Source organism: Myxococcus sp. MH1, from assembly GCF_059738865.1.
In genome coordinates, this window is sequence record NZ_AP026947.1 from 7,627,587 (window position 1) to 7,683,553 (window position 55,967).

The 55,967-nt window shown below is 70.3% G+C and carries 50 protein-coding genes (1 of these 50 only partly in view); 27 read left to right on the forward strand and 23 right to left on the reverse strand.

Features of this window, described 5'->3' with window-relative positions; genetic code table 11:
• The 7 genes from rpsF to dnaB all read left to right on the forward strand — a co-directional run.
• Positions 1-356: the 3' portion of a 30S ribosomal protein S6 gene (gene rpsF, locus AC6JA9_RS29825; RefSeq protein WP_046715136.1), read on the forward strand. The gene continues 121 nt to the left of window position 1, outside the view; 356 of the gene's 477 nt are visible here — the last part of the coding sequence; the start codon falls outside the window, past its left edge; the stop codon is at positions 354-356.
• Positions 357-406: 50 nt separating this feature from the next.
• On the forward strand, positions 407-799 hold the full coding sequence (gene rpsR, locus AC6JA9_RS29830) for a 30S ribosomal protein S18 (protein ID WP_046715137.1): 393 nt from the start codon (positions 407-409) through the stop codon (positions 797-799).
• Between the two features lie 26 nt (positions 800-825).
• Positions 826-1,269 (forward strand): 50S ribosomal protein L9, encoded by a 444-nt coding sequence (gene rplI, locus AC6JA9_RS29835; protein ID WP_046715138.1) that lies wholly within the window; start codon positions 826-828, stop codon positions 1,267-1,269.
• Between the two features lie 177 nt (positions 1,270-1,446).
• On the forward strand, positions 1,447-2,619 hold the full coding sequence (locus AC6JA9_RS29840) for an acyltransferase family protein (protein WP_497958207.1): 1,173 nt from the start codon (positions 1,447-1,449) through the stop codon (positions 2,617-2,619).
• A 10-nt stretch (positions 2,620-2,629) separates the two neighbouring features.
• The gene (locus AC6JA9_RS29845) at positions 2,630-3,748 is read left to right on the forward strand and encodes a sensor histidine kinase (protein WP_223745555.1); all 1,119 of its coding nucleotides are present in this window, start codon (positions 2,630-2,632) and stop codon (positions 3,746-3,748) included.
• Positions 3,749-3,863: 115 nt separating this feature from the next.
• A complete protein-coding gene (locus AC6JA9_RS29850; RefSeq protein ID WP_223745554.1) occupies positions 3,864-4,634 on the forward strand; it encodes a LytR/AlgR family response regulator transcription factor in 771 nt (256 codons plus the stop codon).
• A 100-nt stretch (positions 4,635-4,734) separates the two neighbouring features.
• The gene (dnaB, locus tag AC6JA9_RS29855) at positions 4,735-6,105 is read left to right on the forward strand and encodes a replicative DNA helicase (protein WP_046715141.1); all 1,371 of its coding nucleotides are present in this window, start codon (positions 4,735-4,737) and stop codon (positions 6,103-6,105) included.
• A 536-nt stretch (positions 6,106-6,641) separates the two neighbouring features.
• On the opposite strand, the gene thiD is transcribed toward dnaB, so the two are convergent.
• The 3 genes from thiD to thiE are packed head-to-tail and all read right to left on the reverse strand — an operon-like array spanning position 6,642 to position 8,821.
• Positions 6,642-7,382, reverse strand: coding sequence for a bifunctional hydroxymethylpyrimidine kinase/phosphomethylpyrimidine kinase (gene thiD / locus AC6JA9_RS29860; RefSeq protein WP_141325147.1), 741 nt, complete (start codon positions 7,380-7,382; stop codon positions 6,642-6,644).
• Entirely contained in the window at positions 7,379-8,143 is a 765-nt protein-coding gene (locus tag AC6JA9_RS29865; RefSeq protein ID WP_223745552.1) for a gamma-glutamyl-gamma-aminobutyrate hydrolase family protein, read from the reverse strand. The genes thiD and AC6JA9_RS29865 overlap by 4 nt, the downstream gene beginning before the upstream one ends.
• A gap of 21 nt (positions 8,144-8,164) precedes the next feature.
• A complete protein-coding gene (gene thiE / locus AC6JA9_RS29870; protein WP_248545935.1) occupies positions 8,165-8,821 on the reverse strand; it encodes a thiamine phosphate synthase in 657 nt (218 codons plus the stop codon).
• 93 nt (positions 8,822-8,914) lie between these two features.
• On the opposite strand from thiE, the gene AC6JA9_RS29875 reads away from it, so the two are divergent.
• The 3 genes from AC6JA9_RS29875 to AC6JA9_RS29885 are packed head-to-tail and all read left to right on the forward strand — an operon-like array spanning position 8,915 to position 10,187.
• The gene (locus AC6JA9_RS29875) at positions 8,915-9,229 is read left to right on the forward strand and encodes an RNA polymerase subunit sigma (protein WP_141325145.1); all 315 of its coding nucleotides are present in this window, start codon (positions 8,915-8,917) and stop codon (positions 9,227-9,229) included.
• Positions 9,226-9,540, forward strand: a complete 315-nt coding sequence (locus AC6JA9_RS29880; protein WP_223745550.1) for a DUF1844 domain-containing protein — start codon at positions 9,226-9,228, stop codon at positions 9,538-9,540. The genes AC6JA9_RS29875 and AC6JA9_RS29880 overlap by 4 nt, the downstream gene beginning before the upstream one ends.
• The gene (locus AC6JA9_RS29885; protein ID WP_223745549.1) at positions 9,537-10,187 is read left to right on the forward strand and encodes a hypothetical protein; all 651 of its coding nucleotides are present in this window, start codon (positions 9,537-9,539) and stop codon (positions 10,185-10,187) included. Before AC6JA9_RS29880 ends, AC6JA9_RS29885 begins: the two co-directional genes overlap by 4 nt.
• Positions 10,188-10,197: 10 nt before the next feature.
• On the opposite strand, the gene AC6JA9_RS29890 is transcribed toward AC6JA9_RS29885, so the two are convergent.
• Positions 10,198-10,719: a hypothetical protein gene (locus AC6JA9_RS29890; protein WP_141325143.1), complete on the reverse strand. Its 522-nt coding sequence runs from the start codon at positions 10,717-10,719 to the stop codon at positions 10,198-10,200.
• A gap of 238 nt (positions 10,720-10,957) precedes the next feature.
• Here AC6JA9_RS29890 and clpB point away from each other — a divergent pair, with 238 nt between their 5' ends.
• Positions 10,958-13,582, forward strand: coding sequence for an ATP-dependent chaperone ClpB (gene clpB, locus AC6JA9_RS29895; RefSeq protein ID WP_223745548.1), 2,625 nt, complete (start codon positions 10,958-10,960; stop codon positions 13,580-13,582).
• A 76-nt stretch (positions 13,583-13,658) separates the two neighbouring features.
• On the opposite strand, the gene AC6JA9_RS29900 is transcribed toward clpB, so the two are convergent.
• Together AC6JA9_RS29900 and AC6JA9_RS29905 are read right to left on the reverse strand one after the other, a co-directional pair.
• Positions 13,659-15,068 carry an eCIS core domain-containing protein gene (locus tag AC6JA9_RS29900; protein ID WP_497958208.1) on the reverse strand — a complete coding sequence of 470 codons (1,410 nt, stop codon included), beginning with the start codon at positions 15,066-15,068 and terminating at the stop codon, positions 13,659-13,661.
• A 142-nt stretch (positions 15,069-15,210) separates the two neighbouring features.
• Entirely contained in the window at positions 15,211-15,801 is a 591-nt protein-coding gene (locus AC6JA9_RS29905; RefSeq protein ID WP_497958209.1) for a BAR domain-containing protein, read from the reverse strand.
• Positions 15,802-15,961: 160 nt separating this feature from the next.
• On the opposite strand from AC6JA9_RS29905, the gene AC6JA9_RS29910 reads away from it, so the two are divergent.
• The 4 genes from AC6JA9_RS29910 to AC6JA9_RS29925 all read left to right on the forward strand — a co-directional run bounded on the left by AC6JA9_RS29910 (position 15,962) and on the right by AC6JA9_RS29925 (position 19,837).
• On the forward strand, positions 15,962-16,645 hold the full coding sequence (locus AC6JA9_RS29910) for a spermidine synthase (RefSeq protein ID WP_223745545.1): 684 nt from the start codon (positions 15,962-15,964) through the stop codon (positions 16,643-16,645).
• A gap of 84 nt (positions 16,646-16,729) precedes the next feature.
• Positions 16,730-17,272 (forward strand): TetR/AcrR family transcriptional regulator, encoded by a 543-nt coding sequence (locus tag AC6JA9_RS29915; RefSeq protein ID WP_497958210.1) that lies wholly within the window; start codon positions 16,730-16,732, stop codon positions 17,270-17,272.
• An 83-nt stretch (positions 17,273-17,355) separates the two neighbouring features.
• On the forward strand, positions 17,356-18,444 hold the full coding sequence (locus AC6JA9_RS29920; RefSeq protein WP_497958211.1) for an SDR family oxidoreductase: 1,089 nt from the start codon (positions 17,356-17,358) through the stop codon (positions 18,442-18,444).
• 85 nt (positions 18,445-18,529) lie between these two features.
• Positions 18,530-19,837, forward strand: a complete 1,308-nt coding sequence (locus tag AC6JA9_RS29925) for an amidohydrolase (RefSeq protein ID WP_370640300.1) — start codon at positions 18,530-18,532, stop codon at positions 19,835-19,837.
• Positions 19,838-19,943: 106 nt separating this feature from the next.
• Here the strand turns inward: AC6JA9_RS29925 and AC6JA9_RS29930 are convergent, their stop codons facing one another.
• From AC6JA9_RS29930 to AC6JA9_RS29975, 10 genes are all read right to left on the reverse strand, one after another.
• Positions 19,944-20,696, reverse strand: coding sequence for a hypothetical protein (locus AC6JA9_RS29930; protein ID WP_483578361.1), 753 nt, complete (start codon positions 20,694-20,696; stop codon positions 19,944-19,946).
• 23 nt (positions 20,697-20,719) lie between these two features.
• Positions 20,720-22,489, reverse strand: a complete 1,770-nt coding sequence (locus tag AC6JA9_RS29935; protein WP_426745626.1) for a hypothetical protein — start codon at positions 22,487-22,489, stop codon at positions 20,720-20,722.
• Between the two features lie 48 nt (positions 22,490-22,537).
• Positions 22,538-24,463 (reverse strand): HEAT repeat domain-containing protein, encoded by a 1,926-nt coding sequence (locus tag AC6JA9_RS29940; RefSeq protein ID WP_223784010.1) that lies wholly within the window; start codon positions 24,461-24,463, stop codon positions 22,538-22,540.
• Positions 24,464-24,574: 111 nt separating this feature from the next.
• Positions 24,575-26,713 carry a hypothetical protein gene (locus tag AC6JA9_RS29945; protein ID WP_408889732.1) on the reverse strand — a complete coding sequence of 713 codons (2,139 nt, stop codon included), beginning with the start codon at positions 26,711-26,713 and terminating at the stop codon, positions 24,575-24,577.
• Between the two features lie 252 nt (positions 26,714-26,965).
• Complete coding sequence (locus AC6JA9_RS29950; RefSeq protein WP_223745538.1) at positions 26,966-27,517, reverse strand: ECF-type sigma factor; 552 nt, start codon at positions 27,515-27,517, stop codon at positions 26,966-26,968.
• A 351-nt stretch (positions 27,518-27,868) separates the two neighbouring features.
• The gene (locus AC6JA9_RS29955; protein ID WP_223784008.1) at positions 27,869-29,620 is read right to left on the reverse strand and encodes a sensor histidine kinase; all 1,752 of its coding nucleotides are present in this window, start codon (positions 29,618-29,620) and stop codon (positions 27,869-27,871) included.
• Between the two features lie 165 nt (positions 29,621-29,785).
• The gene (locus AC6JA9_RS29960; RefSeq protein ID WP_223745536.1) at positions 29,786-30,493 is read right to left on the reverse strand and encodes a response regulator transcription factor; all 708 of its coding nucleotides are present in this window, start codon (positions 30,491-30,493) and stop codon (positions 29,786-29,788) included.
• A gap of 8 nt (positions 30,494-30,501) precedes the next feature.
• A complete protein-coding gene (locus tag AC6JA9_RS29965; RefSeq protein WP_223745535.1) occupies positions 30,502-31,752 on the reverse strand; it encodes a vWA domain-containing protein in 1,251 nt (416 codons plus the stop codon).
• A gap of 100 nt (positions 31,753-31,852) precedes the next feature.
• Positions 31,853-32,410 carry a Uma2 family endonuclease gene (locus tag AC6JA9_RS29970; protein WP_223784006.1) on the reverse strand — a complete coding sequence of 186 codons (558 nt, stop codon included), beginning with the start codon at positions 32,408-32,410 and terminating at the stop codon, positions 31,853-31,855.
• A gap of 199 nt (positions 32,411-32,609) precedes the next feature.
• Positions 32,610-33,047 (reverse strand): arginine repressor, encoded by a 438-nt coding sequence (locus AC6JA9_RS29975; RefSeq protein ID WP_082165339.1) that lies wholly within the window; start codon positions 33,045-33,047, stop codon positions 32,610-32,612.
• 169 nt (positions 33,048-33,216) lie between these two features.
• Here AC6JA9_RS29975 and AC6JA9_RS29980 point away from each other — a divergent pair, with 169 nt between their 5' ends.
• The 7 genes from AC6JA9_RS29980 to argC are packed head-to-tail and all read left to right on the forward strand — an operon-like array spanning position 33,217 to position 40,959.
• Positions 33,217-34,227: an N-acetylornithine carbamoyltransferase gene (locus AC6JA9_RS29980; protein ID WP_046715156.1), complete on the forward strand. Its 1,011-nt coding sequence runs from the start codon at positions 33,217-33,219 to the stop codon at positions 34,225-34,227.
• A gap of 54 nt (positions 34,228-34,281) precedes the next feature.
• The gene (gene argB, locus AC6JA9_RS29985; RefSeq protein WP_141323719.1) at positions 34,282-35,211 is read left to right on the forward strand and encodes an acetylglutamate kinase; all 930 of its coding nucleotides are present in this window, start codon (positions 34,282-34,284) and stop codon (positions 35,209-35,211) included.
• Positions 35,208-36,269, forward strand: a complete 1,062-nt coding sequence (locus AC6JA9_RS29990; RefSeq protein WP_497958212.1) for a M20/M25/M40 family metallo-hydrolase — start codon at positions 35,208-35,210, stop codon at positions 36,267-36,269. The genes argB and AC6JA9_RS29990 overlap by 4 nt, the downstream gene beginning before the upstream one ends.
• Complete coding sequence (argH, locus tag AC6JA9_RS29995; RefSeq protein WP_223745532.1) at positions 36,262-37,611, forward strand: argininosuccinate lyase; 1,350 nt, start codon at positions 36,262-36,264, stop codon at positions 37,609-37,611. The genes AC6JA9_RS29990 and argH overlap by 8 nt, the downstream gene beginning before the upstream one ends.
• 27 nt (positions 37,612-37,638) lie before the next feature.
• Positions 37,639-38,832 carry an argininosuccinate synthase gene (gene argG, locus AC6JA9_RS30000; protein WP_497958213.1) on the forward strand — a complete coding sequence of 398 codons (1,194 nt, stop codon included), beginning with the start codon at positions 37,639-37,641 and terminating at the stop codon, positions 38,830-38,832.
• Position 38,833: 1 nt separating this feature from the next.
• Positions 38,834-39,895: a hypothetical protein gene (locus tag AC6JA9_RS30005; RefSeq protein ID WP_223784002.1), complete on the forward strand. Its 1,062-nt coding sequence runs from the start codon at positions 38,834-38,836 to the stop codon at positions 39,893-39,895.
• Entirely contained in the window at positions 39,892-40,959 is a 1,068-nt protein-coding gene (argC, locus tag AC6JA9_RS30010) for an N-acetyl-gamma-glutamyl-phosphate reductase (RefSeq protein ID WP_046715162.1), read from the forward strand. Before AC6JA9_RS30005 ends, argC begins: the two co-directional genes overlap by 4 nt.
• A gap of 55 nt (positions 40,960-41,014) precedes the next feature.
• On the opposite strand, the gene AC6JA9_RS30015 is transcribed toward argC, so the two are convergent.
• Positions 41,015-41,572 carry a hypothetical protein gene (locus AC6JA9_RS30015; protein WP_141323714.1) on the reverse strand — a complete coding sequence of 186 codons (558 nt, stop codon included), beginning with the start codon at positions 41,570-41,572 and terminating at the stop codon, positions 41,015-41,017.
• Between the two features lie 313 nt (positions 41,573-41,885).
• Here AC6JA9_RS30015 and AC6JA9_RS30020 point away from each other — a divergent pair, with 313 nt between their 5' ends.
• The 3 genes from AC6JA9_RS30020 (at position 41,886) to AC6JA9_RS30030 (ending at position 44,796) form a co-directional block, all read left to right on the forward strand.
• Positions 41,886-42,203: a hypothetical protein gene (locus AC6JA9_RS30020; RefSeq protein WP_497958214.1), complete on the forward strand. Its 318-nt coding sequence runs from the start codon at positions 41,886-41,888 to the stop codon at positions 42,201-42,203.
• A 2-nt stretch (positions 42,204-42,205) separates the two neighbouring features.
• The gene (locus AC6JA9_RS30025; protein WP_223784000.1) at positions 42,206-43,081 is read left to right on the forward strand and encodes an ATP-grasp domain-containing protein; all 876 of its coding nucleotides are present in this window, start codon (positions 42,206-42,208) and stop codon (positions 43,079-43,081) included.
• A gap of 104 nt (positions 43,082-43,185) precedes the next feature.
• The gene (locus AC6JA9_RS30030) at positions 43,186-44,796 is read left to right on the forward strand and encodes a Na+/H+ antiporter (RefSeq protein WP_223745526.1); all 1,611 of its coding nucleotides are present in this window, start codon (positions 43,186-43,188) and stop codon (positions 44,794-44,796) included.
• 6 nt (positions 44,797-44,802) lie between these two features.
• On the opposite strand, the gene AC6JA9_RS30035 is transcribed toward AC6JA9_RS30030, so the two are convergent.
• From AC6JA9_RS30035 to AC6JA9_RS30055, 5 genes are read right to left on the reverse strand one after another with little or no spacing between them, the layout of a single operon-like run.
• Positions 44,803-45,633 (reverse strand): hypothetical protein, encoded by an 831-nt coding sequence (locus AC6JA9_RS30035; protein WP_223745525.1) that lies wholly within the window; start codon positions 45,631-45,633, stop codon positions 44,803-44,805.
• Between the two features lie 20 nt (positions 45,634-45,653).
• Positions 45,654-46,451 carry a tRNA pseudouridine(38-40) synthase TruA gene (truA, locus tag AC6JA9_RS30040; RefSeq protein ID WP_497958215.1) on the reverse strand — a complete coding sequence of 266 codons (798 nt, stop codon included), beginning with the start codon at positions 46,449-46,451 and terminating at the stop codon, positions 45,654-45,656.
• 1 nt (position 46,452) lies between these two features.
• On the reverse strand, positions 46,453-47,730 hold the full coding sequence (locus AC6JA9_RS30045) for a serine/threonine protein kinase (RefSeq protein ID WP_408889725.1): 1,278 nt from the start codon (positions 47,728-47,730) through the stop codon (positions 46,453-46,455).
• Between the two features lie 37 nt (positions 47,731-47,767).
• The gene (locus AC6JA9_RS30050) at positions 47,768-48,742 is read right to left on the reverse strand and encodes a class I SAM-dependent rRNA methyltransferase (protein ID WP_497958216.1); all 975 of its coding nucleotides are present in this window, start codon (positions 48,740-48,742) and stop codon (positions 47,768-47,770) included.
• Between the two features lie 14 nt (positions 48,743-48,756).
• Positions 48,757-50,082: an amidohydrolase family protein gene (locus tag AC6JA9_RS30055; protein WP_483578368.1), complete on the reverse strand. Its 1,326-nt coding sequence runs from the start codon at positions 50,080-50,082 to the stop codon at positions 48,757-48,759.
• A gap of 1,085 nt (positions 50,083-51,167) precedes the next feature.
• Between AC6JA9_RS30055 and AC6JA9_RS30060 the strand changes: the two genes are divergently transcribed.
• Together AC6JA9_RS30060 and AC6JA9_RS30065 are read left to right on the forward strand one after the other, a co-directional pair.
• Positions 51,168-52,676: a hypothetical protein gene (locus AC6JA9_RS30060; protein ID WP_267700144.1), complete on the forward strand. Its 1,509-nt coding sequence runs from the start codon at positions 51,168-51,170 to the stop codon at positions 52,674-52,676.
• A complete protein-coding gene (locus tag AC6JA9_RS30065; protein ID WP_497958217.1) occupies positions 52,673-55,168 on the forward strand; it encodes a YfhO family protein in 2,496 nt (831 codons plus the stop codon). Before AC6JA9_RS30060 ends, AC6JA9_RS30065 begins: the two co-directional genes overlap by 4 nt.
• A gap of 6 nt (positions 55,169-55,174) precedes the next feature.
• Here the strand turns inward: AC6JA9_RS30065 and AC6JA9_RS30070 are convergent, their stop codons facing one another.
• On the reverse strand, positions 55,175-55,942 hold the full coding sequence (locus tag AC6JA9_RS30070) for a MerR family transcriptional regulator (protein WP_497958218.1): 768 nt from the start codon (positions 55,940-55,942) through the stop codon (positions 55,175-55,177).
• Positions 55,943-55,967: the final 25 nt, after the last annotated feature.

The window sequence follows — 55,967 nt, forward strand, 5'->3', positions numbered from 1 at the left end:
GCGAGGGTGGCAAGGTCCTCCGCTTCACGGTGTGGGGCAAGAAGAAGACCCTGTTCCCCGTGGCCAAGCAGCCCCGCGCCATCTACGTGCACGCCAGCTACCTGGGCGGCTCGAAGCTGGTGGCGGAGATCGAGCGCAACCTGAAGAACCTGGATGAGGTCACCCGCTACATCTCCGTGAAGAAGGCGGATGAGGTGGACCCCGACACGCGCCCGGTCCTCGAGGACCTGAAGCTGGCTGGCGACGTGGAGGAGACGCGTCCTGGGGCTCCCGCCGACCGCGAGGGTGGTTTCCGCGGCGATGGCGGCGAGGAGGCCGTTGGCGAGTCGGAGGAGGAGTCGTCCGAGGAGGCCTGAGCGCCACCCGGGACATTCTCTAGGGCCCTATCCAGGAAACGAGAAATTTCATGAGCAACGGTACGGACAGCAAGACGGGCGCGTCGTCGGGCGGCCGCAGTGGCGGCTTCGGCGGCGGTGGGCCGCGGGGTGACCGTGGTGGCGACCGCGGGGACCGTGGTGGCGACCGCGGTGATCGCGGCGGCGGCATGGGTGGTGACGACGAGAAGCGCGGCGGTGGCCGTGGCTTCGGTCGCAAGAAGGTCTGCCGCTTCTGCGCGGAGAAGGACGCTTCGGTGGACTTCAAGGACCAGGCGACGCTGAAGTACTTCGTCACCGAGCGCGGCAAGATCATCCCCCGCCGCATCTCCGGCAACTGCGCGAAGCACCAGCGCGAGGTGGCGACGGCCATCAAGCGCGCCCGTGGCATCGCGCTGCTCCCCTACAACGCGGTGGTCGGCTGAGCGCCGGTCCGCACAGGAGACTGAACATGAAGGTCATTCTGCGTGAGGACATCGAGAACCTCGGCAAGTCCGGGGAGCTCGTCACCGTGAAGGACGGCTTCGGCCGCAACTACCTCCTGCCGCGCAAGAAGGCGGTTCTGGCCAGCGAGCAGAACCTCCGTCAGCTCGAGCACGAGAAGGCGGTCATCACCGCCCGCAACGCCAAGCTGAAGGGCGCCGCGGAGGAGCAGGCGAAGAAGGTCGGCTCCATCAAGGTCACCATCAAGCGCAAGGTGGGCGAGCAGGACAAGCTGTTCGGCTCCGTCACGGCGCTGGACATCGCGGAGGCCGTCGCGGCCCAGGGCCAGACGGTGGACCGCCGCGCCATCCACCTGCCCGAGCCCATCAAGACGCTCGGCAACTACGAGGTGGAGCTGCGCCTGCACCGCGAGGTGACGGCGAAGATCAAGGTCGAGGTCGCCGCCGAGTAACGGCGCGTCGCCTTCACCCTCGTCGCATCGAAGAGGCCGTCCGGGGCAACCCGGGCGGCCTTTTCATTTCCGGCCCCCTGCCCTGTCCGGCTGGCGCCGTCGCCGGTCCGTCCCACGACAGACGCGTGGAGGGGCCAGCGCGGGGTGCGTATCCCGGTGGGGACAGGAGGCTCGCCCATGAGCACGCCCGCACCGACGACGTCTTCCGAAGCCCATCACCCGGACCTGGACTGGCTGCGCGTCGTGGCCATCCTCGTGCTGCACCTGTTCCACACGGGGATGATGTTCAACAGGTGGGACTGGCACGTGAAGTCGCCCGTCGCGCTGCCGGTGTTGGAGCCGACGATGGAGGTGCTCCACCTGGTGCGCATGCCGCTGTTGATGGTCATCTCGGGCATCGGCACGGCGCTGGCGCTGCGGCGTCGCTCGACGGGGGCCTTCGCGGCGGACCGGGTGCGTCGGCTGCTGGTGCCGGTGCTCTTCGGGATGCTCGTCATCGTCCCGCCGCAGATCTACGTGGAGCGCGTGCTCCAGGGGCATTTCCAGGGGAGCTACGCGGACTTCTACCCCTCCGTGTTCCAGTTCGTGCCCTACCCTCGAGGCGGCAGCCTGAGCTGGCATCACCTGTGGTTCGTCGTCTACCTCTTCGTCTACTGCATGCTGGCGCTGCCGCTGTTCGCGTGGCTGGGCAGCACGCGCGCCCGCGCGTGGGTGGAGCGGCTGGAGGCGTGGCTGTGCCGGGGCCTGAACGTGCTGTGGCTGGTGGTGCTACTGGCGCTCAACGACGTGCTGCTGCACGGGCATCCGGTGACGCACGGCCTGTTCGATGACCCATTGACCTTCGGCCACTACGGACTGTTGTTCCTGGTGGGCCACCTGATGGGGCGGACGCCGCGCCTGTGGGACGCGCTGGTGGAGCGCAGGTGGGCGCTGCTGGGGCTGTCGGCCGTGCTCTTCGCGGTGATGGTGCCTCCGAACGAGTACCCGCGCGTTCCGGAGACGCTGGGCCGGGTGGCCTCGCAGTGGCTGTTCATCCTCACGGCGCTGGGCTGGGCGCGGCGCTCCATCACCACCTCGCGCCCGTGGCTGCGGCACGCGCAGGAACTCTCCTACCCGTTCTACATCGTCCACCAGACGGTCATCATCGTGGTGGGCTTCGCGCTCTTGAGGTTGCCGGTGGGGCCGTGGGCGTTGTTCGGCTGCGTCCTCGTGGTGTCCTTCCTGCTCTCCTGGGGCTTGAGCGAGGGAGTCGCTCGCCTGCCCTGGCTGAGGCCGCTCTTCGGGCTGAAGGCCCGTGCGTCACTCCGGGTGCACGCACCGGGTGCGGCGGCTCCGGGGCATACTGCGTGACGAGGACCTCATGGACGCCCCCACCCTCGTGAAGCCCGCCTGGCGCTGGCCACACCTCCGTGTCCGTCCGGTGCTCGTGACGCTGGGCCTCAGCCTGCTCATCGGCCTGTCGTATGGCACCGCGGTGCGGCTGGACCAGCTGGCCAACGGGCTCACCTCCCTGCCCGCGTCACGGGCCTACTTGTGGGAGATCACCGGAGCGCTCTCCGGGTGGCTCGCGGCGCCCGTCATCCTGTTCGCGGCGCTCAATGCGCCGTCGCCCCGCGCATCGGGCTGGGTCCGCTTCGTGGGGCTGCACACGGTGTGCTTCGCGCTCTACACGACGGCGCACATCCTCTTCATGATGGGCTCGCGCCATCCGCTCTACGTGTTGCTCGGCTGGGGGCGGTACGACTACGGACCGCTGGGCTTCCGGCTGCCGATGGAGATGGTGAAGGACGTGCTCGTCTACGGACTGACGGCGGCCTTCGTCATCCTGCTGGCCTCGTGGCGTGAGCGACAGGCTCGGGCCCTGCGCGCGGCGGAGCTGGAAGGCGAGCTGCGTTCCGCCCAGCTCCAGTCCCTCACCGGCCAGCTCCATCCGCACTTCCTCTTCAACTCGCTGCACACCATCAGCTCCGTCATGTACGAGGACTTGGCGCGCACGGACCGGCTGCTGAGTGATTTGGGGCAGCTGCTGCGCGCGAGCCTGGAGCGGGCCGAGCCCACGTGGACGCTGGCGGAGGAGCGGGCCCATGCGCAGCGCTTCATCGCGCTGCTGTCCGCGCGCTTCGGGGACCGCTTGAGGGTGAGCTGGAGCGTGGCGCCGGCCCTCGATTCGGCGCGGGTGCCCTGCTTCGCCCTGCAGACGCTGGTGGAGAACGCGGTGAAGCACAACCAGGACCGCCGCGAGCCGCTGGAGGTGCGAATCCGCGCTCGCGAGAGCGGTGGTGACTTGCGCCTGGAGGTGGAGGACACCGGGCGAGGCTTCGGCGAGAGCTCACCGGCCTCGGGGCCGGGCGTGGGGCTCTCCCACCTGGAGCAGGCGCTGGCGCTGCTGCACGGTGGACGGGCCCGACTGGAGCGGGGACGCGGGCCCGAGGGCGGCGCGAGCGTGGCGCTCACGCTGCCCCGGAGCGGCATGCCATGAGGACCCGCATGGGTGGTCGACGAGGCGCAGGTTCCCGCGAGGCGAGGGAGTCGTCTCGCGGCGTGCCGACGGATGCCGCGAGCCGCGCCCGGACGAAGGGACGGAGCCTCACGCCATGACGACCTTCCGACTGCTCGTGGTGGATGACGAGGCGCCCGCCCGCGCGAAGGTGAAGCGCCTGCTCGAGCACGAGACGCGCTTCACGCTGGTGGGCGAGGCGGAGGATGGAACGCAGGCGCTGGAGCGCATCGAGGCGCTCCGGCCGGACCTCGTCGTGCTCGACGTGCAGATGCCGGGGCTGACGGGCTTCGAGGTGCTCGATGCACTCGGCGCCGAGCCGGGCCCCGCCGTCATCTTCTCCACGGCCTATGACCACTTCGCGCTCCGGGCCTTCGAGGCCCACGCGGTGGACTACCTGCTCAAGCCCTACGACGGCGAGCGCTTCACCCGCGCCCTGGACAAGGCCCACGCCCAGCTCCTCGGCGGTGGGGGCGAAGCCGAGCGACTCCAGGCGCTGCTGCGAGAGGTGGCCACCGCGGCCCCCCGACGCGCGCTGGAGCGGCTGGTGGTGAAGTCCGGCGAGGCCTGGGTGCCGCTGCGCCTGGAGGAGGTGTGGCGCCTGTCCTCCGAGGACAAGTACGTGCGCGTCCACACGGCCGGCGGCGAGCACCTGGTCCGCCAGAGCCTCCGCGCCCTGGAGGAGCGCCTGGACCCGGAGCGCTTCGTGCGCATCCACCGGGGCGACATCATCAACCTGGAGGCCGTGGCCCGGCTGGAGCCCTGGACGCACGGCGACGGCATCCTCGTGCTGAAGAACGGCACGACGGTGGTCCTCAGCCGCACGTGGCGTGAAGCCTTCCTGCGGCGCTGGGGCTTGGAGGGGTGACCTGGTGGGGTGGAGGACGCCTTGTGCCCACCCGTTGCTACAGGTCTGTGGCGGAAAAATAGGGGGATGTCAGAGCCGCCTGTAGAGTGGGCGGGCAGCCATGGAGAACTCCCTCGACGTCAGAGATGGGCGAAAGGTCCACGAGGACCTCGCCGCCGAGCGCGCGGTCCTAGGGTCCGTGCTCGCCGACAACTCACTCATCGCCGCGGTGGGCGAAGTCGTCCACGCGGACGACTTCTCCAGCCCGGCGCACGCCCAGATCTTCGCGGCGATGATCCGCCTGGACGGCCAGAGCAAGCAGGTCGACCACCTGACGCTGGCGGAGGAGCTGAAGGTCCTCGGGCAGCTCGTCGCCGTGGGGGGGCCCGCGTACCTGATGCGGCTGGACCAGGTCGTCCCCCTGGCCTCCAACGCCGTCCAGTACGCGAACATCGTCAAGGACCAGGCGCTGCGGCGCCGGCTCGCGAACGTGGGCCGGGAGATTCAAGAGCTCGCCAGCCAGGAGACGGGCGAGCTGGAGGTGCTGCTCGACGAGGCCGAGCGCAAGGTGTTCCTCCTCGCGGAGAAGAAGCGCGAAGGAGATCTGCGTCCGGTCAGCGAGCTGATGGAGCAGACGCTCGACCTGCTCGACAAGATGAAGTCGGCGGCGACGGGCATCACCGGCCTGTCGACCGGCTACATCGACCTGGACAACCAGCTCACGGGCCTGCACGCCGGCGAGCTCATCATCCTCGCGGCCCGTCCGGGTGTCGGCAAGACGTCGTTCGCCATGAACATGGCGGTGCACGCGGCGCTCAAGGACAACAAGGCGGTCGGCATCTTCAGCCTGGAAATGCCCGCCGACCAGTTGCTCATGCGTCTGCTCGCGTCCACCGCGCGGGTGGACATGAAGAAGCTGCGTGGCGGCCGGCTCTCTCCGCATGACGAGGAGAAGTTCCAGGAGATGGCGGGCGCGCTCTACAACGCGCCCATCTACATCGACGACTCCGGCGGTCTGTCGCCGTTCGACTTGCGCGCGAAGGCGCGGCGCGTGAAGCAGAAGGACCCGCGCCTGTCGCTCCTCATCATCGACTACCTCCAGCTCATGCATCAGAAGGGCAAGGTGGAGAGCCGTCAGTTGGAGGTCGCCGAAATCTCCCGTGCCCTCAAGCAGCTGGCCAAGGAGCTGGAGGTGCCCATCATCGCCCTCAGTCAGCTCAGCCGTAAGGTCGAGGAGCGCAAGGGCGGCAAGCCCATGCTGTCGGACCTGCGTGAGTCCGGCTCCATCGAGCAGGACGCCGACGTGGTGATGTTCATCCACCGTGAAGAGGTGGAGGAAGGCGGCGAGGCTCCGCCCCCGTCCACGGGTGCCACCACCGTCATCCCCGTCGAGCTCATCATCGCCAAGCAGCGCAACGGCCCCATCGGCGAAATCCCGCTGGTGTTCCTCGCCGAGTACACCCGCTTCGAGAGCCGCAGCCGCGGCGAGTAGGTCCCCGCCCGGACCTCGGGCGGAGCCGCACTCACGACGGCTCATGGCGCCGCGGGGCTCGGCGCCGCTGCGCGAGTCGCGCAGCCAGTGAGTGCGTGATGACGCCCTGGGCCGCGCACCACAGCCAGCGCGGCCCCGAAGAGCGAACCTACGCGCAGTCTGGCTTCATCTCGACGCCGCCGCACGCGCCTCGACGCCGGCAGGGCGCTGCCGCAGCCAGCGCGGCCCCGAGGCGTGCGCCTGCTCGCGGTCCGGCTTCATCTCGACGCCGTCGCACGCGCCTCGACGTCGGCAGTGCGCTGCCGCAGCCAGCGCGGCCCCGAGGAATGCACTTGCTCGCGGCCCGACTTCACCTCGACGCTGCCAGTGCTCTGCCGCAACCAGCGCGACCTGTGGAGCCCTACTCGCGGCCCGACCTCACCTCGACGCCGCCAGTGCTCCGCCGCAACCAGCGCGACCTGTGGAGCCCTACTCGCGGCCCGACCTCACCTCGACGCCGCCAGTGCTCCGCCGCAACCAGCGCGACCCGTGGAGCCCTACTCGCGGCCTGTCTTCAGGTAGCGGATCACCAGCTTGCGCGCGGTGCGCGTGGCCGCCTCGAGCGACTGGCCCCGCCCCAGCTCCGTGGCCAGCGCCGACGCCAGCCGGCACCCCGTCCCGCGCTTCTCCGGGGAGCGCGCGAGCCGCTGACCCTTCACCTCGAGCACGCCATCAGGCGTGGCCAGCACGTCCGCCAGCGCCCCCGTGTCGGGCAGATGCCCGCCCTTCACCAGCACTCCGCCGAAACCATGCGAGAGCAGCTCCGTCGCCGCCGCGCGCGCACCCGCCACGTCCTCTGGCACGGGCCGCCCCAGAAGCCACCCCGCCTCATCGAGGTTCGGCGTGAGCACCACCCGCGGCCCCGCGAGCGCCAGGTAGCGCCGCGCGGACAGGCGCGACAGTCGCTGCCCCCGTGACGTGAAGACCACCGGGTCCACCACCCACCACGCCTTCGCGCTCTTCAGTGCGCGGCTCGCGGCCTCCAGCTGCGGCAGCCCCGGCACCATCCCCCACTTCACCGCGTGCACCTCCCCCAGCTCGCGCGCGGCGGTGAGCTGCGCGGTCACCACGCGCGGAGGAGACGCCGTCCAGGAGAACGTCCGCCGACCCTGCGCCGTCTGCGCCAGCGGCACCGCGACGGGCTGCCCACCCAGCGCGCGCACCGCGGCCACGTCCGCCAGCAGCCCCGCCCGCCCCGTCGGCTCCAGCCCCGCGAGCAGCACCACCCTCGGGCTCATCGCCGATGCTCACGCGCCTTCTGCACGAAGGTCTTGTACAGCCCCACGTGCACGGGAATCGTCGTGGACATGTACTCGGGGTGCCACTGCACGCCCACGGCGAACGCGTGGGTGGTGGACTCGATGGCCTCCACCACGCCGTCCGGCGCCATCGCGCAGATGCTCACGTCCTTGCCCGCCGTGCGCACCGCCTGATGGTGCGTGGAGTTCACCATCAGCTGGCCATGGCCCACGGCCTCCGCCAACAGCGAGCCGCTGCGCACGTCCACCGGGTGCTGCGGCTGGGTGCGGTCGTGCTTCTGCTCATGCTCGCGCGCGCCCTGCACCTCGCGGCCGATGTCCTGGAACAACGTGCCGCCCAGCACCACGTTGAGCAGCTGCATGCCGCCGCAGATGCCCAGCACGGGCATGTTCCGCTTGAGCGCCCCACGCATCAGCGCGGCCTCGAACGCGGTGCGCCCCTCCTTGAGCGCGCCCAGTCCCTCGCGCGCCGTCTCGCCGTACGCCTCGGGCGGGATGTCGAACGCGCCGCCGGTGACGAGCAGCCCCGACACCCGGTCCAGATACGCCTCCACGCACGTGGGGTCGTCCGCGTACGGCAACACGAAGGGAAGCCCTCCGGCGCGCAGCACCGCCTCCGCGTAGGGCACCTTCAGCTCGTATCTCGCGAAGGGCTGGTCCTCGGGCTGGCTCCAGTCCGGGGTGATGCCGATGTTGGGCCGCCGGGGCGGCTGACCATGGTGTCGCGGATGATTGTTCATGGGGGAGTCCGTCGGACGAACCTACCCCCCCACACGGCCTCGTTCAAACGCGCCCGCGAGCAGCCGCACCCGCTCGGCGATGTCCTGGGCGAGCAGCGCGTCCGACACCACCGCCGCGCCATGCGCGCCCGTCGCCGCCACGCTCGCCACGTTGGCGAGCCCCACGCCGCCAATCCCCACCACCGGCAACGCGCTGCCCTTCACCACGCGCGAAAGCCCCTCCAACCCCAGCACCGGCGCCGGCACCGCCTTCGTCGTCGTGCCGAAGACCGGCCCCACGCCCACGTAGTCCGCGCCCGCCTCCAGCGCCTCCCGCGCGCCGCGCTCATCTCGCACCGTGACGCCCACCAGCCGGCCGGGCCCCAACAGCGCCCGCGCATCCCGGGCGGGCAGGTCCTCGTCCCCCACGTGCACCCCGTGCGCGTCCGACAACAGCGCCAGGTCCACCCGGTCATTGAGCAGGCACACCGCGCCCGCGCTCCGGCACAGCGCCACCACCGTCCGCGCCACCTCCAGCGCCTCGCGGACGGGCGTGCGCTTCATCCGCAGCTGCACCACCCGCGCGCCGCCCGCCAGCAGGCGCTCCGCCTTGGCCACCAGCGGAATGCCCGGCAACACGGTGTCGTCGCACAACAGATAGAGGCCGGGGGGAAGCAGCGGACGGGGCGGGACGTTCATCGGCACTGGGAAGACGGGACGGCGGCGTTGACAGGCGGCCCCTCTGCTATAAGGTGGCGCGCTGTTTTCCAAGCAATTCTGAGGATTTGAAACATGGCGGACACGGTGGACCCCAAGCACCTCGATAAGCGCACCGCGGAGCGGTACCTGCGCTCGGGCCAGTTGGACGAGAAGGCGCACAAGCGCTACCTCGAGAGCCTGCCTGATGTGGCGGACAAGTCCGTCCCGGTGGAGACCTTCATGCTCGACGACGTGGAGGACGACTACGACGACGAGGACGAGACGGACGACGTGGACGAGTCCGATGAGGCCGACGAGGCGGACGACGAGGCCCCCGTCACCAACAACGACGAGGCCGACCTGGCCGCCGTCGCCTCCTCCTCCGAAGACGAGCCGAACAATCCATGAGCCCCGCGGACGAGAAGCGCGGCGAGACCTTCGTCATGCGGGGGGAAGCGCGCTCCGCGTCCGAGGAGCCCATCGGCTTCACCACGTTCATCATGGGGCTGGGCACCGCGGTGCTCATCTACCTGGGTGATGCGCCGAACCCCGAAACGGGCCAGACGACGAAGGACCTGCCGCTGGCCCGGCAGAACCTGGACCTGTTGTCGATGCTGCGGCTGAAGACGCGGGGCAACCTGACGGCCGAAGAGGAGAAGCTCTTCGACGGGTTGCTCGCCGACTTGCGACTGCGCTTCGTGGAGGCAAGCAAGCGGTGACGGTGTCTGCTCCCCGCTCGGGCTCGCTGCCCGGGCACATCCGCTTCGCGGCGCTGGTGGCCTGCATCCTCGCCGCGTTGACGGGCTGGGCATCCCTGAACGAGGCCACGGAGCTGGCGCACTTCTACGAGGTGCGCTCCCAGCACCTGGAGAAGGGCCCGCCGCTCCTCCTCGGCAATGACCCGGCCGTGCTCCAGCACCTGCTGGAGACGCAGTACCAGGCGCTCGAGCCCATGCGTGAGCCGCGTGCCGCGCTGATGGGCGTGCTCGCCGTGGCGTGTGCCTTCGTCTTCGTGTCCGCCCTGCGCATGCTCCGCCCCGGCGACCTGCCCCGGGGCGCCATGGGCCGGATGCTCGGCCGCGCCGCCGTCACGGTGGCGGTGCTGCGCACCATCGACGGCGCCCAGTGGGCCGTGGTGGCCCGACGCGTGGGCGTCACCCTGGCCCAGACGCTCGCCCAGCGCCCCGAGTATCAGGACCCCTCCGCCGCCGAGGCCGTCACCACCGTGGCTCCCTGGCTCGCCCTGGGCATGACGGTGGCGGGCACCACGCTCATCGCGGGGACCTTCGCCGTGATTGGCCAGTTCTTCCGCAGCGAGTCCGTGCGCCAGGCGCTCGTCACCCAGGACGGCGCCGTCGACGGCTAGCCGTGCTTCCTCAGTGGGCGTGGGGCGCCACGGAGCCCGGCAGCAGGGACTCCAGCACCGCCTCCACGTCCGCGGTGGAGTCCTCCAGCCCCAGCACCTGCCCCGTCACGGGCAGCTTCAGGAGCGCCTGCCGCGACAGCCCGAAGACGTGCGCCAGGTGCCCCATGGGCCAGCGTGACTGCATGTGCAGGAAGGCGGCCTCGTCCAAATCCTCCGGACGGCCCTCCGGCAGGTCCACGTTGTCGTAGACCACCCGCTCGCCGCCCACGCGCCGACCGTTGCCGTAGGCGATGACCTCCTCGCCCTCGTCCGGGTCGTACACGTACGCGTGCACGGTGGTGTTGGCCGCGCGGGACAGCAGCCGGGGCAGCGCATGGTGCGCCGCGTACCAGTGGGCGCCGGGCCGGCCCTGGGTGAAGGGCGCCACGTAGGCCAGCCGGACCACCTTGCGGCGACGGTTGACCGACACCTGCAGCCCGGTGGCGCCCGACGCGCCGTCCAGCTGCAGCGCCTCACGGGCCTGCCGGAGCAACTCCAGCCCGCCGAAGCTTTCGAGTCGAATGAGATAGCCGCCGTGCGCTTCCAGGTTCAGCCCCCCGCGGGTGCGCGCCGCCTATAACCGAGCCACGTCCCTCGTGGCAACCCAGGCACCTCGAAAAGCCAGCCGCTACCAGGAGTCCAAAGTATTCCGCTTCCGGCGCAGCCCCGAGCACGACTCGTGACGCACCGCACCAACTTGCCAAGGCCTCCGCGACTCTTACGTTGAGTGTATGCGACTCGATAAGTTCACGGTGAAGGCCCAGGAAGCCATCCAAGAGGGCCAGACGCTGGCCCGCCGCGCCGACAATCCCCAGTACGAGCCGGAGCACCTGGCCGCCGCGCTGTTGGGTCAGAAGGACGGCCTCGTCGACCCGCTGCTTCGCAAGATTGGCGCGGACGTGAAGCTGTTCGCGTCCCGTCTGGGCGAGGCGCTCGGCAAGCTGCCGCGGATGCAGGGCGGTGAGAGCGCGATGCTCGGCCAGCGCCTGCTGAAGACCTTCGACAAGGCCGACGACGAGGCCAAGGCGCTCAAGGACGAGTTCATCTCCTCCGAGCACCTGCTGCTGGCGCTCACGCAGGACAAGGGCACCGTCGGCGAAATCATGAAGGCCTCGGGCGTCACGCGCGAGCGCGTGCTGTCGAGCCTCAAGGAGGTCCGGGGCTCCGGCCGCGTGACGAGCCAGGACGCGGAGTCCACGTATCAGGCGCTGGAGAAGTACGGGCGCGACCTGACGGAGGCGGCGCGCGCGGGCAAGTTGGATCCGGTCATCGGCCGCGACGAGGAGATCCGCCGCTGTGTCCAGGTGCTCAGCCGGCGCAGCAAGAACAACCCGGTGCTCATCGGCGAGCCGGGCGTGGGCAAGACGGCCATCGCGGAGGGCCTGGCGCGGCGCATCGTCGACGGCGACGTGCCGGAGGGCCTGAAGAACAAGCAGCTCATCACGCTGGACCTGGGCGCCATGGTGGCGGGCGCCAAGTACCGCGGTGAGTTCGAGGAGCGGCTCAAGGCGGTGCTCAAGGAGGTCTCCGACTCCGCGGGCCAGGTCATCCTCTTCATCGACGAAATCCACACGATTGTCGGCGCGGGCAAGGCCGAGGGCGCGATGGACGCGGGCAACATGCTCAAGCCGGCGCTGTCGCGCGGCGAGCTGCACTGCATCGGCGCGACGACGCTGGACGAGTACCGCAAGCACATCGAGAAGGACGCCGCGCTGGAGCGCCGCTTCCAGCCCGTGTACGTGGGCGAGCCCAGCGTGCACGACACCATCAGCATCCTGCGTGGCCTCAAGGAGCGCTACGAGGTGCACCACGGCGTGCGCATCCAGGACAGCGCGCTGGTGGCCGCCGCCACGCTCAGCCACCGCTACATCGCGGACCGCTTCCTGCCGGACAAGGCCATCGACCTGGTCGACGAGGCCGGCAGCCGCCTGCGCATCGAAATCGACTCCATGCCCACCGAGCTGGACGACATGCGCCGGAAGATGACGCAGCTCCAGATCGAGAAGGAGGGCCTGCGCAAGGAGACGGACCTGCACTCGCAGGAGCGTCTGGCCACCATCGAGCGGGAGCTGGCCAACCTGCGCGAGCGCTTCGACGGGCTCAAGGCGCACTGGGACGCGGAGAAGGGCGCCATCGCCGGCATCCGGACGCTGAAGGAGAAGCTGGAGAAGGTGAAGAACGACCAGCTCGCGGCCGAGCGCCAGGGTGATTTGAACCGCGCCGCGGAGCTGAAGTTCGGCGTGCTGCCGTCCCTGGAGAAGGAGCTCCAGACGCAGAACACCAAGCTCATGGAGCTGCAGAAGAACCACAAGTTCCTCAAGGAGGAGGTGGACTCGGAGGACATCGCGTCCGTGGTGGCCAAGTGGACGGGCATCCCCGTCTCCCGGCTGATGGAGGGCGAGGTCCAGAAGCTGGTCCACATGGAGGAGCGGCTGGCGAACCGGGTGATTGGCCAGAGGAGCCCGATCGAGGCCGTGTCCAACGCCGTGCGCCGGGCGCGCAGCGGGTTGCAGGACCCCAACCGGCCCATCGGCTCGTTCATCTTCCTGGGCCCCACGGGCGTGGGCAAGACGGAGACGGCCAAGGCGCTGGCGGAGTTCCTCTTCGACGATGACTCGGCCATGGTCCGCATCGACATGTCCGAGTACATGGAGAAGCACGCGGTGGCGCGGCTCGTCGGCGCGCCCCCGGGCTACGTCGGTTACGAGGAGGGCGGACAGCTCACGGAGGCGGTGCGCCGCCGGCCGTACACCGTGGTGCTCTTCGACGAGATCGAGAAGGCGCACCCGGATGTCTTCAACATCCTGCTCCAGATTCTCGACGAGGGCCGGCTGACGGACAGCCAGGGCCGCACGGTGGACTTCAAGAACGCGGTGCTCATCATGACGTCCAACCTGGGCTCCGCGGACATCCAGGCGGGCATGGCGGGCAAGGACGAGCTGGACGAGAAGACGCGCGACGAGGTGCTGGACGCGCTGCGCGCGCACTTCCGTCCGGAGTTCCTCAACCGCGTGGACGAAATCGTCATCTTCGAGCCGCTGCGCAAGAAGGACATCTACCGCATCGTCGACCTGCAGCTGGCGAAGCTGGGCAAGCTGCTGGCGGACAAGCGCCTCACGCTGGAGCTGACGGACGCGGCCCGGGAGCTGCTCGCGGAGCGCGGGTACGACCCGACGTACGGCGCCCGTCCGCTCAAGCGCGCCGTGCAGAAGAACCTGCTGGACCCGCTCGCCATCAAGGTCCTCAACGGCGACTTCGCGCCGGGCGACACCATCCAGGCCGACGCGGGCCCCAACGGGCTCACCTTCGCCAAGGTGCTGGTGGACGCGTCGAAGAACGTGAAGCGCACGGCGTAGACACGGCCGCGGAAGCACTCGGAGCCCCCTGCCCCGTCCTTCGTGGATGGGCGGGGGGCTTCTTCATGGATGGGGCTCAATCGGAGTCGGAGGTCTCCGTCATCTCGGAGTCCTCCGACTCCTCGGCCTCGGACTCGTCGCCGACGCCCCAGTGCGCCTCCATGGCGGCCACCATCGCGTCGACGTTCGCGTAGAGCCTTCCGAAGGCCACCGGATAGGCCAACCGGACGGAGCGGGCGTGCTGCTCGAAGAGCATGGCGCGCAGCTCGTCCAGGTTCTCGTTCGTCTGGTCGGGGTCGAGCCCCAGGGCGGCGTACTCGCCCTCGTCGTTCTCTCCGTCCTCGTTCGTATGCAGGTTCTGGACGGTATCGAAGTCGAAGAGGCTGAACAGCGCGTCCCGGAGTTCGTCGTTGGTGACGCCACCACCATCGGCCGCGTTACCCGCTCGGGCGACGGCGGCGTCGTTCGCGACATTGCCCGCGCCGCCTCCGAAGTTGGCTTGAGACAGGGGGAGCTTGCTGCGGACGACCAGCCACTGCTGGACATACGCCTGGAGCGAGAATCCCTGGGCCATCGTCCCTGGAGCCGCGTTGTTGGCGGCATCGCGATGGGCGGCCAGCAGGTCGATCTCCTCCCGGAGGGCTTCCTGCCTGTCGTCCGTGAGGCTGTCGACCAGGTCCCAGCCCGGTAGCTGGTGCAGGTGGTTGTCCAGGGTGTTCATGTTGTTGATGGCGGTGGCAGGCGTCCGGCCGAGCAGGGCGCGGTCGAGGGTGTCGAGGTACGTCTGCCACGGCGTGGTGTGGTGGCGCTCCGTGGGCCACAACGAGCCGGCGCGCCCGCCCACGTTTACCTGGTTGATGCGCCCCGCGGCACTCGCGCCAAGCTGCACCGCGACCCGCTGGATGGGGAGGCTCGCCCCGGCCCCGGTGCTCGGAGCCGCCTTGAGCTGCGCGGTCGCGACGTCATGCGTGGACTCCGCCGGGAGCCTCGCGGCCCGCGCGGACATGGCGTCGGCCTCGTGCTCCAGGCCCGCGTCATCGTTGAGCGCGGCGCCCTGCAACTCGGCCGTGGGCCGCACGCGTCCCTGCTTCTGCTGCACGACGTGCCACGCCTCGTGGGCCAGGTGCTTCTCCTGGCCCGGCGCCACGTGGATGTCCGAGCCCTGCGTGTAGGCCAGGGCCTGGAGCTGCGCGGGCGCGGAGGAGTTGTAGTGCACGCGCACGTCGTCCAGCGACATGCCGGACAGGGACTCGACGCCGGACTTCAGCGAGTCCGGAAGGCCCGTGTCGTTGCGCGGCGAGGCACGGCGCTGGAGCGTCTGCGCCTGCTTCGCCTGCGCCACCACCCTCGGGGAGGAGTCCAGCGCCTGCTGGAGCGCGCCCAGCGACTTCGTGCGCGACGAGCCCCCCTCCATGGCGCCACCTCCCGCCGAGGACGCGGAGGTGGACTCGCGCGAGGACTGTGACGGCTCGACGAACACGCCCATTCGATGCCTCCGGGGGAGACTCGGAATGTACCGTGCCCGTCTCCAGTGCCGACAGGATGCGCCGGGTGTCGCGCCATGAGGGCCGCGTCACGCCGGCGCACGTCCTCCACCCGCATGGGACGTCCTGGGTTCCCTCGCGAGCTCAGGACGGGGACGGCGGGGTCTGCGACACATCGGGGCTGTCCGCGCGAATCTTGCGCGAGTTCTCGACGAGCTCGCGCCAGGACGCCTCGTACTCCCCCCGCAGCCTCGCCCACTCGCCGCCCCGGGCCTTCATCAATCGCCGCAGCGACTCACCCGTGCTGGACAACGACGAGCGCAGGAAGCGCAGCTCCTCCTTCGTGAGCAGCGAGTCCTCCGCGCGGGAGCGGGAGATGTCCGCCTCGTACCCGTCGAACTGGGCCCCCAACTGCCGCAGCTCCGCCTCGCGCTTGCGCTCGTAGGCCGCGCGGCGCTGGCCCGCCTGCTCCTCCGCGTCGTCGAGCGACTTGCGGGTGTCGTCGCAGGCGCGCAGCAGCTCCTGCTTGCCCCGCTCGAAGTCCTCGGTGCCGCGCTGGCGCAGCTCCTCCAGCTTGCGATGGAACGCCTCGCGGCGCTGCTTCACGCCCCTCAGCTCCTTTACCTCGTCCTGTGCCTGACGGATGTCGGCCTGTGCCTCGACCTCCGCGATTCGCGCGTCGATGCGCTGCTTCTCGGCGTCCATCTTCTGCAGGTAAGCCTCGCGCTCGTTCATGGCCTGGATGCCTCCTCCGGTGGGACGCCGCGACCTGGCGCCCTCGCGGGGATATGGATGAGGACGGGACAGGGCATTGCACACAGGCAGAGGCACGAGGGCCGGGCGTGCCGCGCGGAGTGCTTGACCCCAGGCCCGCTCCGGGCGATGAGCCGGGCGCATGAAGCCCTGGGAGACACTCGAGAGCGCCAATGTCCCGGACGTGGGGGAGCTCACCCTGGTCCGCCGAGGGGACGAGCTCGTCCTGCGCGTGCGCGGACAGACGCTGATGTCCAGCCGTATGCACGGCTCCGAGGAGGCGCTCGCGAAGGCCGGCTGTGAGGAGCTGGCGAGCCGAGGCACCGGACGGGTGCTCGTCGGTGGACTCGGCTTCGGCTACACCGTGCGCGCCGTGCTGGACGCCGTGGGCCCGGGGGTCCAGGTCACCGTGGCGGAGCTGCTCTCCACCGTCGTCGCCTGGAACCGTGGGCCCCACCTGTCGCCCCTCGCCCGCGCGCCGCTGGAGGACAAGCGCGTCTCCGTGGTCGAGGCCGACGTCAGCCGCGTCATGGCCCGCAACCCGCAGACGTTCGACACCATCCTGCTCGACGTGGACAACGGGCCCACCGCGCTCACCCACCCCGACAACCAGGGCCTCTACGGCTTGCCTGGTCTGTCCAACGCGGCGCGCGCCCTGCGCTCCGGGGGCACGCTCGGCGTCTGGAGCGCGGGCCCCGCCCCTGGCTTCGAGCGGCGCCTGGAGAAGTGCGGCTTCACCGTGGAGGTCCTCCACCCCCACGCCCACGGCACCAAGGGCCCCCGCCACGTGCTCTTCATCGCCCGCCTGGGCAAGGGCCGCCGCTGAGCCCCGGCGTCGAAGGGCTCGACAGAATATGACGACCGGTATATTCATCCGGTCGTGAGCAAGGGAGAGGACACTCGTCGGCGGATGATTGCCGCCGCGGCGGAGATGCTGGAGCGCTCGGGGTACGCCGGCGCGGGCATCAACGAGCTGCTCGAGGCCGGCAAGGCGCCTCGGGGCTCGCTCTACTTCCACTTCCCGGGGGGCAAGGAGCAGCTCGCCATCGAAGCCCTCCAGGCCTCGTCCGCGGAGGTGACGCGGCTGCTCGGTGAGCACCTCGCCTCATCCAAGGGCCTCGTCACCGGGCTGCGTCGCGCGCTCGCGCAGCTGGCGGACCGCGCGGAGGCCTCCGGCTTCGAGAAGGGCTGCCCCGTGTCCGCCGTGGTGCTGTCCTCCGGCGCCACGCCGGAGCCGGTGCGCGCCGCCGCCGCCGAGGCGCTCCAGTCCTGGCAGCAGCTGCTCACCGAGCGGCTCCGGACCGAGGGACTCACGGCCGCCGAGTCGCGCCGTCGCGCCGCCCTGGTGCTCTCCTCCATCGAGGGCGCGCTGCTGCTCATGCGCGCCCACCGCAGCCGGGCTCCCGTCGAGGAGCTCTCCAAGGAACTGGAGCGCCTGCTCTCACTCGACTGAGCGCGGCCCACGCCGTGCGCGGATGGGCCGCGTCGGCGCGACTCCAGAATATGTAGACTGGTCTAGATACAGAGGTCGTCATCATGAAGGATTCGTCACCGGACTCGCTCGTCATCGGCGCCACGGGATTGCTGGGGCGCTGGCTCGTGCCGGAGCTGACGCGGCGCGGGCGACACGTCGCCGTGCTCGCTCGCAACGCCCAGGGACGCAGCCAGCCCTACCGGGACTGGGTGGCGGCGCTCGGAGGCGCACCCGAGCGGCTCGTGTTCCTCGAAGGAGACCTGGACGCGCCGGGCCTGGGGCTCACGCCAGCGGGCACCCAAGCCCTCCAGGGCGTGCGGGACGTGTTCCAGCTGGGCGCGCGCTTCGCCTGGCACCTGTCGCCCGAGGAGGCCCAGCGCACCAACGTGGAGGGGACCCGCGCCGTGGTGGAGCTGGCCTCGAAGCTGCCCGCGCTGCGCCGGCTCGTGCTCGTGGGGGGCTATCGCATCGGACCGCGGCTCGACGCCTCGGGGCGAATCGTCCCCGCCCCCCCGCTGAGCTTCGAGGACTCCGGCGCCTATGAGGCCTCCAAGGCGCTGTCCCACCAGGTGGCGGTGGAGACCGCCGGGAGCTTGGGCGTCCCCATCACCACCGTGCACCCGTCCTCCGTCATCGGAGACAGTCGCACCGGGGCGACGGTGCAGAGCCTGGGGCTCGGCGACACCGTGGCCCACGTCCACGCCGGGAAGATGCCCGTCCTCCTGGGCTCGAAGGACACCTTCGTCCCCGTGGTCGCGGTGGACACGGTGGCGCGCTTCATGGCGGGCGTGGTGGAGGTTCCGGAGGCCGCGGGGCAGGAGTACACGCTGATGGACCCGGGCTCGCCCACGTTCCACGAGCTGATTCGCTGGACCGCGCGACGCTCGGGCCGACGCGCGCCTCGCCTGTCACTGCCCGTGTCGTGGGTGCGCTGGCTGCCCGAGCGGCTGCTGGGCGCGGCCACCGAGTCACTCGACTTCCTCGACACCGCCCGCTACCCCGTGGAGCCCGCACTCGCGATGGCCCGGCGGATGGGCGTGGAGCTGCCGCCGGTGGAGACGGTGCTGGAGCGCTGGTTCGACTTCCTGCGCGGCACGGGCTTCGCGCCGGACGTGGAGCGGGCGCGACTCGCGTCGGTGCGTCCGGGATGACCCGGCGACCAAGGGGCGTGGACGCCGGGGCCTCGCGCGATGTGCTGTAGTAGCCCGGCCCTCGAAACGGACCGGAGACCTCCTGGTGAACCGCCCTTCCCTGCTGGCCGTGCTCGTCGTCCTGCTGACCGCGTCCGCCGCACGTGCGCAGCCGTCCCCCGTGCTGGGGGGACTCGACGGCCTCTATCCGGACCTGGACGCGCTGTACCGCGACCTGCACCAGCACCCCGAGCTGTCCTTCCAGGAGGAGAAGACCGCCGCGAAGCTGGCCGAGCGCCTGCGCAAGCTGGGCTTCGACGTCACCACGGGCGTCGGCGGCACGGGCGTGGTGGCGCTCTTGCGCAACGGCCCCGGGCCCACCGTCATGCTGCGCACGGACCTGGACGCGCTGCCCATGGAGGAGAAGACGGGCCTGCCCTACGCCAGCAAGGTGCAGGTGAAGGGCGGCGACGGGCAGACGGTGCCGGTGATGCATGCCTGCGGGCATGACGTGCACATGACGGTGTGGATGGGCACGGCGACGCTGCTTTCGCGCAAGAAGGACCAGTGGAAGGGCACGCTGATGATGGTGGGCCAGCCCGCGGAGGAGATTGGGGCCGGCGCGCGCAAGATGCTCGCGGATGGACTCTTCAAGCGCTTCCCCAAACCCGACTTCGCGGTGGCGCTGCACAACACCACCGCGGCGCCCGCGGGCCGCGTGGAGTACGTGTCCGGCTACGCCATGGCCCACGTGGACTCGGTGGACATCACGCTCTTCGGCAAGGGCGGACACGGCGCGTACCCGCACACGACGGTGGACCCCATCCTGATGGCCGCGCGCACGGTGCTCGCGCTCCAGACGCTGGTCAGCCGGGAGAAGCACCCGCTGGAGCCCGCGGTGGTGACGGTGGGCTCCATCCACGGCGGCACCAAGCACAACATCATCCCGGACGACGTGCGCCTGCAGCTCACCGTGCGCTCCTACAAGCCCGAGGTCCGCAAGGCGCTCCTGGCGGGCATCGAGCGCATCGCCAAGGCGGAGGCCCTGGCCTCCGGCGCCACGCGGCCGCCCAGGGTCGACGTCACCGAGGGCACGCCCGCCACCTACAACGACCCGGCCCTCACCCGCCGCCTCACCGAGGCCGTGGTGCGCGTGCTCGGCGAGAAGAACGTCGGAGAGGCCCAGCCCGTCATGGGCGGCGAGGACTTCTCCGAGTACGGCCGCGCCGGAGTCCCCGCCGCGCTCCTGTGGCTGGGCGCGGTGGAGCCGCAGCGCTTCCTCCAGGCCCGCTCAGGGGGTGAGCCGCTCCCGTCCCTGCACTCCTCCGGCTTCATCCCGGACCGCGAGCGCACGCTGCGCACGGGTGTCACCGCGCTGACGACGTCCGCGCTGGAGCTGCTGGGCAAGCCCTGAGCCCTTGAAACCACGGCCACGACGAGGGCCTTCGATGCCCCTCGCCGCGGCCCGTGGGAGCGAGGTCGCCCCCCAAGGCGGCCTCGCTCCAGTTCTCCTTCGCACGCTACCGGCAGGCCCCCAGCCGGACGGAGAGGCAGCCGTCGTTCCCGCAGCGTGTGAAGCGCGCGCAGCGCTGGGCCTCGAACTCGCCGAAGGCCCGGACGGTGGTGGTGCGCCGGCCCTCCGCCGCCGTCTCCACGCAGACCTCGATGTCCTGGATGGGGAGGTTGGGCGTGTCGGTGAGCACCTCCATCATCGGGTCGAACAGCGCGCTGGCGGTGGCACACTCCATCGCCTTCTGCGCCGACGTCGCGCGCACCTCCACGACGCGCACCGCGCAGAACTGCTTGCTCTGGATGCCCAGGGAGAACACCGTCCCGCCCGCGTCACACGCGGTGGCGGCAATCGACTGGCACGTCCCGCCCACGCAGTTGCTGCTGGCGTTGCAGACCTGGCTGCCCGACGAGTTGCAGCACGCCTCGCCGACGTCGCCGCAGTTGCGGCAGTTCTCCCCGCCCGACTCCATCACGCACATCAGCGAGCCACCGCAGTACGTGGCGGAGGCGGCGACACAGCAATCCTGCCCCTCGCCGCCGCACGGCACGCACGTGCCGCTGTTGCAGGCCAGGCCCGTGTCACAGCTCGCGGAGTCCGTCCGGCACGCGCAGCCGTTGGTTCCATACTGACTGGGGTCGCATCCGGAGTTGCCGCTCTGGCAGCTTCCGCAGCCCGCCATGACGACCATGCACAGCATCAGGAGCCCCCTCAGGGGCGAGTTCAGGTTCACGATGGGGTTCCTCGTTGCTTGGAAGGACATGGGGTGCACCGGCTCCGCGCCGCTCACGGACTGAGCACCAGGTGCACGGACTTGCCGTCGCCATTCACGGCGCGGACCAACACCTCGAGGTTGTCGGAGATGGACAGGGCCTCCACGATGCGCAGGCCCGCCTTCTCCAGCTCCTCGGGCGCGAGCTCGGAGAGCGGGTAGCTCTTCTCCCCGTCCGGCGGGGTGATGAACGCGCGCTGGGACTTGTCCTCCGCCGTGGCCGTCCCCACCACCCAGTTGCTGGTGTTGAGCCCCCCCGCCCTCGCGGACAGCGCGCCCTCCGGCAGGGGCAGCAGCTCGCCGCCCTTCTCGCGGGTCCACCGGAAGGGCTGGCTGTGCTTGCCGGAGACGCGCGCGGTGCCCAGCACCGTGCCCACGTCGTTGAGCGCGGCGATGTCCGCCTCCAGCTCCAGGAGGATGTGACGCTCCTTGCCGGCGATGAGCGCCGCGCGAGGGCCGCTCTGCGTCTGCACCACGGCCGCCGACTCACCCAGCGCGTTGAAGAACAGGCGCCCCGAGCCGAGCCCCGTCAGCGCCTCGCGCTTCGCGGGGCCGACCTCGTCGACGACGTAGACGACGTCCTTGTCATCGGGCCAGCGCACCAGCGGCGTGCCGTGCGCGTTGCCCACCAGGGCCTCGTAACCGTCGACCCACAGCTGCGCGCCCGCCTTCACCTCGTTCGCCTTCATCCGGAACGCGGACAGGCCCTTGTACGAGTACGCGGTGCCGAACAGGTCTCCGCTCGCGCTGACGGCCTTCACGTCGACGCGGTCCACGCCGAGCGCCTCGCGCAGCGACTGCACGGTGGACCTGCTCGTGATGAGGCTGTCCGATTCGTCGTTCGCCAGACGGCCGATGACCGCGCCCTCGTTGGTGATGAGGCGGGCAATCGCCACCTCCGGGAGCTGACGCCACCGGTTGAAGTCGAACACCTGGGTGACGCACCGGTTGAGGGCGACCCGCTGCGACTGGAGCATGCCGCCCGAGGAGCCCTGGATGACGGTGGGCCCGCCCCAATGTGGGGGCAGCCGGATGGCGAAGCGCGCGGTGCGCTGGGCCTCGGGCACGCGCACGTTGAGGACCCCGACGCTCGCGTCCACACTGAAGAGCTCCACCAGCGTTCCGCCCGCGGGCGCGGGGCTGCTCAGGACGACCTCACCCGACAGCTCCGTGGCACTCGAGGAGGGGCAGCGGTTGGTGGACGTCAGCACCCGGAGCGCCGCCAGGCGCGGACGCGGCACGCCCGCGTAGGCGACGAACTGACGCACCTGCACCGGCTCCGTCCAGTAGAACTTGAAGACGATGTCCGTGTAGCCGTCCACCCAGACCTGGCTGCCCCCCGTCAGCACCAGCTCGACGTTGTGCGGACACGAAGCGCTCTCGCAGTAGGGGTCATCCGCGCCGCGCACCTGGCGGGCGAAGGCCTTGAGCGTGCCGCGCACGCGCGTGACGCTGTTGGCGTCGCCCAGGTAGTACGGCGAGGGCAGCGTGTCGTCGAAGGTCCAGGTGATGACGTTGCCGCTGCGCGAGCCCCACAGGTTCAGCACCAGGTCGGAGTTCACGCCGAAGGTGCGCGCCGGGACGTGCAGGTTCAGGGTGCCCGCCGACTTGGGCAAGAGCCAGTAGCCCGTGGCGTAGTCGTTGCCGCGCACGTGGATGCGCGCGGCGTTGAGGCGGACATTCGTGCCGCGCCACACGTCGTCCACGATGTCCGCGTGGGCGACTGGCGCCAGGATGAGGCCGAGCAGGACCACCAGGCCCAGCCCGTTGAGGATGCGTGTCATGAGGTTCTCGGAGGTGTTGTGGGAGTGAAGTGAAGGCCGCGTCGGGACTCAGCCCCCCAGCTCGGCGGAGGACTGGGCCATCAGCGACATGATGCGGGCGCGCGTGGAGGAGTGCTGGCCCGGGCGCAGCGCGAGCGCCTGGAGCATCTGGAGGACCGGCGCGCCGCCGCCCTCGATGCGGTGGGTGATGAGGTTGAGCAGCGTGGCCTCCACCCCGGAGACCATCCCCCCCGAGACGACCCAGGCGCGCAGCCGCTCCAGGTCCGCCCCGTCCAGCCTGCGTGCGTCCAGCGCATCCAGCAGCGCCGCCTGCACCAACCGCTCCGGCTCCTGGACCAGCGAGTCGAGCAGCATGCGTGTGGCCACCTCCTGCGGCACGCCGCGCAGGGACTCGGCCGCCGCGGCGCGCACCTCGGTGGAGTCGTCGCGCAGGTAGGGCTGCGCCGCATCCAACACGGCCTCCTGCCGCGTGTTGCCCAGCGCGCGCAGCGCGTGCATGCGGTCCTGCGGGTCCTTCGCGTCGCGCAGCGAGTCCTGGAGCGGGCGCAGGTAGGTCGCCACGTTGGGGTCCCCGGAGGGGAGCTTCGACACCACGCCGCCCAGCGCGTACTCGGACGCGCGCCGGGTGGCCACGTCGTTGCCCGCGCGGGCCCGCTCCCGCAGCGTGGTCAGCATCCGGGCCGTCTCCGGCTCGGGCGCCTCGAGGAAGCCCGCGCGCTGCAGCATCAGCCCGTAGGACGTCTCGTGCTCGCGCGCCACGGGGGCCTGGAGCAGCTCGCGCATCAGCGCCTGGGCCTCTCCATGCCCCGTGCCCGCGAGCACGTCCATGGTGAGCTCACGCAGTCCCGGATTCACGCCCGGACGCAGGAAGGACGCCGCGAGCTCCCGCGTCCTGCCGGGCTCCAGCTTGAGCGCGGCGATGGCCCGGCGCACGAAGCGGTCCAGCTCCGGGATGGACTCCGGGCGCGTGGCGGCGGCGAGCACGCGGAGGACCTCGTCCACCGTCATGCCGTCCGCCTGGCTGCGCAGGAGCGCCGTCTCCTTGTCTCCCTCGAAGACGATCTGCTCGGGCTTGCGGATGAGGGACTTGTCCTCGTTCGTCGCCAGCAGCGGCGCCATGCTCCGCGCGGAGAACGTCACGCGAAGGCGCATCCGGCGCGACATCAGCGGGGCGCCATCCGTCCGCGTCGCGTCCAGCGACTCGTCGTGGGACACCCCGGCCATCCGGCCATCCGGCGCGCGCTCGAAGCGGGTGAGCGAGCGCAGCTCCTGCTGGAACGGCCGGTCCTTCCCCGCGGCGTTCAGCGTCACGTAGCGCGTGCGCCGCCGCGTCAGGGCGGAGTCCCCGTCGAACTGGAAGCGGGCCTGGACCTCGCCCGTCTGGTTGGACTCGACGACGTCCCACTCGGCCGCGTCGCGCAGGGTGGTGGGGAACAGCTCCGCGGCGAGCGTCTGCGCCAGCTGGCGGAACATGGCGGGCTCCGACTCCGAGAAGCGCACCGCCAGGAGCGCGCCCTTCGCGTCCAGCTCCACCCAGGCCGACGCGGACTCGGGCAGCTGCGCCGCCACGGAGGCCGCGTCGGGAAAGAGCTGCTGCCCCGAGAGCACCGCGTCGTGCCGCTCCAGGGACTTCAGGGACAGCCGCACCCTCGTGCCGTCCGGGCGGACCTCGAGCGCGCGCAGGGCGAGCGAGCCCTCCAGGTGCAGCGTGCCCTCCACCGCGCCGGACGACGTCGCGCCCCCCGGGACGGGCATCGGGAGCTCCACGCGCTGCAGGTCATCCCAGGCGAACCGATAGATGCGCTCCTCTCCCGGCGCCCACTGGAACAGGGGCAGGCGGGAGTCGCTCACGACGACCGGGGCGGCCTCGCCCGCGACGACGGTGAGGCGCGTGAAGTACCAGGCGGACACAGCGCCGGTGAGCAGCAGGGTGGACAGCACGGCCGTACGGACGGCGAGCCTCGGGCGACGCATGAAGGACCTCGAAAGGAAGGGACTGGGGCGGGACGCCATGGCGATGGAAGGCCATGGCGCCCCAGGAGGACCGCCCCGACACGTGAGCGCCGGAGCGGCCCCGCCGTGTGACTAGAAGATGCGCGCCAGCGGCACCGTCTTGGTCTCGGTGTAGATGTTGTGCTTCAAGCCGAAGCCGCTCCACGAGAACACGGGGAACTCGGCCTTCAGGTCGAACAGCTGCAGGAAGAGCGAGATGCGCCCGTCGAGGAAGCGCGTCTCGATGTCCAGCTTCGAGGTGAGGCGCAGGAACAGCGTGTTCGGGTCCGTCGGGTGCGAGGGCGAGCTCAGGTAGATGCCGATGTCCGTCTCCAGCGGGAGGTTGGCGCGGGTGAGCACCACCGTGCCGCGGACGGCGACCTGGACCTTCGGCAGGCCGATGCCCACCGACGCGAAGCCATTGACGGAGAGGTACGGCGTGAGGATGCCGAACAGGTCCACGCCCAGCAGGTCCGCCGCGCAGTCACGGGTGATGGCGCCGCCGATGTCGAACTTGACGCCCGTCTCCGCGGACACGCCCGCCGTCAGCGTGACGGGGATGTACCAGACCATGAAGGTGTAGGACGTCTGGGCCTCGTCGAACGCGTACACGGGCTTGGTCTGCGCGAAGGTGACGCGCAGCGGATAGGTCTGGTCGTGGGTGTAGACGGACTGCCCCAGGAAGCGGGCCCCCACGGTGAGCCGGATGCCGTTGCCCTCGGTGCCCGCGGAGCCGTCGATGTGGATGACCTCCATGCGGGTGGGGCTGAAGAGGTTCGCGTAGGCGTTGAACTCGCCGTAGATGCGCGCGTTGTACTCGCACCACGGGCCCGTCAGGCCGAAGCCATTCGCCTGCATCCGCGCGCTCGAAGCGCCCGGCGCCGTGACCTCCCAGCCGCCGTTGTAGTCGTAGCCGGCGCCCATGAAGCTGTCGCCCGCGTAGCCACTGTCACCGGCCTCGCCGCCATGGCGCACCAGGCCCGTGGACGGGTTGGTGGGCGCCGCCTGCGCCTGGATGTACTGGCCGTAGGCGAGCACGTACTGGGCCAGCATCGTCGTGTTGAGGGTGTAGTCCTTCTCCTTCAGGGTGGAGATCTTGAGCAGGTGCGCGTTGCGCACGAAGCTCGTCTCGCTGAAGTCGTTGCCCGTCAGGAACAAGCACGCCTGCAGGTCCGCGGCGCGGCGCGGCCCCATGGCGGCGTCCAGCTCCAGCTTGTAGCGGCGCGGGCTCCAGTCGCAGGACGTCACGTACTTCGAGTCGAGGCAGCCCTGCCCCTCGGCCTGGACCAGGCGCTCCTCGATGACCTTGTCGAGCGCGTAGAGCCGCTCGGCGGTGGTGGCGTTCAGCTCCTTCGTGTCGCGGTCCTTCTTCAGGAAGAGCGCGTACGCCTTCTGCCAGTCGGCGTAGATGCCCGCGCGCTGGGCGAGCAGCGCGATGAAGCCCTCCTGCTCCTCCTGGCGCACGGTGAGCTCGTCATCCGGGATGTGCGCGAGCTGCTCGGCCATCTCCTGGTGCCACGAGTCCGAGGCCACCGCCCACTGCCGGGCCTCCGGGTTGTTGGCGAGCCGCGCGGCGTCGGTGGTGAACTCGTAGGGCTTGACGCCCTTCGGGTAGGGGCCGGGCGTGAAGGCGAAGTACGCGTTCTTCGCCACCCGCGTCTCGCCCCAGATGGACGCCAGCTTCTTGCCGTCGCGGCTGTACAGCGTGCGGTGGGCGATGCCGTCGCCCCCGTAGGCCGACTGGAACAGCGCGCGGTAGTCGTCGCCGTGCACGCCCGAGCGCCGCTCGAAGCGGCTGTAGTCGTAGTACTTCTCGTCCACGTACTCCTGGCAGGACGTCACCTGCGTCCCGTTCTTGTCCCAGGCCTGCAGCTGCCCCAGGTACGCAAGCTCCGCCTTCGTCAGCTTCTCCAGCTTCTTGCGGTAGAGAATCTGCCCCTTGAGCACCTGGCCCGACAGGCCCTGGTCCATGCCGCTCACGCGCGTGGTGCCCAGCGACACGGGCTGGGTGGCCACCGTTGCCGTCCCGCTGCCGAACTCCTCCGGCAACAGCACCGTGCGCTTGGGCGCGTTGTCCCAGCGCGCCCTCCACTCCGTCTCGATGATCTGCTGGCAATATCCGTCGTGGGCCTCGCCGCACTTGCTCGAGCGGTAGTCGACGTCCACGCACTGCTGCAGCGACGGCGTCGGGCAGTCCTCCGCGAGGCTCACGGGCGCCGACAACAGCGTCATCGACACTCCGGCCCAACGCAGCGGGCTCCCCAACAGACCCACTTTCTTCCCCTGGTTCATATGAAGCTTCGTCCTTGGTGAGGGCCGGCTTCGGGCACGGCCCGCCGGACCCCAGAGCACGTGCTGTGCCGCGGCGCGTGTCACTCGGGGGCGCGTGACGACGCGACCACCCCGCGAGGACCCGGGGACAACACGGCGAACCAGGACGTTGCCTGCGAGGCAACACGCACCAGGACGACGACGTGGGGAGCGTCAGTGCCCCACGCCTTCGCACAACCAGCCACGCGCGAAGGCCCAGTCCCGGCGCACGGTGGCGGGCGCCACGCCCAGCACCGCGGCGGTCTCCTGGATGCCCAGGCCCGCGAAGTAACGAAGCTCCACGAGGCGGGCCAGCCGGGGCTTGAACGACTCCAGCTCCACCAGCACCCGCTCCAACCCCAGCACGTCGATGTCGACGCCCACGGGGGACTCCGTCACCTCGTCGTGCAGGTACAACGGCTCACGCAGCGCGTCCCGACGGTGGGCGTTGCGCACCCGCACCGCCTCCACCAACGCCCGACGCATCGCCTGGGCCCCCACCCCCAGCACATGGCGACGTCGCTCCATGTCCGCGGACTCCCCCGCCCACCGCCCGCAGATGTCGCGCAGCAGCAGCATGGGACGCAGCGTGGCCCGCGAGGCCTCTCCGCTCATGGCCGCGTGCGTCATCTCGCGGAGCTCCTGGTACGCCACCCCCTGAAGGGCATCCCGGGCCTCTCCTCCTTCGTTGCGAGCGCCTTCCAGCAGCGATGTCTTCCCCGACATGCCCATGGTGTCCTCCTGGGTCTCACATCCCATCGAGTCGCTTCGCCACGCCTGCCTAGCCTGTCGAACGAAATCCCCCGCAAATCTTGAGAACAAAGAATTGTTTTCGTGAATACCGACAATTCCCTGCCCGCCGGGATGGCCAAGCTGCTCTCATGGTCGTCCTGGCGCAACGCAGGATCACCAACTTCGCTGGCTATTCGCTCTTATCCACATTTCCAAAGACGACTGGCGCACGTGCCAGCGAGGAAGCGTTCGGGGCCCCGCGCATGGGGGGTGGGCACGCCTCGGCTTCCCACCACGCCCTGGAGGGTGGGCGACCCCGAGGTCCTGGGTCGACCTGGACGCGGGCTACGCGGTGGGTAGCCAGAGCACGAAGCGGGCGCCGCCCTCGGGGGCCTGGGCGTAGCGCAGCTCCCCGCGCATGCTCCGGGCCAGCTGGCGGCACAGGGCGAGCCCCAGGCCCACGCCGGGCGCGGACCGGGCCGCGGCCTGAACGGACTTGGAGAAGGGCTCGAAGAGCCTGCGGGCCGTGGCGGGGTCCACGCCCGGGCCGTGGTCCCTCACCACCAGCCCCACCCGGCGGCCCCGCCGCTCCAGCTCCAGGTGCAGGCGTGGGTCGGTGGCGCCGGCGGCGTACTTGGACGCGTTGTCGACGAGGTTGAAGAGGACCTGCTCCACCGCCGACGGGTCCGTCAGCACGGTGACGTCCGGGGGCACGTCCACGCTCAGCACCAGCCCGGACTGGAGCGCGCGCTCGGCGAGCCGGGGCTCCAGCCGCGACACGAGCGCGTCCACCGCCACCGGCTCCAACCGGGCCGGCGCGCGCCCACGCTCGATGCGGGCATAGGCGAGCACGTTCTCCACCAGGTGGCTGAGCCGCTCCGCCTCGCGGTGGAGGATGTCGAAGTACTCCTGTCGCCGCGCGGCGTCCGGGACCATGCCCGCCGACAGCATCTCCGTGTACATGCGGAACGTCGTCAGCGGCGTGCGCAGCTCGTGCGTCACCGCCGACACGAAGGCGCCCCGACGCTCGCTCAGCGCCATCACGCCCACCAGCAGCGCCACCACCGCCACGCCCGCGAGCGCCACGCCGCTCCAGGCCACCATGAGCACGAGCGGCAGGGACGAGAGGGCGCCCGAGGAGCCCTCCTCGCCCGAAGTGGAGCCCGGTACCAGCCGCACCGGCAGGGCCGCCAGGAGCCTCCCCTCCCCTGTCGCCGTGACGTCGCCCCGTGCGGGCTCCAGGGTCGCGCCCGGGAGCAGGTCCTCCACGCGGCCCTGGAGCCAGCGGCTCAACCCGGGCCAGTCCAGCCAGCAGCCCTGGAGGACCTCCTGGCCATCGACCCGGACGAGCCGGCCCAGCAGGAGCGCGTCGCCCACCCAGAGCGCCCGCATCTCCGCGCGGGGGGAGGCGCGGGCCGCCGATGGCTCCTGGGCCTGGTAGGTCACGACATTCTGACTGGCGGCCTGGCGCGCGCTGCGCGAGCGGGCGTCGTACTCGCTGGCGTTCTTGAGCTCCTGGAACGAGGACGACAGCTTGCTCTGGACGCGTGACAACGGGCTGCCGGTCGAGGCGGGTGCATCCCGCGCCGCGAGCGCCTCGCGCAGCCGGAGGCCGCCGAGCTGACGCGACACGTGCTCCAGGCGCGCCCTCAGGACCTCCTCCCCCACGCGGGGCGGGGCCACTCCGAGCGAGGCGCGCAGCGACGCCTCGATGACCTGCGGAGAGGTGACGTTCCCGGCGGTGTCCACCTGGAAGTGGAGCAGGACATGTTCCGGCGGACCCGCGAGCAAAGGAGACGCCATCCACGCCTGCCCCTCGGGGAGCGGGGCGTTGCGCGCGTCCAGCACACCGGGCACGGGGGCCACGGCCGCATACGCCTCCGCGGGCACCGCGCTCTCCCGGGCCACCAGCGGCAACAGCTCCGAGTCCAGCCGCCACAGCGCCAGGCGCACGTTCTCCTCGCGCGCCGCGCTCAGGCGGGCCTGACGGTCCGCGCGGTCCAGGCGCAGGGCGAAGACGGACAGCCACACCACGCCGGCCAGCGCCAGCGCCAGGCAGGCGCTCACCGCGAGCCAGACTCGCCAGGAGCGAATCATCGGGCTCCACCCATTTGGGAGAACATGGAGCCCTTGCCGCATGCCGCACGGGCGATTACCGCGAGCCAGGAGCGAATCATCGAGTGCCGCCCGACGGGGAGCCCATGGAGCCCTTGCCGCGCACCGTACAGGCGCTCACCACGCTCCAGACACGCCAGGAGCGAATCATCGGGCGCCGCCCGGCTGGGAGAACATGTACCCCTTGCCGCGCACCGTGAGGATGACGCGGGGCTCGGCGGAGTCATCGCGCAGCTTCTCGCGCAGCCGCGCCATCGTCATGTCCACCGTGCGCGTCTGCAGTCCGCGCGCGGGCAGGTGCCACACGCGCTCGAGCAGTTCCTCGCGGGAGATGGCTCGCCCCGGGTTCTCCCCCAGGTAGCGCAGCGCGTCCGCCTCTCGCTCCGACAGGTCCATCCGCGTGCCGTCATCGAAGCTCAGCTCGCGGCGCTCCACCACGAAGTGCCCGCCAGGGAAGTCCACGCGGGAGGCCCCCACGGGACGCTCGGCCGAGCGTCGGAGCACCGCACCCACCCGGGCCAACAGCTCCCGCACCGAGAAGGGCTTCACCACGTAGTCGTCCGCCCCCAGCTTCAGGCCCTTCACCCGGTCCTCCTCCTGGCCCCGGGCGGTGAGGATGATGACGGGCAGCGTGGGCCGGCTCTTGCGCACCGCCGCCAGCAGGTCCAACCCGTCACCATCAGGGAGCACCAGGTCCAGCAGCACCAGGTCCACCGGCGTGCGCTCGGCCACGCGCTGGCCCTCTTCCTTCACGCCCGCTTCGAGGACCTCGTAGCCCTCGAAGCGAAGCGCATCCACGATTCCGCGCCGGATGGCGGGGTCATCCTCGACGACGAGCACTCGGCGCGCGGCCATGACGCATCCTACTCCAGGGTGAAGCTTCGCTTGCTCGCCTCGCGCTGCACCACCTGGCCGATGACGCCGTCCAGCGTGTCATCCCCCTTCGTCGCCTGATTCTTGCGCGCCTCCGCCAGGAACTGCTGGCGCTCCTTGCCGAGCTGCTGGATGCGCTGCTGGAGCGCCTCACGCTCCTTCTCCCGGGCCGCGAGCCACGCCTTGCGCCCCGCCGCGTCCAGGTTGCGCATGGGCTCGGGCAGCTCCTCCGCCGCGACGGAGCCCAGGTCCACCTTGTTCTTCTTCACCGCGTCCACCAGGTCCCAGCTCTCGTTGGAATAGTTCCCGGAGCTCTTCGCCATCGCACGCGAAGCCATGTTCGACAGCGACACGCCGCGCGAGAGCTTGTCCTGCGTGGCCTGTCGCTGCTGGCTCTCCTTCGCCTCGGCGCCGCCGTAGACCACGTAGGTGTTGTTCAGCTCGGTGCCCAGCCGGGCGATCTCATCGTCCTGCGGAGCGGCGAGCTCGACGACCCGCTGGTTCTGGTCGATGTTCATGTAGCTGCCGTCGGCGCGCGTGGCCGCATCCTTCCAGTGGTCCGCGATGCCCTGCTCGTAGTCACCGCAGTGGATGGTGTTCACGGTGATGCCCTTCTTGCGCGCGGCGGCCACGGCCTCCCGGTAGTCGACCGGCCCCTGGATGAAGGTCTCGTTGCCGGCGATGAAGATGAGCCGCATCGAGTCCTCCTTCGGGCTCCACTCCAGTTTCCGGGTGGCCTCCTGGATGACCTCGCCACCGTGCTCCGAGCCGCCGGAGGTGCGCAGGGCGAACAGCCGCTCGGAGAGCGCATCCAGGTCCGAGGTGAACGGCGTCACCTGGCGGATCTCGCTCGAGCTCGCGCCGGGGGTGGTGTCGCCGTACGTGTAGAGGGCCAGCTCCAACCGGGGCGCCACGCCGCCACGCTTCGCCTTGGCGAAGCGATTCACGATGTTCCACAGCTGGGTGCGCGCCTGGTCCAGGAGCCCGTCCATGCTGCCGCTCGTGTCGAGCAGGAGCGCGATCTGGATGACCGGCGCCGCCTTCGGGTCCACGAACTGGGGCGAGGGAGGCGCCACGGGAGCCGCGGGCACCACCGCGACGGGAGCAGGTGGAGCGACCGGAGGCGTCGCGACAACGGGGGCGGGAGCATTGTCCGTGGACGGCTTGCCCAACAGGAGCGCGGAGACCGCGAGCGCCGCGGCCGAGCCGAGGATGATGGGGAGCTTGAGGGCCGGTTTCATCGTGTGTCCTTTCGTACGGCGGTGCCCTGGTGAGCACGCTTGGGACAGTAACGAGTGAGCCCTGGTGAAAGGTGTAACCGCCCTGTAACCGCGTGCCGCGCTACCCCTCGTCCCAGAGGAAACCCAGCTCCAGTTCGATGGCCTCGAATGGCTCCGCGCGCACCTTGGCCAGCCCCTCATGCTGGGCGACTTTCTGGTACCCCGCGCCCTCCAGTCGCCAGACCTCCAGGGTCCGGACCTTCGGATCGATGAGCCACAGGTGCTTCACGCCTTCACGACCATAGATGGGCTGCTTGGCGAAGCGGTCCAGCCGCGAGGTCGACGGGGAGAGCACCTCGCAGACCCAGTCCGGAACGACGGTGCAGCCGACCCCGCTGGGAATCCCCGGCATCCGCTCGCGCCGCCATCCAGCGAGGTCCGGGACGAGGACGTTTCCGCCGGAGAGATGGAGCTCCGGCTCGAACAAGATGAACCAGCCACCGGGGCCGCCTCTCCCCTTGTCATAGGGACCGCTCAGTTCACCGTTCAGACGCGATGACACCAACGAATGCCGAAGCGCCGGCCTGGGACTGGCATGCAGCACGCCGTCGATGAGCTCCCCGATGACCGTCTCGGGGAGCGCCTCCAGGTCCGCATAGGTGGCCGGTTTCTTCTCCACGGTGCCCTCACTCCGATAAACCCCGACGCCCCACCCCGATTCCATGGTCATGCCCACGAAGTAGCACGGGGGTCTGACGTCCTGGGTTGTCCCTGCTTGAACATCCCTCCAAGGTTGCATCGCCTGGAACGCGAGCGCAAGCCTCGCCCCGGGCCAGCCTCCCGCGCGCACAGCCCTGCATCCAGCGTTCCCTCGAGGCTCAGGCGCTGCGCAGCATCAAGCGCTCCACGACGGAGCGGACCTCACGCAGGCGGGACGGGTCCGTCACCGCGACGAAGATGGTGTCGTCACCGGCCACCGTGCCGGCGAGCCCCGGCACCTCCGGCTCACGGTCCAACGCCAGCGCCAGCACCGGCGCGTAGCCGGGGCTCGTCTTCACCACGAGCAGGTTCGGCGGCGCCTCGACGATGCTCACGCGCGGCCGCTCCGGCGTCGCCACCGGCTCCGTCAGCGACGCGCGCTGATAGCGCCCGCCCACCTTCTGCACGCCCAGCTTCTTGAGCCGCCGCGACAGCGTGGACTGGCTCGGCGCCTGCCCCTCCGCCTCCAACAGCTCCTGCAAGACGGCCTGATCGCTGATCTCCCGCTCCGAGATGAGCCGAAGGATTTCGTCGTCCAGGTTCATTCCTTCCACCATGCATGCACGTGAATTTCCATGCAAGGAACCCGCATGAAAGATTGCGGGAACAATACTCTTGCGCGCCGCGTCCTTCTGCATAATATCCGCGCCCCATTCGCGGAAATGCACGCATGAAGGTGCATATTCATCCACCTATGCACCGGTCCAGGCCGGGGAGCGCAGGCCCATGAAGCACGTCACCCACATCAAGGATCTCGGCCCCGCGGGTGTGGAGGCCGTCCTCTCTCAGGCGGAGGCTTGGAAGAAGAAGGCCCCCGGCGCGCTCTTCCCGGGGAGCATCCTGGGCATGGTGTTCTTCAACCCGTCCTTGCGCACGCGCACCTCGTTCGAGGCGGTGATGCTGCGCGGGGGTGGCAACGCCATCATCCTGGACGTGGGCGCGGGCGTGTGGAAGCTCGAGCACCGCGAGGGCGCGGTGATGAACCTGGACCGCGCCGAGCACCTCAAGGAGGCCGCGCCCGTCCTGTCGCGCTTCGTGGACATGCTGGGCGTGCGCACCTTCTCGCAGGGCGGCGGTGACGAGGAGGACGAGGTCGACCCCATCATCAACGCGTTCCGCAAGTGGGCCACCGTCCCCGTGGTCAGCATGGAGTCCGCGCGCGAGCACCCCTGCCAGGGCCTGGCGGACGTGCTCACCCTGCGCGAGACGTTCGGCTCCACGAAGAAGCTGCCGGTGACGCTGACGTGGGCGCCCCACATCAAGCCCCTGCCCAAGGCGGTGCCCAACTCGTTCCTGCTCAGCGCGGCCGCGGCCGGCTGCGAGGTGCGCGTGGCCCACCCGCCCGGCTTCGAGCTGCACCCGGCCGTGCGCGCGGAGGCGGAGGCGTACGCCAAGGCCACCGGCGGCAGCATCACCTACACCCACGAGCAGGACGAGGCGCTCGCCGGCAGCCGCGCCGTCTACGCCAAGTCCTGGGGCCCGACGGCCGCGGCGGCCTTCTCGCCCAACGACGTCACGGCGCTGCTCGCGTCGTACTCCGGATGGATGCCCACGCTGCGCACCATGTCGCGCGCCGCCAAGGACGCCGCCTTCCTGCACTGCCTCCCCGTGCGCCGCAACGTGGAGGTCGCCGACGAGGTCCTGGACCACTCCAGCAGCCGCGTGGTGGACGAGGCGGGCAACCGCTTCCACGTCCAGCGCGCCCTCCTGCACTGGATGCGCTCGCAGTCCCTCTGAAAAGCGGCGCCCTTCGAGGCGTGCCCGTCACCCTTCTTCCTTTCGAGGTCTCCCGTGCCCTTGTCGCCCGACCCGTACTCCGCGCTTCGCAACGCCGCGCGCTATGTGCAGCAGTTCCGTCGCAAGACGTTCGTCGTGAAGCTCGGCGGCGCCATGCTGAGCGACCCGCGCCTGCGCCGCTCCGCGTGCGAGCAGATCGCCCTGCTGTGGACCTTCTCCATCCGCCCCGTCGTCGTGCACGGCGGCGGCCCGGAGCTGGACACGCTCTGTGACGCCCTCCACCTGCCGGTGGAGAAGGTGGCGGGCCGCCGCGTCACGTCCGCGCCCGTGCTGGACGCGGCGAAGATGGTGCTCGCCGGCAAGCTGCACACGGACCTGCTCGCGGACCTGCAGGCGGCGGGTGTGCCCGCGGTGGGACTGAGCGGCGTGGACGCGGGCCTCATCAAGGCGCGCAAGCGTCCTCCCGTCATGGTGACCGAGCCCGGCGCCACCGAGGGCAAGCTCGTGGACTACGGGCTGGTGGGTGACATCGAGGCGGTGGACACGCGCGTCGTCGAGCACCTGCGCTCGGCCGACTACGTGCCCGTCATCGCGCCCCTCTCCGGCGGCGTGGACGGCGCCGTGTACAACACCAACGCGGACACCGTGGCGGCGGCGCTGTCGGTGGCCCTGTCGGCCGAGAAGCTCTTCTTCCTGGTCCAGGTGCCGGGCCTGCTCAAGGACCTGAACGACCCCACGTCGCTGGTGACGCTGGCGAACCTGACGGACCTGGCGACCATGGAGAACACGGGCGCCATCTCCGGCGGCATGCGTCCCAAGGCGCACGCCATCCGCCACGCGCTCGTGGGCGGCGTGGGCAGCGTGCACCTGGTCAGCGGCGTCGCGCCCAACGCGCTGCTCGAGGAGGTCTTCACCAACGAGGGCAGCGGCACCATGGTCGTCCGCGAGAAGGCGCCCAAGACGGCCGCCGGGAACGCGGGATGAAGACGGCGGAGCTGCTCCAGGCGCTGGTGGCCATCCCCAGCGTGTCGGGTGACGAGCGTCTCATCGCGGACACGGTGTCCGGGTGGGCGGAGGGCTGGGGTGCGCGCGTCCACCGGAAGGGCCACAACGTGTGGTTCTCCGTGGGCAGCGGCCCCCGGCGCCTGCTCGTCAACTCGCACCTGGACACGGTGAAGCCGTGTGCCGGGTGGACGTACGCGCCCCACGCGCCCGAGTGGCGCGAGGACCGCCTGTACGGCCTGGGCAGCAACGACGCCAAGGGGTGCGTGACGGGGATGCTCGTCGCGGCCCGCACCCTGCTCGCCGAGGGCGTGCCCCAGGGTGGCGAGGTCGTCTTCGCCTTCACCGCCGAGGAGGAGACCGGAGGTCAGGGCCTGGGCACGCTTCTGCCCGAGCTGGGGCCGCTCGACGCCGCGGTGGTGGGCGAGCCGACCAGCCTCAAGCCCTGTACGGCCCAGCGAGGCATGCTGCTCTTGCGCTGCACCGCGCACGGCAAGAGCGCGCACGTGGCGCACGCGCACAAGGCCCAGGCGGTCAACGCCATCCACATGGCGGCCGGGGACATCTCGAAGCTCGCGGAGCTGCGCTTCCCGTCGCATCCGCTGCTGGGTGAGGCGCGGGCGCAGGTGACGCAGATTACCGGGGGCCTGGCGCGCAACCAGGTGCCCGACGCATGTGAGTTCTTCGTGGACCTGCGCACCACGCCGAGCATGGACCACGCGCAGGTGGCGAAGGAGCTGGGCGAGGCGCTCCAGAGCGAGGTGAAGGTGCACTCGGCGCGCTACCTGCCGAAGGCGACGGCGGACCATCAGCCCATCGTCCGCGCGGCGATTGCGGCGTCGGGCGAGGCGCCGGTGGGCTCCAGCACCACGTCCGACTGGGCGTTTTTGGGCGAGCTGCCCGCGGTGAAGGTGGGCCCAGGGGACACGCTGCGAAGCCACCTGGCGGACGAGTACATCACCCGGGCGGAGCTGGAAGCCGGCGCCGCCTTCTACACGCGCCTTCTGCGCGGCTACTTCGAGGAGGTGGCCCGTGGCTGACACCCTGTGGGGCAAGGGCGCCGCGCTCGACGCGGTCATCCACCGTTTCACCGTGGGCGACGACCCCATCGTCGACCTGTCGCTCGCGCCGCACGACGCGCTGGGCAGCGCCGCGCACGCGCGCATGCTGGGCAAGGTGGGGCTCCTGAAGGCCGAGGAGTCCCGCGTGCTCGTGCGCGCGCTCAAGACGCTGCACGACGAGGCCCGCGCGGGCCAGTTCACCATCCGCCCCGAGCAGGAGGACGGCCACACCGCGCTGGAGGCGGCGCTGGTGGAGCGCGTGGGCGAGCCGGGCAAGCGCATCCACCTGGCGCGCTCGCGCAATGACCAGGTGCTGCTCGCGGTGCGCCTGTTCCTGCGCGAGGAGGTGCTCGCGCTCGGCGCGGGCGCCGTGAAGCTCGCCGAGACGTTCCTCGACTTCGCCCAGGCGAACCAGCACGTGGCCCTGCCGGGCTACACGCACCTGCGTCGCGCCATGCCCTCCACCTTCGGCATGTGGGCCATGGCCTTCGCGGAAGGACTGCTCGAGGAGCTGGAGGCGCTGCGCGGCGTGTGGGGCCGGCTGGACAGGTGTCCGCTCGGCGCGGCCGCGGGCTTCGGCGTGCCCTTGCCCATCGACCGTGAATACGTCGCGTCGCTGCTCGGTTTCAGTCGCGTGCAGAGAAGTCCCATCGATGCGCAGAACGGCCGCGGTCGCCACGAGACCGCGGTGCTGACATGGGCCTGCAGCGTGGCGGGCACGCTGGAGAAGTGGCTGTGGGACGTGCAGCTCTACAGCACGGACGAGTTCGGCTTCCTGGGGCTCCCGGACGCCTTCACCACCGGCTCGTCCATCATGCCGCAGAAGAAGAACCCGGACGTGGTGGAGCTGGCGCGCGGCCGGTGCCGCGAGCTGCGGGGGCTGTTGCACCAGGTGGAGGCCGTGGCGAGCGGACTGCCGTCCAGCTACCACCGTGACTTCCAGCTGCTCAAGCGCCCCACCCTGGCGGCGCTGTCCTCCAGCCGCTCGCTGTTGGATGTGCTGTCCCGGCTGGTGCCGGTGCTCCAGGTCAAGGCGGACGCGGCGCTGGCCGCCTGTGACGACACGCTCTACGCGGCCCACCATGCGTACACGCTGGTGGCCGGGGGACAGGCCTTCCGCGACGCGTACCGGCAGGTGGGCCGGGAGCTGGCGGACGGCACGTTCCATCCGGACCGCGAGGCCCTGACGGCCACCCACCTGGGTGGCGCCGGCAACCTGGGACTGGCCCAGGCCCGTGAGGAGCTCGGCGCCTGGCGCGCCTGGCTCGACGACACCCACCGCGCCCTGGCCACGGCGGCCGAGCGCGTCTGGGATGTGTGACGACGATTCCCCGCGAGGAGTGACGACATGAGCAAGAAGAACGTGGTGCTGGCCTTCTCCGGCGGACTCGATACCGCTTTCTGCACGGTGTACCTGCGAGAGCAGGGCTACAACGTCACCACCGTCACGGTGGACACGGGCGGCTTCCCGCCCGAGCAGCTGGCGAACATCGCGGCCCTGTCGGCGAAGCTGGGCGCCGTGGAGCACATCAAGGTGGACGCGCGCGGCACCCTCTTCGAGGGCTACCTGCGCTACCTCATCGCCGGCAACGTGCTGCGCGGCCAGGTCTACCCCCTGAGCGTCTCCGCCGAGCGCGCCTGCCAGGCCGTGGAGGTGGTGCGCGTGGCGCGCGAGAAGGGCGTGCAGGCGCTCGCGCACGGCAGCACCGGCGCCGGCAACGACCAGGTGCGCTTCGACGTGGCGTTCCGCTCGCTGGCGGGCGACCTGGAGCTGCTCACCCCCATCCGCACGCTGGGCCTGAGCCGTCAGCAGGAGCTGTCGTTCCTGGCCGAGCGCGGCATCCACATGCCGCCGAAGCTGGGCTCCTACTCGGTCAACGAGGGCATGTGGGGCACGTCCGTGGGCGGCAGCGAGACGCTCAACTCGTGGAGCGCGCTGCCCGAGGCGGCGTTCCCCTCCGGCGAGATTCCCACGGACCTGAAGCCCCGTACGCTGACCGTGGGCTTCGACAAGGGCGTGCCCACGTCGCTGGACGGCAAGGCGCTGGGGCCGGTGGAGCTGGTGGAGGCGCTCAACGTGCTGGGCCGTCAGTACGGCATCGGCCGCGGCGTGCACCTGGGTGACACCATCCTGGGCATCAAGGGCCGCGTGGGCTTCGAGGCGCCCGCGGCGCACCTGCTCATCACCTCGCACCGCGAGCTGGAGAAGCTGGTGCTGTCGGGCAAGCAGCTGTTCTGGAAGGAGACCTTGGGCAATCTCTACGGCTCGCTGCTCCACGAGGGTCACTTCTTCGACCCGCTCGTGAAGGACCTGGAGGCGTTCCTCACCTCCTCGCAGGAGCGGGTGACGGGCGAGGTGCGGCTGGTGCTGCACCCGCGGACGCTGGTGGTGGAGGGCGTGCGCTCGCCGTACTCGCTGATGGACGCGAAGGTGGCGACGTACGGAGAGGCGAACGTGTTGTGGACGGGCTCGGAGGCCGCTGGCTTCGCCAAGCTGTACGGCGTGGCGCAGATGCTCTCGCACAAGGCGAAGGGAGGCTGACATGAAGGTCTTCGTCGACAAGGTCGGTAGCGTCACCCGCAACCTGGGCCTGGGGCGCACGGTGCACCTGACGCCCGAGGTGAAGGCCGAGGAGGGCGCCGTCGTCGCCGTGCGCATCCACGGCGAGAAGAGCGTCTACAACCAGCTGGAGGACTGCCACGGCCGGCTCGTGACGCTGCACGCGGGCGACATCATGGTGGGCGCCCTGGGGCACCGCAACGCGCTGCACGGCTACGAGGGCGTGGTGCCGGAGTCCGTCACCGTGGGCCAGCGGCTGCATGTGCTGAACATGGGCGGCGTCATCGGCAAGTGCACCTCGCACAACCCCGGCGTGGGCATGCCCTTCGAGGCGGAGGTGCTGGGCCAGGTGCTGGAGTTCCCGGAGCTGTTGTCGCGCAACGGGCAGCCGGCGCACATCTCCTCGGGCGCGCTCAAGGGCACGGGGACGATGGTGAAGTGCCCCGTCGTCTACGTGGTGGGCACGTGCATGAACGCGGGCAAGACGTACGCGGCCAGCGCCATGGTGCGCAAGCTCGCGCAGGCGGGCTACCGCGTGGGCGGCGCGAAGCTCACGGGGGTGTCGCTGATGCGCGACACGCTGAGCATGCAGGACTCCGGCGCGGACGTGGTGATGGACTTCACGGACGCGGGCATCGTGTGCACGGGGCCTCGCACGGCGGCGCGGGTGGCGCGGGTGCTGTTCAGCGAGCTGGCGTCGGCGGACGTGGACGTCATCGTCGCGGAGACGGGCGACGGCATCATGGGTGAGTACGGCGTGCAGGCGATTCTCGCGGACCCGGAGCTCAAGGGCCTGGCGGGCGCGTGGGTGATGTGCGCGAACGACCCGGTGGGCGCGGCCGGCGGCGTGCGGCATCTGAAGGAGACGTACGGCATCGAGGTGGACGTGCTGGCGGGGCCGGCGACGGACAACGCGGTGGGCGTGCGCTTCGTGGAGCAGGTCGTCGGGGTTCCGGCGCGCAACGCCCGCGCGGACGCGGCGGCGCTGGGTGGTCTCATCCTGGAGAAGCTCACGCCGAAGCTGGGCGTGGGGAGGAAGTCATGACGCGGGCACATATCTACATCCTGGGCGCCTCCGGCTTCGGCGGCGGCGAGCTCTTGCGGATTCTCTCCGGCCACCCGGCGGTGGCGGGCATCCGCGTGGTGTCCCGGCACCACGCCGGTGAGCCCATCCACAAGGTGCACCCGCACCTGCGCGGACTGGTGGACGCGAAGTTCGAGGCGGAGCCGGACTGGCGCTGGCTGGCCGACTCGCAGCAGCCCGTCGTCTTCAGTGCGCTGGGCCACGGGGAGCTGGCCACCCAGTTCCTCGGCCTGGAGAAGAAGTGGGCCGAGGTCGGCCTCGCCGAGCGCGTGCTGCTGGTGGACCTGTCCTCTGACTTCCGCCTGGACCACCCGGGCCGCTACGCGGGCGCCTACGGCAAGCCCCACCCCGCGCCGGACCTGCTGGGCACCTTCACGTACGGCCTCACCGAGTGGAAGCGCGAGGCGCTCAAGGGCGCCAAGCGCATCGCCAACCCGGGCTGCTTCGCCACCGCGGTGCAGCTGGCCCTGCTGCCCATCGCGTCCACGCCGGGGCTGGGCCTCTTGGCCGTGTCGGGCGTGACGGGCTCGTCCGGCTCCGGCTCGCTGCCGGGCGAGGGCACGCACCACCCCACCCGCGCGCACGACTTCCGCGCGTACAAGCCGCTCGAGCACCAGCACGAGGCGGAGGTGGAGGTCATGCTGGTGGCCCACGGCGCGCAGCGCCACCGGTTGGCCTTCGTGCCGCACTCGGCGCCCATGGTGCGCGGCATCTTCGCCACCGTGCAGTTCGAGTGGCCCGAGCACGGCGGCGCGGTGGTGACGCAGTCGCTGACGGACAAGTTCCGCCGCTATTACGAGGGCTCGAAGTTCGTGCGCATCGTCGAGGGCACCCCGCGCATCGCCGCCGTCACCGGCAGCAACTTCTGCGACATCTCCGTCGCGACGAAGGGCCGCTCGGTCGCCGTCATGGCCGCGCTGGACAACCTGGTGAAGGGCATGGCCGGCCAGGCCGTGCAGAACTTCAACGTGTCCCTGGGCCTGCCCGAGGACACCGGCCTGCGCCAGGCGGCCTGCTACCCGTGACAGTGCCCGCGCCCGCCCCGAATCCTTCCGGTGGCGGGCGCGGCGGTCTCACGACTCAGAGCACGCGGGTGATGGTGAGCTGGGCGACGCCGCCCAGCGAGGACACGCCCGCGGGGTTCATGCACGCCAGGTTCAACAGCGCCGTCGTGTAGGCGATGGTCCAGGTCGCGGTGGCGCCGTAGTACTTCCCGTGCAGCACCGTCCCGGCATACGTCACCACCGTCGTCAGGCCCGCGACGCTGACGTCGACGGACGTGTAGTCGAACCGGGAGAACTCCCCGGTGTTCCAGGTGATGGTGGCCTCACCGGCCCCCGTGGCCAGCGGGTTCGAGCACGTCAGCCCGGTGCGCTCATAGGGCCCCGTCGTCACGTTGCCGTTGAGGACGACCTGTCCCAGCACCGTCAGGCAGTTGCTGAAGGTCGATGAGGTCGTCACGTCGATGTCCCGGGGCGTCATCGTCGCCGCGGGGGAGAACGTCCGCGTGGAGGTCCCCAGCTCACAGATGACGCTCACCGGCTCCGCGGCGAGTACCGCGCCCGCGGGCGCCACCAGCGCCGCACAGAACAGACTCTTCGACAGCCAGACACCCAGACGACGCGTCAGCGTGCTCATGCATGCTCCAGGAATGGGGTTTCGGGTGGACCCGAGGCCCGCGGTCGACCCGGTGCCACTGTCACGCCGCACGCGCGCGCGGACCATTGAACCTGGGGACACGGCGACATCCACCTCCCGCTGCTGCGGGCGCTGTTGCGGGCCGCTTGTCAGGAGTCACCGTGCCACGCAGTCGCGTACGTGGAAGCCTCCAGCCTTCGTCGAAAGTCGTGCGTGCGCTCGCGCGTGAGAATCTTCCGCCAGCACGTCAGGCACTCCATGTGCCCGCGTCCGGGTTGCGCCCTTGCTCCCTGCTCTCGACGAAAGGCCGCGCATGCCCATCGCTGAATGTGCTGGAGGCTGTCCTCGCGTCATCTCGCTCTCGGTGGACCCCGCGGGAAATCCCGTGGCCGCGGCCCAGCCGGAGCACTTCGCCACCCACTACCGACACTGCCCCTCCTGCCGGCGCTTCTGGTGCGAGCGCTGCGTCGGTGAGACCCTCTCTTGCAGCCGCTGCGAGGGTCCGCTCGAGTCCCCCACCCCGCGCCACGCGCTGGACATCCTCTTCGGCGGACGGATTCCCGAAGGGCTGCTGGCCAGCCTCGACCTCGGGGCCGCGGAGGACGACTCGAAGCGACAGGGAGGGAACTAGCCATGGCTCGCATTGCACGCGCCCTGCTGTTCGGTCGCAATCCCTCCCAGCACGACACCTTCGACGTGGAAGCCGAGGCCGCGGAGGCCCTGGGGTTCGACACGTACCAGGTGGACCTGGCCGCGCTGCTCAACGGCAACGTCGAGCTGGCGCTCGAGGCGGTGCCGCACCAAGGCCCCCTGCGCCTGCTCTACCGGGGCTGGATGCTCACCGAGGAGGAGTACACCTCGCTCGACGAGGCCCTCTCCGAGCGCGGCCACCGGCTCACCACCACGCCCACGCAGTACGCCGCCGCGCTGTACCTGCCCCTCTGGTACCCGCGCCTCGCGCGCTACACCGCGCGCTCCATCTGGACGGAGGGCACGGTGGCCCGCGAGGCCTGGAGCGAAGCGGCCCGCGTGCTCGGCCCTCCGCCGTGGATTCTCAAGGACCACGTGAAGTCCGCGAAGGAGCGCTGGGAGGAGGCCTGCCACGTGCCCGCCGGCGCCACGCTCGAGGACTTCTCGCGCACGTGCGAGAACCTCGTGGAGGAGCGCGGCGAGCGCTTCGAGCGGGGGCTCGTCGTGCGCAAGTACCTGCCCCTCAAGGTCTACGGCCGCACGCCCACCGGCCCCGCCCACCTGGAGTTCCGCCTCTTCTTCGGCCACGGCCGCCTGCTCGCCGCCGAGCCTCAGCATGAGTTCGACGTCGAGGTCCCCGACTTCTCATCCTTCGAGCCGCTGGGACGCCGCATCGACTCACCCTTCTTCACCCTCGACGTCGCCATGCTCCAGGACGGCGGCTGGGCCGTCATCGAGGTGAACGACGGCGGCGTCTCCGGCCTGCCTCCGGGGCTGGACCCTCACGCCCTCTTCGAGCCCCTGCTGGGGACCGGGTAGACAGGCACCCGCCACGCCATCTGCACCTGGGTGCCCCGCCACGCGGGGCATCTGGGTTATGGTCCGTTCCTTTGAAGTTTTGACGTCAAACCAGGCAAGGAACGATGCATTTCGAATTGGCCTTCGTCCTCATCTTCGCAGTCGCGACCGCGGTGGCCATCGCGGCGCGGTATTTCAAGATTCCCTACACGGTGGCCCTGGTGGTGGCGGGGTTGTCGTTGGGCGCGGTGCATCTGTTCGAGCCACCGCACCTCACCAAGGAGCTGCTCTTCGCCATCATCCTGCCGGGCCTCTTGTTCGAGGCGGCGTTCCACCTCGAGTTCCGCAAGTTCTGGAAGAACAAGCTGACCATCCACGCCATGGCGATTCCGGGCGTGGCGGCGTCGGCGGGCCTGACGGCGTTCATCCTGTCGCACTGGGTGGAGGGGATGAACGTGGTGACGGGGTTCGGGATGATTCCGGCGATGGTGTTCGCGTCGGTCATCGTCTCCACGGACCCGATTGCGGTGGTGGGCCTGTTCAAGTCGCTGGGCGCACCCAAGCGGCTGCTCATCCTGGTGGAGGGTGAGAGCCTGCTGAACGACGGCACCGCCGTGGTGCTGTTCACGCTGGTGGTGGCGGTGGCGATGGGCGGCCAGTTCACGGTGGGCGGCGCGGTGATGGACTTCATCAAGGTCGCCGGCATGGGCATGGTGGTGGGCAGCGCGGTGGGCTACGTGGCCGCGCGGGTCATCAAGAAGGTGGATGACGCGATGGTGGAGATCACCTGCACCGTCATCGCGGCGTACGGCTCGTTCGTCATCGCGGAGAACTTCCACTACTCGGGCGTCATCGCGACGGTGGTGGCCGGCATGCTGTGCGGCAACTGGGCCACGCACGAGGGTATGAGCCCCACCACGCGCGTCGCGGTGGAGAGCTTCTGGGAGTACTGGTCCTTCGCGCTCAACTCGGTGGTGTTCCTGCTCATCGGCCTGGAGGTGAACCTCACCTCGCTGCTCGCGTCGTGGAAGCCGATTCTGGCGGCCTACTTCGCGGTCATCGCGGGCCGCGCGGTGGTGGTGTACGGCGTGTCCGCCATCCTGAAGCTCACGTCGGAGCGCATGCCGTGGTCCTGGAGCGCGGTGCTCACGTGGGCCGGCCTGCGCGGCGCCATCTCCATGGTGCTGGTGCTCAGCCTTCCGGCGGACTTCGCGCACCGCGAGCTGCTCGTGAACATGACGTTCGGCGTGGTGGTGCTCTCCATCGTGTTCCAGGGCCTCACCATGGCGCCGCTGTTGCGCAAGCTGCGCATCACGGGCCTCAAGGACGAGTACCAGGAGCAGTACGAGCTGGCGCGCGGTCGACTGGGTGCCATCCACGCGGCGATGGCCGCGCTCGAGGCGATGCGTCGCTCGCGGGAGATTCCCGGCGACGTGGTGAGCCAGGTCGAGAAGGACTACCAGGAGAAGGAGCGCGTGATGGAGGCGGAGCTGGCGCAGCTCAAGCAGCAGTCGATGCGCTTCCACGAGGAGGAGCACCAGGAGGCCATCCGCCGCGTGCTCATCGTCGAGAAGGAGTCGCTGCTCAAGGCGTACCAGTCGGCGACCATCGGCAAGGAGGCCTTCGCGAGGCTCACCGCGGAGCTGGACGAGCGCATCGCCCAGGCCGACGCCGCCGAGGCCCACACCTCCTCGCCCGCCGCACCGTCGACGCCCACGAGCGCCGTCGGGACGTGAAGTACGTCAGGGCACGGGAGGCTTCGGTGACTCCGGAGCCTCCGGTGCCTGGGCGGTCAGGGACTGCTCGGGCAGGCGAATCACCTGCCCGGGGAGCGCCTCACCGAGGGGCCCTGCTGTCGTAGCACTCGTCGTCGAGGCCCCCAGGGTCTCCACCGCGCTCGGGGCTGGCACCACAGCAGCCGCTTCCGAGGCGGAGACAGGCGCCACCGCCGAGGAGACCTCCGCGGCTGGAGTGCCCTCGAGAGAAGGCGTCGCCGCCGTCGCGGTGCCGGAGGCCACCTGGGCCTCGCGCTGCTCCAGTCGGGCGCCCCCCTGCTCCGCCGCGCGGAGGAACTCGTCGTACTCGGACTTGCGGGCCTCGGACTTCGCCTGCGTCTTCTCCGTCTGCTTCGCCGCCGCGTCCCGGCCGAGCTTCAGCGCACGGGCGCTGAGCACCACGCCGCCCGCGAAGGCGAAGACGTTCAGCACCGAGCCCAGACCGCCCAGCCACAGCGCATCCGCACCGCCCTGCACGAAGCCCAGCGCGAGGACGAAGGTGGCGCCGGACACCGCCGCGCCCGCCGCCGTCTTCCACGGCCGCAGCTCCATCACCCGACCCGCGCCGTAGCAGAGCGCCGGCAGCACCGCGAGCACCCACAGGTTCTCCAGCAGCACCGCGATGAAAATCTTGAGCGGCCCGAAGGACAGCGACTGCACCCGCTGGCTCAGCCGCAGCGTCAGCGACACGCTCAGCGTCGAGCCCGCGACCAGCGCGATGAAACCCAGTCCCACGATGAACTGGAAACGGCGGATTCGAACACGCAACGGCTCGAGGGCACTGGTCTTGGGGCTCACGGCCGGCAGCCTACTCCACTTCAGCCCTCGTCCTCGTCCGCGTCCGCCTCGCCCCCCGGTGAGCGAGGAGGCGGGCCGTCCGCGTAGAAGACCTCCTCCAGCACCAGCCCCTGGGGAGGCGCCGTGGGCCCGGCCTTCTTCCGGTCCCGAGAGGCCAGCACCTCGGCCACCCACGCCTCGGACCGACGGCCCTTGCCCACCTCCACCAGCGTCCCGACGAGGTTTCGGACCATGTGCTTCAGGAAGGCCGTCCCCTCCACCACGAAGCTGATGGCCCCACCCGGCTCGCCCTCGACGGACAGCCGGCGCACCTCGCGGACTGCGTGTTTGGCCTGGCAGTCCGACGCCCGGAACGCGGAGTAGTCATGCCGGCCCAACAGGTGCGCCGACGCCCTCCGCATCGCCTCCACGTCCAGCGGCGCGAACACCTCCCAGTGCGTCGTGCGCAAGAGCGGCGAGCGCGTGCGGCGATTGTTCACCCGGTAACGGTAACGCTTGCCCCGGGACCAGCGCCTCGGGTCGAACCCATCCGGGGCCTCCACCGCGCTCACCACCGCGACGTCCTCCGGCAACAAGCTGTTGAGGCCCTGCACATAGGCCTTCAGCGGCAGCGCGCGCTCGGTGTCGAAGCAGATGACCTGCCCCGTCGCGTGCACGCCCGAATCGGTGCGCCCGGCGGAGCGCACGGACACCTGTTCTCCGAGCAGGCGGCCCAGGGACTCCTCGAGCACGGCCTGGAGGGAGCGGCCATTGGGTTGCACCTGCCAACCCACGTACCGCGTGCCCTCGTATTCGAGCGTCAGCTTCAGCCGAGGCATGTCAGCGGTACTTGAGCCAGGACTCGAGGAGCTCGGCCACCATGCGGCCCGGCTGCACGTTGTTGCGACGGGCCACGGTCTCCAGCGCCTCCAACTGCTCCACGGTGAGCGGCACGGCCAGCATGCGTGGCTCGGTGCGCTCCTCGGGACCACCGGGCGCGAGCGCGGCGATTCCCGGCGGAATCGTCAGGGGTGCGGTGACGGCGGGGGAAGGCTCGGACACGGGCGGCGGAGCGGTGTCGAGCGCGCCGACGACCTCGGACAGCTCCAGCGCCTCCTCGGAGGTGGGCGCGGTGGCCTGGCGCGCGCGCTGGCGGCGCTGCTCCTCCTGGAGCTCCTCCTCGAAGAGCTGCTTGATGAAGTTGGCCAGATGCAGCGGCGTGGGCGTGAAGTCGTACGCATCCAGGAACGCGTCCAGGTCCTTCTGCATCTCCGCCGCCGTCTGATAGCGGCGCTCGCGATCCCTCTCGAGCGCCTTCATCAGGATGACCTCGACGCGCTCGGGCAGATCCTCGCGGAAGTACGAGGGCGCGTAGATCTTCCCCTCGGTGATGCTGCGCATCACGGCGACCTCGGACTCGCCCGTGAAGAGCTTGAAGCCCGTGAGCCATTCGTAGAGCACGACGCCGAGCGAGAACACGTCGCTGCGGCAGTCCAGCGCCTTGCCCAGACACTGCTCGGGGCTCATGTAGCTGAGCTTGCCCTTGATTTCGCCCGTGCGCGTCTGGCTGACCTGGTTGGCCGCCTTGGCGATGCCGAAGTCGAGGATCTTCACCGAGCCGTCGAAGGCGACGACGATGTTCTCCGGCGACACGTCCCTGTGAACGATGTTGAGCGGGTTGTCGTAGAGGTCCACCTTCGTGTGCGCGTGGTGCAGGCCCGCGCAGACGCAGGAGGCGATCTTCACCGCGTAGACCAGCGGGAAGGGGATGCCGAGCGCCTCCGCCTTGGGGACGACGCGGCGCATGTCGCGGCCGGCCACGTACTCCATGGCGATGAAGTAGCTCTCCGCGATTTTGCCCAGGTCGTGGATCTGCACGACGTTGGGGTGGTTGAGCTGGGCGGCGAGCCGGGCCTCGTTGAGGAACATCTTCACGAAGGCCGCGTGCTTGGACAGGTGCGGGCGGATGCGCTTGATGACGACGGGCGACTCGCGTCCGTCCTCACCTTCCTGGTGCGCGAGGAAGATCTCCGCCATCCCTCCAACGGCGATGCGGTCGATGAGCCGGTACTTGCCGAAGCGACCGGTTTCGCGCTGCTGCGGTGCGGCGGGAGACATGGACCCTGCACCTTAACCCGCGCCAGGGCACCTCGCGCTAACGAAGTTGGACGACGTGGACCTTCAAGGCCGGCTCCTGGCCAGGAGGGCTCGGGAAGTCGAGGGAAGAAGGCCCCGTCGAGCCCAGCCCCCTCCCCTGTCGCCCGGCCAGGGAGATGCCCTCGGCCACCATCGTCTCGAAGCGCTTCAGGGGCAGGCCCGCATGGTTGCAGCAGGCGACCAGCCGGCCTCCGGGAGCGACGACGCGAGCGGCGGCCTCGGCCAGCCGGGCGTAGTCGCGCGCCGCGGAGAAGCGGGCCTCCTTCGTGTTGGAGAAGGACGGAGGGTCCGCGATGACGAGGTCGAACGTCTCGCCCTTCTTCGCCAATCGCTTGAGCCAGTCGAAGACGTCCCCGGCCACGTAGTCATAGCGGTCCGCGGACTGTCCGTTGAGGCGCGCGTTCTCCTCGCCCCATTCGAGCACGCGGCGGCTCGCGTCCACGTTGAGCGCCCGCTTCGCGCCGGCCGCGGTGGCGACGACGCCGAACGCGCAGGTGTAAGAGAAGAGGTTGAGCACGGTGAGGCCGCGCGCCTCGTTCAGGAGCCACGCGCGGGTGTCGCGCATGTCCAGGTACAGGCCGACGGAGAGGCCCTGTCCGGGGCGGATGAGGAAGGACAGGCCGTTCTCGAGCGCCGTGAGGGACTCGATGGGCTCACCGCGCGCGGCGCTCTCCGGTGCGAGCGTCTCCTTCGCCACGTTGGCGAGGACACGGGCCTCCCGGGGGCGACGCTTGAGATAGAGGCTCGTCGGAGCCCACGCGGCCATCGCGGCGTCGAGGAGGGACTCTTCTTCCGAGGCGGAGAGGTCGCGGTAGAGGCTGACGACGTACAGCCCGCCGAAGCGGTCGACGGTGACGTCGGGGACGCCGTCCGCCTCGCCATTGAGGACGCGGAAGGCGGTGGTGCGAGGGTCGTCGAGCAGGGGGCCGCGCCGGGCCTGCGCGGTCCGCAGGGTGTCCACGATGGTGGGCATGGGCCCTCCCTGTATCAGCTTCCCAGTCGCGCGCGAGACCAGACGCGCTCGAGCGCCTCGGTGGCGGCGAGGGACAGGTCCACGTAGTCGGTGCCGAGCAGCTGTCCTTCACGCACACGGACGCGGCCATCGACGATGGTCCAGGCGACGGGAGAGCGGGCGAGCTGTCCGATGAGATAGGGCGAGTAGCCCGTCTCGGGGTCCGCGGCGGGAATCGAGTCGTAGACGACGAGGTCGGCGAGGCTGCCCTCCTCGACGGTGCCCGAGGGCAGACCGAACAGGCGCGTACACAGCTCCGCGGGCCCGCTGACGAGCAGGTGCGCGAGCGTGCTGTCCACGTCTGGCAGGTGACCCGCACGGGAGATGCGCAGCACACCGACGAGGGCCGCGAGCAGCTCGTCCTGGAGAGTCCCGTGGCCGCCAGTGCCCAGGCCGAGCAGGTGCAGGCGAAGGAGGATGGCCTCCATCGGGTCCGTGCCACGCTCGAGGGTGCGCACGCCCCGCGCCGCGAGGGACACGAAGGTCTCGGTCTGCTCCAGGCGGGTGGCCTCGGCACTGTCCAGGGCGCGGGCATAGCCGGCGATGGCGCGAGGGCCGAGCAGCCCGAGCGAGTCGAGGCGGGGCACCACGCGCTGACCATGTCGTGCGTAGGTGGTGCTGAGGTCGTCCTCGTTCTCGGCGAGGTGGAAGACGGTGGGGACGTCGAGCTCCGCGCTCAGGCGGGAGATGCGCGACAGGAGTGAGTCCTCGCAGGTGTACGAGGCGTGGAAGCCGAGCGCACCGCGCACCATGCGGTGCTTCGCATGACGACGGGCGAAGTCCGCGTTGGCGTCGAGCCACGCGTCCGCTTGGGAGGCGCCGTCCATGCTGTGCGTGGCATGGCTGGTGACAAGGCGCAGGCCGACACTCTCGGAGGCGCGGGCCTGGGCGGCGAGACCACCGGCGACATCAGAGCAGGCGAGGTGCTCGACGACGAGGGTGACGCCGTCACGAAGGGCCCGCGCGGCGGCGAAGCGCGTGAGGGCCTCCACGTCCTCGGAGGAGACGAGGCGGGCCACGCGGCGCATGCGCTCCAGTCGCTCGCGAGGCGGCAGGAGGAGGAACTGGCCATTGGGCGGCAACAGCTGCCCGTTGACGAGGTGCGAGTGGCTGTCGACCAGGCCCGGAGCGACGAGGCGTCCGCGACAGGCGACCTCCCAGTCACCCGGCAGCACCGGTACCTGGGCGTCGGGAGCGACGCGACGGATGACGCCACCTTCGACCACCACGGCCATGCCACGGCGGACCCGACCGTCCGCTCGGAACACAGCGCAGTTCTTCAGCAGCAGGCGACCTTCCATGTCCGGCATCTGTCATAGCACGGCTTCCCCGAGGGGGGAGCAGGACAAGTCGGGGAATCCTGGGGCCGATATGGGGACTTGCCAGACGCGGGCAACTCGGTGCAGGGCCCGCGAGCTCCTCGGAGGGCCCGTCACGTATGCATCGAGGCGTCTTTCTGACTGTGATTTGCTCGGCGGACGCTGGCCAACGCGAGGAGAGCAGGCTTTGCGAAAACTGCTGAGAATCGTCTCGCGCCCCGGAGCCGTCGTCAGACTCCTGCGGCAAGCCAGGCAGGCGCCCGCCGAAGCGGTCGACTCCTTCTTCAACTCGGAGGAGGGCCTCGCGGACTCCGGGGCACTCTCTCGTTACCCCAGCCTCCTGCAGGTCCAGGTCTGGCGGCGCATTCGCGCGACGACGCGCTCCCCGGTGATTGAGAATCGGGCTGTGCAGGCACTGGTGGACTTGAAGCACCCGCCAGACGACCTCATCCCCTATCTCTGGCAATGCATGGCGGAAGGACGGATAGGCGCCGTAGATGGGATCCTCACAGCGTACGAGCCCCGCATGAGTGACGAGGAGCTCGAAACCATCCTGCGCGCCATCGAACGAGGGGCTCCTGCCGAGGAGCGCTGCAATGTGGCACTGACCCTCCTCTGCATGAGAGAGAGGACGGCTCGGCTACAACGATTTCTCGAAGCGACCGGCCTCTGGGAATGGAGAGGAATTGTGCCTCGCGACTGTGGGGCCGTGCTCCTGACTCGAATGTTTCCGAGCAACCACGCCCTGACATGCGACCTGTGTCATCAACATGTGAGCGTGCCCAGGTTCGTCATCGGCCCCAGGGCGACAGTGTGCTCCGAGTGCCTGAGCCCGGGCCTGGTGGTCCCGGCTACCGCCTCATCCGGTTGCGTGCTCTGCGGACACGCGGGCCCGGCCCTTTGTTCAGACTGCACCTGGCAGGTCGAGACACTGCGGCAGAGCTGGAAGAGCCCCCCACCGACGGCCGCTGAGCACCTAAAATCTGCCTCCAGGCGGCCTGAGCTGGGCCGTCCACGGTGAGCGCGCCTTCGCAGGAGGCCCGGGAGCACTGTAGGCTGCGGCCCACATGAGAACGCGGTCCCTCCTCCTCCCAGGACCGGCGGCTCTGGCGGCACTGGTGCTCACCGTGCGGCTCGGGATGTCGCCGCTCAAGAACTTCGACCTCTTCTTCCACCTCGCCGGGGGCCAGTTCGTCCTGAAGAACGGCTTCACCCGCGTGGACCCCTTCAGCGTCACGGGGACCGCGGGCTGGGTGCCTCACGAGTGGGGCTTCGGCGTGCTCTGCGTCGGCCTCATCCGCCTGCTCGGCGCCGCGGGTCCCGCACTGCTCGTCGCGGGGCTCGTCGCGCTCAACCTCATGCTCCTGTGGAAGGTTCTCGAGCGCGCCGCCTCGGGTCGACGCGGCCTGCTGGCCGTCGCCACGCTCGCCGCCCTGCTCGTCGTCTACGGCCCCACCTGGCCCCAGGAGCGGCCGTACCACCTGGGCCACCTGCTCTTCACCCTCGCGGTCCTCGCCATCCAGTCGTGGCGCGCGGGCAATGACCGCATCCTCTGGGTCTTCCCCTTCCTCGGCGCCATCTGGGCCAACGTTCACGGCAGTTGGTTGCTCGGGCCCGCGCTCCTCGGCTCCACCGCCGTGGGCCAGTACCTCGACGAGCGCACCCCGGAGTCGCTCCGGCGCACACTGAAGGCCGTCGGCTTCAGCGTGGCCGCGTTCCTCGCCGCGGGCCTGGGGCCCGATGGCATCAACATCTACCTGTACCCCATCCACCACTCACTCCTCGCCTCCACGCAGACCATCGTCGAGTGGCGCCCCCTCAACCTCGACCTCGCGTCGAGCTGGGCCTATCTCGCGCTCGGCGGCGCGGCCTGCTTCGCTGTCGGCCAGTCCCGCGTCCGCAAGGTGGCCATCCTGCTGCCCGCCTTCGTGCTGGGGCTCGCCGCCATCAAGGTCCAGCGACACGCTCCCTTCGCGGCCGTGCTGCTCGCGCTCGCCCTGCTGGAGCATGCGGCGCTGACGCGTGTCGCGGGCGAGACCACGGACACGGCGGTCGGTGCATGGAAGCGATTCTGGGGTCGGGTGGATGCGTGGACGGCCGGGTGGAGCGCCAGGGCCGGTGGCGGACTCTGGCCCACGCTCGCGCTGCTGGGGCTCGTCGTGATTCACGCCCAGCACCCGCTGCCCTTCGACCAGGGCGTGAAGCGCTCCGTCATCCCAATCCCCGTGTTCGAGGCGCTGCGCAAGCACCCGCCGGGCAAGGTGCTCAACCCCTTCGTCATCGGCGGACCCATCTCGTTCTTCGCGGGCGCCGACTACAAGGTGTTCATCGACAGCCGGAATGATCCGTTCCCCATGTCCATCCACGAGGACTACGACAAGCTCGTCTGGGGTGAGCCCGGCTGGGAGGACGCGCTGGCTCGCTATGACCCGGACTACCTGCTCTGGGACATCGAGAACCCGGGGAACATCCTGCTCGACAACCTCCGTGTGCTCGGGGGCTGGCGAGAGGAGGCTCGGGACGGCAACTACGTCCTGTGGATTCGCGAGCGTCCCACCGCGACGGGCCACCCATGACGACGCGGAGACTCGAGGGACGCAAGGTCGCGCTCGCCGTCGTCGGGCTCGTGGCGATGCTCGCGTTCGACTACAGCCCCGTGCTGCGCGGCGAGCTGCTCGCGGGCCGCGACGTGTTCCGCATCTTCTTCCCCGACTCCGCGTTCCTGCTCGAGTCCCTGCGCACGGGGGAACTGCCCCTGTGGACACCGTACATGCGGCTGGGGCAGCCGTTCGCCGCGACACTCTACTCGCAGGTGTTCTACCCGCCGCGCTGGGTGGCCGTGCTCGTCTCCGGGCACATCATCTCGATGACGGTGATGCACATCGCTCACGCGGCGCTCGCGGCGGTGGGCGTGTTCCTGCTCGCGAAGAGGCTGCGCGCCTCGTGGCCCGCGTCGCTCGTCGCGGGCGCCATGTTCGGCCTGTCGCCGATGATGACGGACCTGGGCATCCAGCAGAACGTCGTGGATGCCGCGGCCTGGAGTGGGTTCATCCTCCTGGCCGCGTATGACCTCGCGCTCCAGCCCGGGCGCGGACCGCTGACCCGCCTCGCCATCTTCTCCACCCTGTCCCTGTTCGCCGGCTCGCCGGAGACCACGCTGTGGCAGGGAATCATCGCGGTGCTCGTGGCTGGGTTCGTCGGTGCGACGAGGACACCTGGAGCCACCGGACAGGTCGCGCGCCCTGGCGATTCGGGAACACCTCACGCTGTCGTGGTATCCCGCGACGCCTCGGCGCAGGTCGCGCAACAGGCCTCCGCTCACCCTCCCATCACAACGCCTCGCCCCACGGGCTCTTCGCAGGTCGCTTCCGCCCTCGACAGTGAGTCCCACGTCGCCTCCAGCACCACTGCCGAGCCGGAGCAGGCGCTCCACGTCATCACCGCCGAGCCCCGTTCATCACGGGCCTCGCTGAGCGGAGCCCGCTCCCGAATTCGTGCCGTGGCGGCCATCGCGGGTGGCTTCATCCTCTCCGCCATCCTCGCCTCCGTGGTCCTGCTGCCCACGACCGAGTTCGCGCTCAACTCGCTGCGCGCGCAGGGTGGCTGGTCGGAGCAGCTCGCGTGGTCTGTGTCGTGGCCGCAGGTCCTCTCGTCGGTGTGGCCGCTCGCGGACTGGCCTCGTGACAGGTACTGGGGCAAGGACCAGTGGTTCATCCTCAACCTGTTCCTCGGCACCCTGCCCTGCACGCTCGCCATCGTTGGTGGGCTCCACGGTCCCCGGCGCGCTCGCCCCTTCCTCATCGGCGCGCTCGCCCTGGTGCTCCTGAGCCTGGGTCGGCACTTCCCTCCCGCGGCCTGGGTCCTCCAGTCCGTGCCGCCGTTCTCCCTCTTCCGCTATCCCGCGAAGTACTTCGTCGGCACCGCCTTCTGCCTCTCCGTGCTCGCGGCCTTCGGACTGGATGCGCTGGGCCGGCTCGCACGAAAGCTGCCTCCCTCACGCGTGAAGGCCGCCGTGGCCTTCGTCCTCATGGGCGCCGCCATCGCCGCGAGTGGCCCCTTGGTCCGCATGCTCCCCATGCGCGCCTCCGCTGAAGCAGGCGCCCCTTGGGTGCCCTTCGCGCTCGGGCTCGCCGTCGTCACAGTGCTCCTGCTGCCGTGGTCCTTCGCCCGACCGCGCCGCGTGCGACACGGACTCGCGGCGCTCGCCGTGCTGGAGCTCGCGGCCGCGCACTCGTTGCTCGGCGTTCCCCGCTACACGCCCTGGGAGGCCTTGAAACAGCCCTTCTCCCTGCGCGCCTTCCTGCCCGAGCCCTTCCAGGGACGCATCAGCGCGGACATCGAAGGACCCGAGGACCCGACGCGCGTGGGCATCACCAACACCATCGAGCGCAGCCTCGACCGCCTCATCCCCAATCGCTTCGTCGAGGAACGCCTCCCTGCCCTCGAAGGCTACGGTGCCCCCGAGCCGCTGCGCTCAGACGTCTTCCACCTCGCGGGAGAGCGCGGCGCATACGACCTCGCGGGCGTCACGCACTACATCCGCAAGGGGCCGCCCCCCTTCGAGGACCTCGAGCTGCTCCACCAGGCCGAGGACGGCACCACGCTGTCGCGCTCGCGCACCGCGCTGCCTCGCGCGTTCCTGGTCCAGCGTGCCCGCGTCGTCTCCGACGAAGAGGCACTGGAGGCTGTCCTCGACGAGGACCACCCCTTCCGGGAGATCGCCTTCCTCGCCACCGGCGAGCCACTGGACCAGCCCGAGTGCGCGGGAGGCTCCGTGCGAATCGAGAAGAGCACCGCTCAACACCTGGAGCTCGCCGTCAGCGCGTGTGACGACAGCTACCTCGTCGTCTCGGACAGCTACTACCCCGGGTGGCGCGCGACGGTGGACGGGAAGGACACACCCATCCACCGTGCCAACCACGCCCTGCGCGCCGTGCGCCTGACTCCCGGCGCCCACCGCGTCCACTTCGACTACGCACCCACGAGCTTCCGCCTGGGCCTCGCCCTGTCACTGCTCGGCTGGGCGGGGCTCGGCTTCGTGTGGCTCAGGGCGAGACGCCGCGCGTGACGTGACTCACGACGTCACCCCGTGCCGCTCCGCGTTCGCCACGAAGGCATCTCGCAGGTACCGCGCGAGCCCCGGCTTCACGCCGTCCAGGTTCTCCGTGAAGCGCGAGTCCCCCACGTACATCTCCCCGAGCCCTCGCTGCATCACGTGGGAGCATGGGTAGAACCACTTCGAGATGAACTGGCGATACGCCTCCGCGAGCGCCAGCACCTCGGGGTCCGTCGCCGCGCGCCCCGCTTCGAGCTGCCTCGCGAGCGACCCGAGGAGGCCGTCCTGCTCCGCCTTGATGGCGCTCCAGTCCTCCTTCTTGTAGCGCGAGGTCCGTCGAGACGACTCCCGGTACGCCTCGGTGTCGCCCCAGCGCTCCTTCACCTCCTCCTCGTACTTCGACGGGTCGAATTCCCCAAACGCCTCGAACATCTTCTCGTTGTCCATGTGCTTCCCCTGCTCGAGTGCCTCCAGCGCCTGGTCCACCGTGCGCCGGAGAGCGTCCAGTCGCGAGGCCCGCTCGGACAGCAGTTGCCGCTGCATGAGCAAGGCCGCGCGGAGGTCGAAGTGAGGGTCGCCCAGGATGCGGCGGATCTCCTCCAGCGCGAAGCCGAGCTCCCGGAAGAAGAGCACCTGCTGCAGCCGCCGCAGGTCCACCTGCGTGTACAGCCGGTAACCCGCCTCGCTGCGCCCCGAGGGACTCAACAGGCCCAGGTCGTCATAGTGATGCAACGCCCGGACGCTGATCTTCGCCAGACGGGCCACCTGGCTGACTGTAAGGGCCATCTCTCTCCACCTCGGATGAGATGAC

Excerpts from the sequence above, each read along its gene's own strand:
- AC6JA9_RS30055 (WP_483578368.1), bottom strand. The coding sequence starts at position 50,082 with ATGGAAGGTCGCCTGCTGCTGAAGAACTGCGCTGTGTTCCGAGCGGAC.
- AC6JA9_RS29875 (WP_141325145.1), top strand. The coding sequence starts at position 8,915 with ATGGCGGACACGGTGGACCCCAAGCACCTCGATAAGCGCACCGCGGAG.
- AC6JA9_RS29920 (WP_497958211.1), top strand. The coding sequence starts at position 17,356 with ATGAAGGATTCGTCACCGGACTCGCTCGTCATCGGCGCCACGGGATTG.
- thiE (WP_248545935.1), bottom strand. The coding sequence starts at position 8,821 with ATGAACGTCCCGCCCCGTCCGCTGCTTCCCCCCGGCCTCTATCTGTTG.
- AC6JA9_RS30045 (WP_408889725.1), bottom strand. The coding sequence starts at position 47,730 with ATGTCTCCCGCCGCACCGCAGCAGCGCGAAACCGGTCGCTTCGGCAAG.
- AC6JA9_RS30020 (WP_497958214.1), top strand. The coding sequence starts at position 41,886 with ATGCCCATCGCTGAATGTGCTGGAGGCTGTCCTCGCGTCATCTCGCTC.
- AC6JA9_RS29900 (WP_497958208.1), bottom strand. The coding sequence starts at position 15,068 with ATGGGCGTGTTCGTCGAGCCGTCACAGTCCTCGCGCGAGTCCACCTCC.
- AC6JA9_RS29955 (WP_223784008.1), bottom strand. The coding sequence starts at position 29,620 with ATGATTCGCTCCTGGCGAGTCTGGCTCGCGGTGAGCGCCTGCCTGGCG.
- AC6JA9_RS29950 (WP_223745538.1), bottom strand. The coding sequence starts at position 27,517 with ATGTCGGGGAAGACATCGCTGCTGGAAGGCGCTCGCAACGAAGGAGGA.
- thiD (WP_141325147.1), bottom strand. The coding sequence starts at position 7,382 with ATGAGCCCGAGGGTGGTGCTGCTCGCGGGGCTGGAGCCGACGGGGCGG.
- truA (WP_497958215.1), bottom strand. The coding sequence starts at position 46,451 with ATGCCTCGGCTGAAGCTGACGCTCGAATACGAGGGCACGCGGTACGTG.
- AC6JA9_RS30025 (WP_223784000.1), top strand. The coding sequence starts at position 42,206 with ATGGCTCGCATTGCACGCGCCCTGCTGTTCGGTCGCAATCCCTCCCAG.
- AC6JA9_RS29910 (WP_223745545.1), top strand. The coding sequence starts at position 15,962 with ATGAAGCCCTGGGAGACACTCGAGAGCGCCAATGTCCCGGACGTGGGG.
- AC6JA9_RS29915 (WP_497958210.1), top strand. The coding sequence starts at position 16,730 with ATGATTGCCGCCGCGGCGGAGATGCTGGAGCGCTCGGGGTACGCCGGC.
- AC6JA9_RS29990 (WP_497958212.1), top strand. The coding sequence starts at position 35,208 with ATGAAGACGGCGGAGCTGCTCCAGGCGCTGGTGGCCATCCCCAGCGTG.
- AC6JA9_RS29850 (WP_223745554.1), top strand. The coding sequence starts at position 3,864 with ATGACGACCTTCCGACTGCTCGTGGTGGATGACGAGGCGCCCGCCCGC.
- AC6JA9_RS29940 (WP_223784010.1), bottom strand. The coding sequence starts at position 24,463 with ATGCGTCGCCCGAGGCTCGCCGTCCGTACGGCCGTGCTGTCCACCCTG.
- AC6JA9_RS29965 (WP_223745535.1), bottom strand. The coding sequence starts at position 31,752 with ATGAAACCGGCCCTCAAGCTCCCCATCATCCTCGGCTCGGCCGCGGCG.
- AC6JA9_RS29975 (WP_082165339.1), bottom strand. The coding sequence starts at position 33,047 with ATGGTGGAAGGAATGAACCTGGACGACGAAATCCTTCGGCTCATCTCG.
- argC (WP_046715162.1), top strand. The coding sequence starts at position 39,892 with ATGACGCGGGCACATATCTACATCCTGGGCGCCTCCGGCTTCGGCGGC.
- AC6JA9_RS29865 (WP_223745552.1), bottom strand. The coding sequence starts at position 8,143 with ATGAACAATCATCCGCGACACCATGGTCAGCCGCCCCGGCGGCCCAAC.
- clpB (WP_223745548.1), top strand. The coding sequence starts at position 10,958 with ATGCGACTCGATAAGTTCACGGTGAAGGCCCAGGAAGCCATCCAAGAG.
- rplI (WP_046715138.1), top strand. The coding sequence starts at position 826 with ATGAAGGTCATTCTGCGTGAGGACATCGAGAACCTCGGCAAGTCCGGG.
- AC6JA9_RS30065 (WP_497958217.1), top strand. The coding sequence starts at position 52,673 with ATGACGACGCGGAGACTCGAGGGACGCAAGGTCGCGCTCGCCGTCGTC.
- AC6JA9_RS30005 (WP_223784002.1), top strand. The coding sequence starts at position 38,834 with ATGAAGGTCTTCGTCGACAAGGTCGGTAGCGTCACCCGCAACCTGGGC.
- AC6JA9_RS29845 (WP_223745555.1), top strand. The coding sequence starts at position 2,630 with ATGGACGCCCCCACCCTCGTGAAGCCCGCCTGGCGCTGGCCACACCTC.
- rpsR (WP_046715137.1), top strand. The coding sequence starts at position 407 with ATGAGCAACGGTACGGACAGCAAGACGGGCGCGTCGTCGGGCGGCCGC.
- AC6JA9_RS30030 (WP_223745526.1), top strand. The coding sequence starts at position 43,186 with ATGCATTTCGAATTGGCCTTCGTCCTCATCTTCGCAGTCGCGACCGCG.
- dnaB (WP_046715141.1), top strand. The coding sequence starts at position 4,735 with ATGGAGAACTCCCTCGACGTCAGAGATGGGCGAAAGGTCCACGAGGAC.
- AC6JA9_RS29980 (WP_046715156.1), top strand. The coding sequence starts at position 33,217 with ATGAAGCACGTCACCCACATCAAGGATCTCGGCCCCGCGGGTGTGGAG.
- AC6JA9_RS29945 (WP_408889732.1), bottom strand. The coding sequence starts at position 26,713 with ATGACGCTGTTGTCGGCGCCCGTGAGCCTCGCGGAGGACTGCCCGACG.
- AC6JA9_RS29930 (WP_483578361.1), bottom strand. The coding sequence starts at position 20,696 with ATGTCCTTCCAAGCAACGAGGAACCCCATCGTGAACCTGAACTCGCCC.
- AC6JA9_RS29840 (WP_497958207.1), top strand. The coding sequence starts at position 1,447 with ATGAGCACGCCCGCACCGACGACGTCTTCCGAAGCCCATCACCCGGAC.
- argG (WP_497958213.1), top strand. The coding sequence starts at position 37,639 with ATGAGCAAGAAGAACGTGGTGCTGGCCTTCTCCGGCGGACTCGATACC.
- AC6JA9_RS29935 (WP_426745626.1), bottom strand. The coding sequence starts at position 22,489 with ATGACACGCATCCTCAACGGGCTGGGCCTGGTGGTCCTGCTCGGCCTC.
- AC6JA9_RS30050 (WP_497958216.1), bottom strand. The coding sequence starts at position 48,742 with ATGCCCACCATCGTGGACACCCTGCGGACCGCGCAGGCCCGGCGCGGC.
- AC6JA9_RS30060 (WP_267700144.1), top strand. The coding sequence starts at position 51,168 with ATGAGAACGCGGTCCCTCCTCCTCCCAGGACCGGCGGCTCTGGCGGCA.
- AC6JA9_RS30070 (WP_497958218.1), bottom strand. The coding sequence starts at position 55,942 with ATGGCCCTTACAGTCAGCCAGGTGGCCCGTCTGGCGAAGATCAGCGTC.
- AC6JA9_RS30015 (WP_141323714.1), bottom strand. The coding sequence starts at position 41,572 with ATGAGCACGCTGACGCGTCGTCTGGGTGTCTGGCTGTCGAAGAGTCTG.
- AC6JA9_RS29905 (WP_497958209.1), bottom strand. The coding sequence starts at position 15,801 with ATGAACGAGCGCGAGGCTTACCTGCAGAAGATGGACGCCGAGAAGCAG.
- AC6JA9_RS29880 (WP_223745550.1), top strand. The coding sequence starts at position 9,226 with ATGAGCCCCGCGGACGAGAAGCGCGGCGAGACCTTCGTCATGCGGGGG.
- AC6JA9_RS29960 (WP_223745536.1), bottom strand. The coding sequence starts at position 30,493 with ATGGCCGCGCGCCGAGTGCTCGTCGTCGAGGATGACCCCGCCATCCGG.